Raw genomic sequence first — 57,671 nt, 5'->3', positions numbered from 1 at the left:
GAGATATTCTATACAGCAATTTATTGCAGGATTTATTCAACGATTTTACCGATGCAATTCAGGCTTCGCGAGCAGAAATTTATCAATATGTAGGAGATGAAATTATTCTGACTTGGAAATCTTCAACTGGATTAAAAGAAAAACGCTGTCTTTATTGTTTTTATCTTCTTAAACAATGTATAGAGAATAAACGAGAATATTATTTAGGAAAATACAATCTGGTTCCAAAGTTTAAAGCCGGAATGCATATAGGAACCGCCGTAACAACCTGGGTAGGAAAAGTAAAAAAAGAAATTGTTTATCACGGAGATCTCTTAAATACAACTTCAAGAATTCAGTGCGAATGCAATAATTTCAGCCATGATTTTGTTATTTCTGAAACCATGAAAAATGCACTTCCCGAAGATAATTCGATAACGTATACTCAAAAGGGCGAAATACTTTTGCGGGGAAAAGCAAAACCAATGAAATTATATACTGTTGATTTTAATTCAGCCGTTCTGTAGTTTCTAATCTCAAACAATGTTCAGTACCTAAAAACAGCGGATTTCCATGTTTTTCTGACCAAAATCCATCCAATACATCTTTAGTAATGCATCGGTAAACCGCAACGCCTTTATACGTTTTATTGTCGTCGCCTTTATAACTAAAATTAATGACCAGGATATTATCTTTAAAGAAACCATGACCTTTTTGGACTTGTGCATTATTGATGAACCATTTTGCAACAATTCTATTGTTATCGTCTAAGGATAAGCTCAAAGTACCTTTGTAAGTAACCTGATCGCTTTCTTCCTGATTACTTCCGGAAATGGAAAAATCACCAATTAAATCTTGTATTGTCATTTATTTTTTGATGGAGAAATTGAATAGATGTTGAGGTATAAAGTAACCCCGATAATTATGGCAAATTTATGAAATTTTGAAATATCTAAAAACCGCCAATTTATACCTTATTTGGTTTGCTGACATATTTATTTCCTTTAATAAAAAATCGCCACGGCAAAAGCGCATCTTCCTGTGCATACGCAACGCCCACACGAGGCGATGCTGCAATTTGATCTTCAGTATAGCGAATACCGTGATCTTCCAGCCAGATTTCTTCTCCGCCTAAATCTTTTTTATTAAAAGAACGATTAATACCCAAAGCCTTTGCTGCAGAACCGGGACCAGCAGAAACAGCTCCTTTTGAAGCGGACATATTTCGTCTGGTTTCCATAATATCTTTTCCTGCCAAAGGTTCAATCCCCCGAATCAAAACCGCATGTGGTTCACCTTCAACCGAACTTACAATATTAAAAAGATGATGGATTCCGTAGCATAAATAAACATACGATACACCGCCCTGACTGTATAAAGTCTCCGTTCGATCCGTTCTTCGGCCGCCGTAAGCGTGTGAAGCCTTATCCTGTATCCCAAAATAAGCTTCTGTTTCTACAATTATTCCCGAAGTTATTTCGCCGTCAATTTGAGTGTAAAGCACTTTTCCCAAAAGATCTTTAGCAAGGAAAATAACATCAGGATTAAGATAATAAGAAAACGGAATTTTATTATGAGATTCGGCCATTGCTTTTCAATTATAATTTTGATACGAAGGTCGAAATTTCAAAGCAATTTATAATTCTAAATGAGTTATTAATTATCATTCGGAATAAGCAGCGAATCCATAAACTTCGCCGTTATAATATTTCCCTGTTCGTCTTCCCACTGCGTAATCACATTTTCTATAAGTTCGGGTTCAAACCCAATAACCTTCATGACAGGCCCGCCAAATTCCTGACGCACTTCCTGTCCTTTTTTTATCATAATATCCATATATCTTGTTTCATTTTGTTAATCAAATAGATTCCAGATAAAATTTCAAATTTGAAATATCATCTTTAACTAATTTTTCAAAATAAGGATTTAATAGTTTTGCTGCGCTTTCGCCTGCAATTCCCAGAGGAGCGTGATAAGAAATCGTAACATCAATTTCTGTAGCATTTCCTTTGGATTTAAAAACCACTTTTCCTGCATTTTTAATTGATGAATTTTCCAGAGAATTCCAACTTAGTAATTTGTCTTTTTCATCTTTAACGATTTCTGCTTCCCAGCTTAGTCTTCCAATTCCAGCAGGACCTTTTGCCGTCCATTGAGATATATTTGCCGATCTGTTTTTTACAGCATCCAGATGGTTCATAAACTTGGGCAGGTTTTCCAGATTTCTCCAAAACGAATATACTTCGCTTACAGGTTTATTAATTACGCTGTTTACTTTGATATTTACATTTGATGCTTTATCATTGATTAAATGTCCCGCCGCATCATAAACCGGACAATATCCTGAAATTCCTCTTAAAAGCATAGCGCCGCCGGCACTTGCTTTAGAAATACTTTTATTGTTATTTGATAAACCATTGTACACCAAATAAGCCCCGCTGGTAATCATTAAGATTCTTTCTAATGTCGAAACATTAGTTTTTAGAAATGGCTTTGATTTCTGTGACGAGTTTGATAGTGCTGCTGTATTCATAATAATAGTTTTAAATTATAATATTTTTTAATTACTTAAAATTAAGATCTTTAACCCTCTTGTTACTTATAAGTTTTTATAGATTGGTTATAGAATTTTTATCAGGCTGATAATCATTATTCATAAAAAAACCGCCTGCAGTACAGACGGTTTATTTTTGGTTTTATAAATTTCGATCAGGATTTGTACCTTCTTCATCGTCATCATTTTCATCTTCTTCGTCATCGTCGATATCACCAAGACCTTCATCTCCGTAATCATCATCGTCGTCTAATTCTTTATTATCATCATCACTTGCGAATTCGTTTTGTTCAAACTCATTATTGCCAAGTCTTTCGTTATCGAATGATTCATTACCAAGATTTTCTCCTGCTAATTCCTGATTGTCAATTTCTTCGTTTACCAAATCATCTCCATAATCCGGTTCCGCCGAATTGCTGATGGAATGATCTACCGGCGGCGCATCGATTGCATTATCTTGATATCCTGTTTCATTTTCTTGAAAATTCTGGTCGTCCTGACGGTAATTTTCTCTTTCATCTAAACTCATAATATTTTTTTTAAAAGTTATTTTTTAGTAGTTTTTTTACCCGCAGCAGTTTTATTACCGCTTTTTGATGTTTCCTCTTTCTTATCAGTTTTTTTATCTGAAGTATTTTGAGTATCTATTTTTGAAGTTTCTTTCTTATCAGTTTTTTTCTCTGATCCTTTAGCACTTTCTGTGCTTGTTTTGCTTTTCGAAGTATTCATGGTTTCTAATTCTTTAGATTGTTATAAGTCAAATGTACGACTACTGAAAATCAGAATATTACAATTAAGAGGCTTGTCAATTATATAATTTACGGTTACTAATTCTTTTTTCATAAACATAATATCTGTTTAATAAACAATATGTTATCTAAAATCAATTATAGAAAAACTGTAATATTCTCCTAAAAAAGTATAATAAGAATGATTGTTATTTTGCTGAATTTTAAGAATTGATAAAAGCAGTTCATTAATCAATTTTAAAAAGTAAATATGGAAACTAGAAACACCAATAGTGATTCTTTTCGAGATGAAAATAATCGCCACGAAGATCAAATTTGGACCCCGACTGTAGATTCGCGTTTACACTCTCAGGACAGAAACCCGGATGAAGATAAAGAGTACGGAAACACTCACGCCAACGATCCCGCTCAAAAACCGAATACCGGCGACTGGGGAGACGAAAGAGATTTTGAGGAAAATGAAGAAACCGATGAAAATCTCGGAAACGATAACAGCGGCGGGGCAGGAAGCACAGGAAGCGAATCGACAAACAGCGGAAGTAATTAACCTGCACAAAGTAAAATTGAAAACGTCCCAAATTTTAAAATTTGGGACGTTTTAGTAAACTTAAACCTTTACAAAAATTTAGCTTTTATAATTTATAGACTTTTGTTAGCGTCGAGAATTTTATTAATCAAAGCCAACACGGTTACAACACTGCCTCCCACTAAAGTTACCTGGTCATAACTGTCTTTATTAAGATACATTAATAAAATTAAAGCACTGACTGCAATAATTATTATTGGAAATCTCAATTTGCTGTATGTTCCATTTTTACTCTGATTATTAAATTTTTGGATAAATGTTTGATCACGTTTATTTTTAGATAAAATAAAAATCCTGAAACTCAGGCTCATCATTTTAAGCCTTCCGGTTAATTTATGGCAGTCAATGATTCCCATTTCCATAAGACTTATAAGTGTATCCTTGTTTTTGTAATTTACAAAATGATCTTGGGCAAAATCATAAAGAACATAACGAGTTTCAATAGGTAATGATCTCCACACGTTATTATATTCTTTATAAAATTGCTTGTGGTTGATATTAAGTATATAATCCATCCGTAAATAAGGGTATATTTCATTTTTTTCATCCTTATAAAAAACTTTGTCGATACTGATTTCACGGTTAGGACAGTCTTTATGACCCTTATATCTAGTATCTGAGCCTATTTGACAATTATTGTCAACCTGAATCAATTTTTTGATATCATAATTATTTACCATAGGTATAAAGATGTGATCATTTGCTAATTCATGTAATGTGCACGGATAATATTTTTCATAATACGCCTGCATTAAATCATAAAAGAAGAAACGATTACTATAGTAGTTTAATAATTGATAGGCTAAAACAGTAAGAAATAAAATTAATACTAATAAAGACAATGAGATATTTATAGTTGAAATAATATCATTTTCACTTTGAAAAATTGCCAGTGAGTTTAGATAATATTTATCGCTAAGTGTGTTGAATGTAAAATTTTTAATTTCGTAACTAACAGGCCGATCAAAAAAGCCTAGGTTAGCTTTTTGTATAACCTGATCTTTAGTTTCATCTTGAGTTTGTTTCTTGCAATTACAGTTATAGGCATTTGTTATTCTATCTTTTATAATAAAATCTGATTTGGTTTTTATGTTTTGTTCTTTAGCGTCAAGAGAGGAACAATAATAACGCGAAAAATCATTTAATTCGCTTACATAAAATGCACTAATTAGAATAAATGGAAACACAACAAATTGATATAATAATCTTGCTGTTAGAAATTTGGTATATGCTTTTCTATTAACCCCTTTATTTTTCTTTACAAATTTGGCAAGATCATCATCATGATCACCACTATCTTCTTGTCTTTTTCTCCAGTTTCTATAACAAAATGTTAATACGATATGAGTAACAAAAAGCACAATGGCAGCAACCAATGCATTGTAATAAAAAAATAAAATCATAGGTAGACAAATAGCAGGAATAAACAAAATCAATACTAGTTTAATAACTTCTTTTTTAGGGGTTAAAGTGCGAATATTGAGAGTTATTAGATTAATATAAGCTACGTTAATCCCTAAAACAATACAAAAAATAAGTGCTAGGGAAGGAGTGGACATAAAAGATATTATAATGGCTAATAAAATGGAAATGGAATTAATTAATAATAGCTTTTTATATTCATTAGTTCTGCTGCTATCCGGAAAGAGGTAATAAAAATGATGTTTTGATAATGCACTAATTCGACCACTATAGAAGATTATCGAATAGATATAATTGATTAATAATATAAAAAACCCGTATAAAACCGAAATTAAGAATCCGTTTGTAAACGAAAATATGGATAAACGATTGAGATAAGATAAATCACGAACTCCTAAAATATAGATGGGAGAGGCTGTTTCTTCACTTAACTTTTTCGCATAGATTTGATAAGGCCTCCCTTGATATTCCATCTCAAATGATTTTGGCGTCGTACCCGATAATACGCTTGCAAATTCAGGATTACTTTGAGATTCATAATATAAATTTTGATATAAATTCTTCCCGGGATCGTTTTGCAGAATAATATCTCCATATCGATCTACAAGCATATATCCCGTTCCCGGCGGTAATTCTAATTCATCCGAAAAATATTCTCTGAATGCAATGCCTTTGATACCGTTTTCTATTTTATTAATTGAATTTTTTTCGGCGTATATCAATTGATACTTATCACTATCTCTGGAAAAAACGGCAGTTAGTACTGGTCCTGTTTTTGCATTGCCTGCATTTTTCTGCTGTAACATTTTAAAGTACATTCTATCTGCATATTTTCTTGGTATATCAAGTTTAGTAGTAGTTAGATCTTTTATAAGTACTCCTTTATTGTTCATTCGAAAGTAGTGATCCAAATATTTAATCAGTTTTAAGTTATTTGTATCTTTTTCAAAATCATTATTTTCAAGAATAATATATTCACGTTTGTCACTCAAATCATTTTTAGGAAGAGGATCTTCATTTAAATAATTGGTATTCAAATCAGTTTTTAAATATATTCTGGAAAATTTTGTTTCTGAACTTTTCCAAGCTGTTCCTAATCTTGAATTATCATTTTTCCAATTCTTATAAGCCGTAATTTGATCGCTGAATGAACTATCAATTTTGTTTACCAATTGATCTAAATCATTTGTAGTTCTAGTTTTTATAGCATTGTTCCAATAAGATAATGTAGTAAATATAACTGAAATAGCGATCAACAATCCAATAGAAAACACAACACCTACCAAATCAAACTGACTTAATCTTTCTTTGTAACTACTTACAATAGGCTTTATGAAATTTATACCTAATACTAAAAAAATAACCGAAATGAAGCTAAAAATTAAAAGTTTAGGATCAATCTGTTGGACATTGCTGTCAAAGACAGATTTTTGAATTCCGACTGCTAAAAATATTGTTTTATCAGTTTGAGGAATATTTATTTGATTGGTGTAATATCTTACTGAAGATTTTTCGAAACTAAAAGGGCCATTGTTTCTATTGTAACGAATCAAACTATCCTGATCAACAAGACTAACATTTTTTGATAGAAATGCTTTATGAGACTGACATAATCCTGCTTCGACGGGACAAATATAAAATGAGGTAAAATAGGTAGTCGAATCAATTTTATTTAAAAAATTGACTAGATTAATAGTTATTTGATTAGTAACGGTATCCTTAAATGTATCTTTTTTATCTGGGTTATTAATAGAGTCTTTAGATTTTTCTAATAATTTAATTTTAGTAAATAATTTTATTGTACCATTTTCAAATTCCAGATATTTTTTTCTATCAATAGTAATATTATCAATATAAAAATCAGTTGAGCCTCTATAAATTGAGAGGCGTTCGGAGTCGTCAATTGTATCCTCGTCGATGTGTTTAATTTGGTCATCAATATAAGTATTCAATTGCTTTTCTATGCCTTGTAAAATGATTATATTTTTAGCATCTTCTTTTTGCTGATTATTAGGAAGAACATAAGAAAGATATCCAAACGTTAATACAGCAATAATTACCGCCGTTACTATGGAGTAAATGTGTTTGTCGAATAAATCTTTTAAGCTTGGAGGAAGTCCCATTTTGTTTAATTGAATAGGTTAAAACATTATGCTCTTCTAGGATCTCCTTTTAAATACGTTTTACTGAATTTAAAATACTCAGTTGAGGTTCTTTCTCCAGCTTTTCCGTCAACTCTTAATATACTTCCGGCTTTATTAAGCAGCGTTTGCAGTTCTTTAGCTTCGTTAGTTACAGTTCCAGTGTAATACAATGTTTTATTACCCTGCGCTAATATTTGTTCTATTATATTACCACTTGGGAGCGTTATAAGCTTTTGCTCGCTCAAACGTCTTAGCAATACTGCAGCCCCGCATTGTTTAGAAACAGCATTAGGATCATATTTTCCGTCTTTAACATATTTTCCTTTTATATAATGGTTAGAATAACTCCACAAATAAGGCGAATTAATACCTTGTCTATAATAACCTAAACCATTAAATAATTCCAGTTTATAAAGAATTCCGGCAATTTCCCAATTAGTCCACGTGTTTAGTTTGTCATAAATCAAAGCATCATTAGCGCTGTATTCCCATTCAAATGGAGGATTTCCCGTTTTTGGACGTCCAGCAGGAACCTGAACTGTACGTTTCGTGAGCGGATCACCGTTATGTAAATGAGTTGCAAAATTTAAACTGGCTTCCATACAGTGTATTATCGCAATCACATACCATGGAATATTTAGCGGATCTCCTACAGCTTGATATCTTGCTTTATTCGAAGCTATCTTCGCAACTAGTTTATCAATTTCAGGATATTTAGCTTCTCTTATAATGCAGGAAGCAAATAATTTTTCATAATTAGCTTTCTTGTCTGGTGGTACTATTGAACTCATAATCGTTGGGTTTTAATTTATTAATTCATTTGATATCGTTATTTTAATTTCAAAAGTTTTATAAATAAAAGGGGAATGAGGTAATGAATACGTTATGCTGCCTGATTCATGCAAAAGCATATCAAATAAATAAAGCAGACATTAAAAAGAAGGCATATAGAATATTCTCGCTGTAGGTGTATATGAGAATAAATAATTTACTGATTGTAAATATGTTACGTAAATATTTTTCAAATTTATTATAATAAGGGAAATGAAAAAAGGGTATAAACACCCTTTTTTTAAATTAAAAATCCCAGAGATAATTCCATCCTTTAGATACCTTGTTTTGTAACCAATAATTTCCGCTTTATGTCATTTTTTTATAATTGATTTTCTATCTCCAGTAATTTAGATTCGTGGCAATTGCCGTGCTTTTAAATACCCGGATTTACTAATCAAAAAAATAAAACTATGCTAAAACGAAAAAACGGAGCCGATGAGTTAAACCTGCCTCATATAGCTCAAAATCTAGATGTAAGTAATAAACAATTACTATTCGGAGCTGATCAGGAAAAAGTCAGTAAAGGAATATTAGGAGATTTGATGGATGGATATTCAAAAGTTCAAATTGAAGACCCAATTAGAGCTTTTCATGAAAGTAATTTACAGCAAATTGTAAACAATGTCGATTATGGTATTTTAGAGGTATTGCAAGGAACCTGGGTGAGCTATAATCATAACGGACAAAATGATAGAAAGTTAATAGGAAGCGGAATCCATACGACCATTATGCCATCGCCGGGTACAAATGCAGGAACGATTCCCGGAAAATATAGTTTTGATTGCGAAGAATATATCGAAAAATTAACCTTTGATTTAGTACCGGGCGGAGTTCGTAATCGCGGTGGAGCAAACGAACAATTTTGTGGTGCTGTTAAATACGAACAAAGTATAAAAAGTGTCAACACGGTAGAAGGTCAGGAAGCTTTAAAATACACTCCAATCCACGAAGAAAACGGTATGTATTTATGGCTGAGTGATATATTCAATTACGCAGCTACAGAGAAAACGATTAAAGAAGACCGTGGCGTGCATCCGGTATCGCCAAAAAATCCGAATAAAGATTTGTACAAAAGCGGTTATCAGGACGAAACCTTATTTTTGGTTTATAATGATCTTGGAGAAAAAGAATATGTAACGCTGGAAAATCTAAACGGAAGACCTTATTCTGAAATTATTGCCTCTAAAGAATTGAAACCCGGAGCAGGACAAACCGGACCTTATTTTATTCCGGATTATTCTATTTCACGAAGCGGCGTAATTCCACATGGAAGTACTATAACTTTATTAGGAGACTTGGTTCAGGGCGAGACAAGCTACCTGAATGAAGGTCCTCCTGAATTTCCGCATGGCGATGCAGCCTGGAAATACGATCATCTTTCGATTTCAAGAACTATGGGTGGAGCAGGAGCAAGCGAAAAAAAGCCAATAAATCTTGACAAAGCACCACCTGCCTGGGTATTTGAAAAATTGAATGATAAAAATGATCCCGGAGAAAATAAAATCTATACACAGCGAATTCTTGCTCATGATTTGTATCCCTATTCCGTAAGACCAGATTTGCGTCTTCGTGATTCCATCAAAGGAGAAAATATAAAAAACCATGTCCTTATTCAATTATCATCCAAAAATAAAACAGGAGCACAAGGTGGTATATTAAATGTTCCGTTTGTAAACCGTTTTGTTACTACTGTTGAAATGAATATGAGCATGTGGGTTGAAACAGTTATTGAAGAAGGAAAAGAAATCCTTCAGTTGCAATACGAACAAATTATATTTTTCGAATTTGATTTTGGAGATGATGGCGGAACTACAAGCTGGCCGCACATTCAGGTAAACACACTTCGTAAATTAGAAGATGTTTCTCCAGAGCAAAGACGTTTAATTGAAGAGCAATTTCCAAGCTCTAATACCATTAAACCTTCTGCAGCAGCGGGATCTTCTGCACCTTCAGGATGTCCTTATCATAAAGAATAATTTTTGAACACACTTTTTGTTCCAAATAAAACCTCCAATTTCATTTGATTTTGGAGGTTTTTGCTTTTAAATCTTATTGCAAATTTAAGATTGAAATAAATACTTAAAAATATTCGCATAATATTTCGCAAACGTGTTTTTTATACATTAATTAATTGGCCTATTAGTGTTAAAAAAAAGAGATTCTTCTTTTTTATGTTTAAAAAATTGACAAATAAACAGTAAAACCTATTTATGTTATTATTATTTGGAATAAATACAAATAATTTGGTTTATTTTAACGCAACACATAAATTTGCGCTATTAAAAATAATTCTAAATAACATGAAAGTAAAAATACTACTTCCGCTATTGAGCTGCCTTATGCTGCTTACAGCTGCTACTTCGCTTGCACAGACAGGTACCATCAAAGGAAAAATTTCGCTATCTAATGATGAAATCGCTGATAATATCTCTGTAACTCTAAGAGGAACAAAGATTGGAACTGTTACTGATACTGAAGGAAACTATGAAATCAAAAACATTAAGCCGGGTAATTATACATTAAAGGCTTCAGTAGTAGGATTTTCACCAAAAGAAGAAGCTATCACTGTTACAGCAGGAAAAGAACTTGTAGTAAACTTTACCTTAATCACAACATCTGAAGCGTTGACTGAAGTTTTTGTTAAAGGAAATGCAAACAAGTACACTAAAGCAGAAAGTCAGTATGTATCTAGAATGTCTGTTAAAAACCTTGAAAACTCACAAGTTTACAATGTTGTAACTAAAGAATTAATTAAAGATCAGTTAGTAACAAACCAGGACGAAGCTTTAAAAAACGTTCCAGGTTTATACCAGTTATGGGCAGCTACTAACCGTGCAGGTGACGGAGCTTCTTGGTATTCACTACGTGGATTTACAACACAAAGTTTAGTAAGAAACGGTCTTGCAGGAAAAGTAAACAGTAATACTGATGCTGTAAACCTTGAAAGAATTGAAGTTATAAAAGGGCCATCGGCTACACTTTTTGGAAACGTAGTTTCTTCATACGGAGGATTAATCAACCGTGTAACTAAAAAACCTTTTGAAACTTTTGCCGGAGAAATTTCATATCAAAACGGAAGTTATGGTTTTAACCGTTTAACTGCTGATATTAATACTCCAATAAACGATGATAATACAGCATTATTCAGATTAAATGCTGCTTTTGGAAATGCCAATACTTTTCAGGATTTCGGTTACTCAAAAAGCTTTTTTGTAGCGCCATCTTTCTCTTATAAAGTAAATGATAAACTTACTATTTCTATTGATGCAGAAATAGGAAATCAGGATAACTCGGGTATGCCTCTAATTTATTTTGGTGCAGCTCCATCTGGGTTAGGAGTAACCAATGCTAAAGATCTTGACATCAACTTTAAAAGATCATTTTTAGGAGACGAATTTGTGATGAATACTAAAACATTAAATGTTTTTGCACAGGCTTTATATCAAATGTCTGAACAATGGACTTCACAAACTGTATTTAGCAGCAGTTCAAATAAAGCAACTGGTTTGCAAACATGGTTTTACCTTTTACCAAACCAACAATTATCAAGAAATGCATGGGATGCAAATGGTAGAGATAATGCTATCGAATTCCAGCAAAACTTTAATGGTGATTTCAACATTGGATCAATGAGAAACCGCTTTTTAGTAGGTGGTGATATTTATTACGGTTCAAATAATTTAGTATTCAAAAATATCAAAAATTATGCTGCGTATGATGTAATCAATTATACAGGAACGGCAGCTAATTATTATGATTTTAATCCAACAAATGTAAGGAATAGGATTTCTGGAAATGATAATGATCCATATACCAGCAACAGTGCTATAACAACTTACAGTGCTTATGTTGCAGATGCTATTAACATTACAGAAAGATTAATTCTTTCGGCAGCAGTACGTTTTGATCATTTTGAAAATCAAGGATCATTTGATCCACTTTCAGGTACAGAGGCTGGCAAATTTTCTCAAAATGCATTCTCGCCAAAATTTGGTGCCGTTTTTCAAATCTTAAAAGATCAGTTATCAGTATTTGGTAACTATCAAAATAGTTTTAAAAATGTTGGATTTGCAAGTGCAAATGAAGGAGGTTCTCTTGTATTGAAACAATTTGACCCTGAAAGAGCAAACCAGTTTGAATTTGGTGTTAAAGCAAATGCTTTCCAAAATAAACTAAGTGCTACAATTAGTTACTATAACATCAAAGTAAAAGATATCGTAACTTCTGACCCAAGCTTACCAAATGCAAGCATACAAAACGGTACACAATTTAGTAAGGGTTTTGAATTAGAAATTACAGCAAACCCAATCCCTGGATTAAACTTACTTGTGGGTTATGCAAAAAATGATTCTGAGTTAAATGATCTAAGACCTATAACTGCAGGGCCAGAAAATTTAATTAACTACTGGTTTAGTTATAACCTTCAAACAACTAAACTAAAAGGATTAGGTTTAGGATTTGGTGGTAACTATGGAGATGCTACATACGTTTACAATGCTGGACCAAGTGAAACTTTTGAACTTCCATCTTACGCTGTAGTAAATGCTGCATTGTATTACGATCAGCCTAAATACAGAGTATCATTAAAAGTAAATAACCTTACAGACGAATTATACTTTAACGGTTATTCAACAATAAACGTTCAGGCTCCACGTACATTGATGGGAAGTGTAGCGTATAAATTCTAAGCGAATTTTAAAAGCAATATAGAATAGAAAAAGGCTCGGACATTGTCCGGGCCTTTTTGCTTTTTAGTTGATTCAGCTTATCACAAAAAACTTTTATGATTATAAGAAAAAAACTATTTTTTTACATCAATTAACGGCATAATAACCATTTTTATATTACTTTTGTTTAGACTAAATCTAAATAGTAAAAATGAAAAATTTCCTTATTGCCGATTCTGAAAACCTACACATAATTGGATTGAGGCACACACTAAAAAAGCTCGTCAAAACACCCAGCTTAAAAGTGACAAATTCACGAGAAGAGTTGTTTAAATGTTTGGATAAAAATAATATAGAATGTTTAATTATTGATCCCAATAATATTTTTTTGTTTTATGATGATGATCTTAAGATTATTAAAGAAAAATATCCCCAATGTAAAATCATAATCCTTTCGTATTTTAAGAACAAACAAACCATTGACAGTTTCTTAAAAGAAAATATAAGCGGCTTCATATCAAAAGATTGTGAAGAGCAAACCATTTTTGATGCCTTATATAAAATTCAGCACGGAGAACGTTATATATGTCCCAAAACCTTAAATACATTTATTGATGTTTTTGCTCTGCCAACTTCCCAAAGTGATGAAAAACTGACTTTAAGAGAGTTCGAAATCCTAAAACAAATAGCGCAGGGAAACAACGGAAAAAGTATCGCGTCGCAGCTTTTTATCAGTATTCATACTTTCAGGACACATCGAAAAAACATCATGAAAAAAACAGGCAGGCACACAACTCCTGAATTGATACTTTATGCATTAGAGAAAAAAATAAAGTAATTTTCGCATTATTTAAATAAATTTTATGTTTTATTTCCTACTATAATTGAGGTATTTTAACTACCTCAATTATAGAAATAATTTTCACTTTTTTATGGTATTGATTTAATTTTCGTACAAATCTACATTTGTGGAAAATTATTCTTTAGAATCAATCTAAATAAATATCACAATGGAGGCACAAGAAAAATTAGAAACAATACTGCAAGAAGTCATAATTGAAAATGCGCACGATAAACATGTTTTTTCTAACAACAATAAATCAATTGGGATTTATAAGAAAAGCATGAAAAAGGCCATTAAAACAATTGAAAATCATTTAAAAGAAAGAGATACACCATTTACCGGAACTAGTATTTCTACTATTAAACGAAAAATTGATAATATTTATCTCGAAGAAAATAAGAGAGGAAAAAGCCTGGATTATGTTCTGGACGAATTAAAAGATATTTATTTAGATGATTGTATTCATTTTCATAATCCCAAATACATAGCGCATCTTAATTGCCCAATTTTAACGCCAACACTTGTGGCCGAGGCTTTTGTATCTTCATTAAATTCTTCGATGGATACCTACGACCAAAGTACAGGAGCAACTTTCATCGAATTAAAATTAGTGGAATGGACGCTTGATAAACTGGGTTATCCTGAAAATGCTGACGGAATCTTCACCAGCGGCGGAACACAATCGAACATGATGGGATTGCTTTTGGCAAGAGATCATTACATCAAAAAGCATTTCGGAATCGATCCAAAAATGGACGGACTTCCTCCTGAAGCTTCAAAATTCAGGGTTTTATGTTCTGAAGTAAGTCATTTTAGTTTAAAGAAAAACTTAAGCCTTTTAGGTTTAGGACAAAATGCCGTAATTCCTGTTGCCGTAGATCCTGATTTTAAGATGAATGTCAGCGCCTTAAAAAAGGTAATTCAGCAGCAAAAAGACTTAGGAAATATTCCAATTGCGATCGTAGGAACGGCCGGAACAACCGATTTTGGTTCTATAGATCCATTGGCAGAAATTGCTTCAGTTGCCAATGAAAATGATATCTGGTTTCACGTAGATGCGGCTTATGGCGGTGGTTTATTGATTAGTAATGTTCACAAAGAAAAGCTTAGCGGAATCGAATTATCAGATTCAGTTACAATAGATTATCACAAAACGTTTTATCAGCCTGTAAGTTCAAGCGGCTTTTTTATGAGAGATAAATCCTTTGTAGATTATATCAAATACCACGCTGATTATCTGAACTCTAAAGAACAGGAAGACGAAGGAATTCCAAATATGGTAAAAAAATCTATTCAGACAACACGCCGTTTTGACGCCTTAAAATTGTGGTTTACATTGAGAATGATCGGAACAGAAGGTTTAAGTTCATACATGGAAAAAGCAATCTCAAACGCTCAATTCACCGCAGATTTACTAAGAAACAGAGAAGATTTTGAAATCATTCACAAACCGGAAATCAGTGCGATCGTGTTCCGTTATACACCATTTACCGGAAATGAAAACTCGTATTGCGGCATCAACAGTTACATTCGTAAAGCCATATTTAATGAGGGCAAAGCAATAATTACCAGTACAAAAGTCTACAACGAAGTATTCCTCAAATTCACTTTATTAAACCCGTTAACAACCCCAAAAAATATTGAAGAAATCATCGATTTGATTGTATATCACGGAAATGAATATTCATTAAAAAATTAAAATAAAATGCAAAACAAAATATACGATTTCATCGCAGTTGGAGTAGGGCCTTTCAATTTAAGTCTGGCTTGTTTAACCGCGCCAATTGAAAACCTTGACGGATTATTTTTTGATAAAAATGAATCCTTCAACTGGCATCCGGGAATGTTGCTGCAAGACACCACTTTACAAATTCCGTTTCTGGCAGATTTAGTGACTTTGGCAGACCCAACAAGTCCGTTTAGTTTTTTGAATTATATCAAAGAACAAGGAAAAATGTATTCCTTTTACATTCGCGAAAACTTTTTATTATTAAGAAATGAATACAATCAATATTGTCAATGGGCAATTAAAAAGTTACCCAATATCTATTTTAATACAGAAGTTACAAGAATTGAATACGATGAAAATCAGCATCTTTATATCGTAACCACGCTTTCTACAAAAACAAATGTTGAGACAATTTACAAAACCAAAAAGATTGTTTTAGGAACGGGAACAGCACCGCATATTCCTAAATCTTGTCAGTCTTTAAAAGGAAAAGCGATTCATTCTTCAGCTTATATTCAGAATAAAGCCGAGTTACAAAAGCAAAAATCAATTACAGTTTTAGGAAGCGGACAAAGCGCTGCCGAAGTTTTTAACGATTTGTTGCAGGAAATTGATGTTTACGGCTATCAATTAAACTGGATTACAAGATCGTCAAGATTTTTCCCGATGGATTACAGCAAGTTAACGCTTGAAATGACTTCTCCGGAATATGTAGATTATTTCTACAATCTTCCATCAGAAAAAAGAGATCATTTGTTGAAGAATCAGAAATTATTGTACAAAGGAATCAATAAAGACCTGATCGCTACCATTTTCGACACGATTTATAATAAAAAAGTAATTACAGAAATTGATGTGAACCTAAGGACCAATGCCGCTTGTACCAAAGGAACTTACGATGAAACAAACCAATCTTTTGAATTAGAATTACATCAGGTGGAGCAAGATAAAAGATACCGCCATAAAACCGATGCATTGGTTTTGGCAACTGGTTACGGATATAAATTACCTCAGTTTTTAGAAGGAATCGCCAGCCGAATTCAATGGGACGATAAAGGTCGTTTTGCAACCAACAGAAATTACTCAATTGACCAAAACGGAATCGAAGTTTTTGTACAAAACGCAGAACTGCATACACATGGTTTTGTTACGCCAGATTTAGGAATGGCTTGTTACCGAAACTCATACATCATTAAAGAAATTACAGGAGTTGAACATTACGCTGTAGAAACTAAAATTGCTTTTCAGGAATTTGGTGTTCCCGCAACAGAAGTGATTGAATCTCCGGCATTTGAAACCATCGCATAATTATGGAAGCAGTACAACAAAAAAAGAGAGTTTTGGCAATAGATTTTGCCAGAGGAACAAGTGTTATTTTAATGATGATGGTACACACCATGCTTATTTACGGAACAATTGCTACACAAACCAACACTGTTTTAGGAGAAATTATTTTATGGTTAGGCCGCGGAACAACCATGTTTTTGGTTAGTATGGGAATTTCTTTTGTTTTATCAAGAAGACAAAGTTTTCTGGCAGTTTGCAAAAGGGCTTTATACATTCTGGCTGTTGGTTACGGAATGAATATTTTAAAATTTCTGGTTCCGGAATTTATTTTTGGCGGACTTCCCGAAGCTTTTATTTCGGCGTATGGCTTACAATCAGGAACGTTACAAACAGGAATTTTCTTTTTGCTTTTAGGTGATATTTTGCAATTGGCCGGAATCACTTTGTTTATTATGGGGCTTATTAATCATTTTAGCAAAAGTAAATATGTTCCGTTAATCGTGGCTTTGGTAATCATTTCTATATCTAAAGAATTAAGCGGTTTCAGAGTCGGAATTGTGGGCTTAGATTATATCTGCGATTTACTTTTCAGCAATCAGTTTAATGTTTATTTCCCTGTTTTCCCGTGGAGCGCTTTCATTTTAATCGGAATGTTTTTGGGAAGATGGTACAAAGAACTCAACGAAAATCAGAATCTGTTTTTCAAAAAAATGTTGTTCGTTGGTTTAGCTTTTATTGCTGTTGGAGCAATTTTAAACTTCTCAAATCCTGAATATCATTTTGGAGATTATTACCATTTAGGACCGGGCGGAAGTATCTTATTACTCGGAACAAACCTCGTTCTATATTGGTTTGTGAACATCATTGTAAATCTGTTTAACGAAAATAATCCAGTATTTAATTTATTGGCTTTCTGCAGTAAACACGTAACAAGTTTATACGTAATTCAATGGGTTTTGATCAATTGGGGAATGTATGTTTTAGGTTTTTGGCAGCACGATCAATGGTTTGTTTTAGGTTTATTTCCGGTTGTAATTGCTACAAGTATAGGTATTCAGCTGGTTTATAATCAAATCAAAATACAATTGAAATCTAAGTGGAGCAAAAACAGCAATGAATTAATTGTTAATAGCTAAACACAGATTTTAATATCTACAAAGGTTTTATCGTAGAGACGCACAGCAGTGCGTCTTCGCAAAGTATTTCCGCCAAGAATTGTTTAATTTTTTTTCACGCAGATTTTCACAGATTTGAGCAGATTTTTATTCTAATCTTTTTAATCCTTTATCCCGATAGCTATCGGGAGTGGCTAGATTTTGAACACGATGCATTATTTCATCTATAAATGAAGTACAAATTAATTAAAACAGTATAAAATGGATAAATATAAACCTATATACAGCACAACCATTCCGGATTTCGGGACTATAGATTTTCGTACGCTGCAATTGTCGACAGACGCTGTAATAATTCATGATTGGGTCAATCGTGATTATGCACAATATTGGGGAATGCAGGGAAAAAATCTCGAAGAAGTTCGTTTGGAATATGAAAAAATAACCAAAGAATCTGATGTTTTTATCGGATTGGTAAATGGAGAAATTTCGTTTTTATTAGAACGCTACAATCCAAAACATGATATAATTGGAAACTATTATACCGTTCAGGATTACGATTGCGGTATACATATTATTGTTGCGCCGCCAGCAAAACCAGTACATCAATTTACATGGCATATTTTTTCGAGTATTATGAAATTTATTTTCAGAGACCTTACTATCGAAAGAATATTGGTCGAGCCGGACATTCGCAATAAAAAAATGTTCGATATCTGCCATCGTGTAGGTTTTGAAGATGCCGAAGCGGTCATTTTACCGCATAAAACTGCATTATTAGCCTTTTGCACACGCGAACAATTCATCAAAAAAATAGATTCATTTAACCTCAATTATACCGAAATGAATAACGAAAATCAATTAGAATTTCCGGAAAAAGCTATCAAACATATTCAGCCCGAAGTTTGGGAAAAAGCCAATCGTTTATTGGTAAAAAAAGCGATTTGTGAGTTCTCGCACGAACTTTTAATAAAACCAACATTAGAATCAGGAAATACATATTCGTTACTTTCTGACGATAAATCAATAAGGTATACTTTTAAAGCAGAATTACTTGCGATGAACCATTTGAATATTGAAGTAAATTCGATTTCAAAATATAAAAATGAAGTATTAACGACTTTAGATGCCGTTGATTTTATTCAGGAATTCAAAACAAGTTTAGGGATTTCAGAACAATTGATTCCTTCTTATTTAGAAGAAATTATCAGCACACTTTACGGAAGCTGTTATAAATTATTAAAGGAAAATTCGACTTCAAAATCGCTTGCCAATTCTGATTTTCAAACCATCGAACAAGCCATGATGGAAGGTCATCCGGGTTTTGTTGCCAATAACGGAAGAATTGGTTACAACAGCATGGATTACAAAGCCTATGCGCCAGAAGCAGGAAATCCGTTCAGGATTTTATGGCTTGCCGGACATCGCGACAGAACCGTTTACGCCGGAACTCAAAAACTGGATTATGACACTTTGATTCAACAAGAATTAGGATCAGAAACCATCGCAAAATTCAATGCCACAATTTCAGAAAAAGGGCAAAATCCAAACGATTATTTCTTTATTCCCGTGCATCCGTGGCAATGGTTTAATAAACTAGCTAATTTATTTTCGCCTGAAATTGCCAAACAAAAACTGATTTGTGTAGGTTACGGCCCAGATTTATATCAGGCACAGCAATCCATTAGAACGTTATTCAACTTAAGCAATCCTAAAAAATTATATACTAAAACATCTCTTTCCATCCTGAACATGGGCTTTATGAGAGGTTTACCGGTTTTTTATTTAGGAACGGCTCCAGAAATGGCAGAATGGCTGGATCAATTATTAAGCGGCGATCAATATCTGCAAAAAGTAGGTTTCGGAATGTTGGGCGAAGTTGCTTCTGTAAGTTACATTAATCCTTATTTTGAAAGCTTCGGAAAACACAATCCGTACAATAAAATGATTGCTTCATTATGGAGAGAAAGCCCCGTGGCAAAACTTAAAAATGATGAACAATTAATGACAATGGCGGCATTTTTACATTTGGATAAAGACGGAAATTCGTTATTATCTGAAATTATAAAAGCGTCTTCATTATCCATAGATAATTGGCTTGCCGAATATTTCAAAGTTTATTTGAGCCCGTTATTGCATTGCTTTTATCAATACGATTTGGTTTTTATGCCACACGGCGAAAACCTTATTTTAGGATTAGAAAACCACGTTCCGGTTCGTTCGTTTATGAAAGATATTACCGAAGAGGCCGTGATCCTGAATCCTGATGTTGTTGTTCCGAAAAACATTGACAGAATTTATGCTGAAGTTCCCGAAGATGTAAAATTACTTTCCATTTTTATTGATGTTTTTGATGGATTTTTCCGTTTCATGTCTGCAATTTTGGTTTCGAGTGATAATTATTCTGAAGATCGTTATTGGGAATTAGTGGCAGAATGTATCTCTGATTATCAGGAACAAAACCCACATCTGGAAGCTAAATTCGAGCAATATGATTTATTTGCCAATGAATTTCAGTTGTCTTGCCTGAACCGTTTGCAACTTAATAATAACAAAACCATGATTGATCTTGATGATCCTGTGGCATTGTTGCAATTTCAGGGAAAACTGCAAAACCCAATTGCTCCGTATAAAAAAATAATAGCTTAATCCTTTAAAGATGAATAGTATAATAACTCATCCTGAAAATGATGTCGCGAGCGATGTTGTTTTTGTAAAAACAATTCCTGGTTTAGGGGTTTTTGAGCTGCGCCCGATTGATATGGAACTCGATATTCCGTTGATTCACAATTGGGTAAACCGTGAATACGCTGTTTATTGGGAAATGAACGGATTTTCTGTAGAAGAAGTAAAAAACACTTACTATAATATTCAGGAAAAAGCGCAGGTTTATATTGGAAAATTTAATAACAATGTCGCTTTTTTATTGGAATGTTATAATCCGGAAGATGATATTGTCGGTAAATATTACGAATCGCAAAAAGGCGATAAAGGCATGCATATACTGGTTGCGCCATCAGAAAAACCAATTCCGAATTTTACCTGGAATATTTTTACCGTAATTCTGGATTTCATTTTTAGTGATGGCAAAAACCAAAGAATTGTAGTTGAACCAGATGCCAGAAACCATAAAATTCATTTACTGAATAAAAGAGCCGGATTTGTTTTTCAACGTGTTCTCGATTTGCCACACAAACAAGCACATTTGGAATTTTGTACGCGTGAGGATTATTACAAGGCATTACAACAGGTTTAATTTGAAACAAATGAAAACACCAACCCAAAATATACAGCATTTAACGAAAGAGAATTGGGATAAGGCAAATGCTATTTTACTAAAGAAAACCTTAAGTGAATTTGCACACGAATTATTGATTGTTCCGATAAAAAATGCTTCAAATTTATATAGTATTTCTTCGCCCGATAAAAAAGTAGAATATACTTTTGAAGCTAAAATTTTAGCCTTAAATCATTGGTCGATTGCTGTAGATTCTATAAAAAAGACAATTGAAGGAAAAAATTCGCCTTTACGTTTATTAGAATTTATTATTGAATTTAAAGACACTTTAGGAATCAGCGAAAGTTTACTGCCAACATATTTAGAAGAAATCACGAGTACATTATACAGCACGGCCTATAAAATTGCGAACGAAAAATATACATCGAAAGATTTACTGGAATTAGATTATCAAAAAATCGAGCACGCCATGACCGAAGGGCATCCGTGTTTTGTGGCCAACAGCGGTAAAAACGGTTTTAATATTGATGATTTTGCCACTTTTTCTCCAGAAGCCAATGCACCCGTAAAATTATTATGGATTGCGGGACATAGGAGCAAAGCCACATTTACAGCAATTGAAACATTAGATTATCAAAAAGTATTGCATCAGGAATTGTCTTCAGAAAACATTGTGTTGTTCGAAAATGTATTGAAATCTCAAGACTTGAATATTGACGATTATTATTTCTTTCCCGTTCATCCATGGCAATGGTTTAATAAACTCGCTCTGATTTTTGCGCCCGATATTGCTGAAAATCATTTGATTTGCTTAGGTTATGGCGATGACGAATATTCCGCACAACAATCGATTCGTACTTTTTTTAATACATCTTCACCAGAGAAATTTTATGCCAAAACAGCGCTTTCTGTAATCAATATGGGATTCATGCGCGGACTTTCTCCGTATTATATGGAAAGTACGCCTGCGATTACAAAATGGGTTGCAGACTTAGTTGAAAACGATTCGTATTTGCAGCAAAAAGGTTTTACACTTTTGGGAGAAGTAGCCACAATTGGTTATCGTAATTTTTTGTATGAACCTTTAGGAAGAAGCATTCCGCATAATAAAATGCTGGCCACATTATGGCGTGAAAGCCCAATTCCGAAATTAGAAAAAGGACAGTATATTATGACAATGGCTGCTTTATTGCATGTCGATCAATCTGGAAATGCCTTTGTTTCAGAATTAATTAAAAAATCTGGAATCAGCGCAAAAGCTTGGATAAGCCATTATTTAGACGCTTATCTTTCACCTTTATTGCATTGTTTTTATGAGCATGAAATGGTTTTTATGCCGCATGGCGAAAACCTGATTTTAGTTTTAGAAAATCATATTCCCGTAAAAGCGATTATGAAAGACATTACCGAAGAAGTTATGCTATTCAATGGAGAAATTCCTCTGCCGGAAAAAGTAAAACGCATTCATATTGATATGAAAGAACCGTTGAAAATTCTATGTATTTTTAATGATGTTTTTCAGTTTTATTTCCGTTTCCTGTCCGCCATTTTATCCGAAACCAAAACACTTTCCGAAGAAGATTTCTGGTCTTCCGTTGCCGATTGTATTCAGGATTATCAGTCAGCACAGCCACATTTGCAGGAACAATTTAAAAAATACAATTTGTTTGTTTCTGAATTCGATTCGTGCTGCCTAAACCGTTTGCAATTGCGAAACAATAAACAAATGCTTGATTTAGCAGATCCTATTGATAGTCTTCAGTTTGTGGGTAAACTGAAGAATCCTGTTGCGGTTTTTAGCCAGCAAGAAACTACAATTTAAAGCACAATCTTGTCATCCTGAGGAACGAAGGATCACACAAGTAACTCCACAAAGATTATCGATTCAGTTTGAGGAATTTCTGGTGTGATCCTTCGTTCCTCAGTATGACAAAAAAAAATGTGTCTTTGCGCGATTAAAAACACATATATGTTCAAACGTTTAAAAAAAATATTACATACTGCAGAATCATTTGATTTTACCAAAGGAAGTATCAGAAAAGGAATTCTGATTCTCTCCATTCCAATGGTTTTGGAAATGGCTATGGAATCTGTTTTTGCTTTGGTCGATTTGTATTTTGTCGGACATTTAAAAGAAAGCAATTATGCGATTCAGGTTGTCGGTTTAACCGAATCTGTTTTTGCGATTATTTATTCGATTGCCATCGGAATTAGTATTGCAACAACAGCAATTGTCGCGAGGCGTATTGGCGAAAAAGAAAACCGACAAGCCGCAGAATCTGGTGTACAAGCTATTATAATGGCAATTGCCATAAACGTATTCATTAGTTTAGGAGGTTTTATTTTTGCTAAAGAAATTCTTATGCTAATGGGCGCTTCTGCATCTGCAGTCGTTTATGGTGTAAATTATACCAGAATCATGATGGCAGGAAGTGTTTTCGTGATGTTGATTTTCCTGATTAACGGAATTTTCAGAGGTGCCGGAAATGCCATAATCGCCATGAAAAGTTTATGGATTGCCAATATTTCGAATATTATTTTATGTCCGATTTTGATAAACGGATTTTGGTTTATTCCCGCAATGGGCGTTACCGGAGCTGCTATTGCAACCACTATCGGAAGGGGAATCGGGGTTTTGTACCAATGTTATTTCCTTTTTTACGGACAGGGAATTTTAAAAATTAAATGGAATTATTTTCTGCCCAATTACAAATTAATTCAGGGTATCATAAAACTCGCAACGCCTGGCGTTCTACAATATGTAATCGCTTCCTGCAGCTGGATTTTCCTTGCCAATTTAGTCGCTGTAACGGGCGGAGATTATGCTTCATCAGGTTATCAAACAGCGATTCGGATTATGATGTTTTTCATTCTTCCGGCTTGGGGATTAAGTAATGCCGTTGCGACCTTGGTCGGACAAAATTTGGGTGCAGATGAAACAGGAAGGGCAGAAGAAGCCGTTTATAAAACCGCCAAATACAATATGATTTTTATGGGATCAATTATGCTGGTTTGCTTTTTCAGCGCGCATTATCTGATTTCGTTTTTTACCAATGACCCAATTATTATCAGAATTGCTGTAAATGCTTTGCAGATTATGAGCGTTGGTTTTATTTTCTACGGACTCGGAATGGTTTTAAACAATACCTTCAATGGGGCAGGAGATACCTGGACACCAACCTGGATCAACATTTTAGGATTCTGGATTTTTCAGGTTCCGTTTGCGTATCTGTTAGTTCATTATTATGAAATGGGACCAACGGGCGTTTTTATCGCAATTCCAACTGCCGAAACTTTGATTACGATTTTGAGCGTAATTGTTTATAGAAGAGGGCGATGGAAGAGAATTTTAGTTTAAGAAATTTAAATTATTTCTTTTTATTCTCAAGCTGTACCGTGAATTTACCATAAAAAGGATTATCAGCCATTTGCGAATGTCCAATTACTAAAACATAATTCCCTTTTTGTTCGAGGTTAGTTTTCAAATCAATTCCAAAAGGCCCGTCTGAACTTTTATCAGGAGAAATAATTTGATTAAAACGAATATTTCCTTTTCCTCCAGCTGGAGTAATCTTTCCATTCAATTCGCCTAAATCTTCATTTTTAAACTTAACGTATACTCTTGAGTGAATAGAATCTAAAGAGCCTTCAGCAACATAAAAATCTTTTTCGTTTTTGAAATTCATGAAAATAGTATCGCCAATTTGTTCGTTTTCGACTTTGTTTTCTTTTACAATAATTGAATCTTTTGCAACAATTGAATCTGAGCTAGAAACTGAATCGGTTTTAGTTTGCTTTTGTTGACATGAAAATAAAAGAATTGATAGTAAGAATATTGAAATATTTTTCATAGCGATATCTTTAGTAATGTATTTCAAATATAATTCTGTTTTAAAGATCGTTTGTTATATAATAGTATTTGGATTTTGCAGAATCTAAATATTGTTTTTAAAGAATAAAAACAGGTTAAAGTTATTTAGTTAGCCAAATGTCGATCTGTATTGTGCAGGAGATATTTTGGTTTTCAACTTAAAGAGTCTGCTGAAAGACTGCGGATAATCAAACCCTAATTGATAAGCTACTTCATTGATGGTTAGACTAGTTGTTGAAAGTAAATCCTTTGATTTTTCGATCAGTTTTTGATGAATGTGCTGTTGAGCGTTTAGGCCTGTTAGCGAACGAAGCATATCACTTAAATAGTTAGGTGTATAATTCAATGTTTCGGCCAGATATTGAACAGTTGGCATTCCATTATTGACTGCTTTTTCTTCAAAATATTTATTTAATAAATCTTCAAATTGCTGAAGGAGATCATTATTAACGACTTGTCGTGTCAGGAATTGACGTTTATGAAATCGCTTAGCATAACTCAAAAGTAATTCGATTTGAGCAATGATTACTTCACGGCTGAAATCATCAATTCGGCTATTCAGCTCATCACGAATAATACTAAATATTGACTGCATTGTTGTTCTTTCCTGCTCAGATAAGTGAAGAGCTTCATTGGCAGCATAAGAAAAGAAACCGTATTGCTTGATTTTTCCGGCTAACGGGAAACCTTGCAGGAAATCGGGATGAATAAATATCGAAATACCTTCACTATTAGTATCAGCTTCTACTTTGCCCACAACCTGATTGGGAGACGCAAAAATCAGGCTTCCTTCATTAAAATCATAATGTCCCTGACCGTACTTAAATTTTCCATTCATCTTTGTAACTAAAATGATTTTGTAGAAACTTAAAACGTATTTTAGGTTTGATTTACACATGTCTAGTAAATCTATCGCGTCTATAATAGTGATCATTGGATGAACTGGACCTGAAAGACCTGCAATGCGATGTATGTCCGTAACAGATTCCAACTTAATGATAGGAGTTTCTTTCTTCATATGTTAAAGATAATAAATATAACCGATGGCGTTTAAACCATCGGTTATAATGTAAATTAGAATTTTTTAAAAGATTACCACGGAAGTGGACCATCGGGACCAGTAAAACTACCAGTTGGGCTTTCTATATCAAGAGCTGCCAAAACAAGTGCCCTTGCGCCAACTTCAACCGTGTCAGTACCCATGAAGTCATTAATTGCAGTTGCTGTAAAACCAGGACTGGCTGCGCGAACTTTTATTCCTTCTTTTTCGAGTTCAATTGCCATTGCCAGCGTTAGGGCGTTGAGAGCAGTTTTTGTAGCCGGATAGGTTGCCCCAAAATAAGATCGGTAGGGAAAGTTAGGATCCGAATTTAATGTCAATGACCCCAAAGCGCTAGAAATGTTCACGATTCGACCAGATGCAGAAAGTCGAATGAGCGGGAGCATAGCCTGTGTAACAGCCAATACACCGAAAACATTGGTTTCAAAAAGAATTCGTATTTCGTCTAATGATGCTGTACTTGCTTTGCTTGCTTCTAAAATCTCCGGTACCGAAGAATAACGGCCTGATTGAGCAATCGCCGCATTATTGACAAGAAGATCTAAACGACCAAATTCGTTAGCGATACGCTCGGCTGCGGCATTAATGCTTTTAGCATCAGTCACATCCAATTGAATAGGAAATGCGCCTTCGCCAATATTTTCGGCAACTTTTTTTCCATTGTCAAAATTTCTTGATCCTATAAGAACCAGATAACCGTTGCTGACCAGCTCTTTAGCTACTTGTTCGCCAAGTCCTTTATTGGCACCAGTAACCAACGCAATAGGCTGGCTAATTGATAATGATTTGATTGTATTTTCCATAAGAATAATTAAATAAATTAATGAAGCAAAATTCATCATTCATTAATCTGTCATTGTAACCAAACCAAGGACATTTATAACCAAAATAAAACGAGTTCAACTATTGAAACAATATTTGAACTCGTTTTTAAATTTTTATCTTATTTGTTCTAACTCATTGTAATTTTTCTTTTTGCAAAGAGCAAGAACAAAAAGTTTTTAATTTTTTCGTTAAGTGACAAACGTAAAATTGAGAAAGCTTTGGTAATTTGAGCTTCGACGGTTTTTATGGAAACATCCAGATGTTCCGCAATTTCGATATTGGTTAAACCCTCTTTTTTACTTAAAATAAAAACCTCTTTGCATTTTGGAGGAAGGTTTTGAATTTCTTTATTTACTACATTCAATACACGCTGAAATGATTCAGCATCTTCATCCTGAATAACAGAATTTAAAGCGTCGTGATACGATTTTTCGAGAGAAAATAAAGATTGATTTTTTCGGTATAAATCGATGAATTCGTTGTACACTAATTTATAAAGAAAACTTTTTAAAGCGTGATCCGGTTTTAACCTTGTGCGTTGTTCCCAAACTTTAATAAAAACATTTTGCACGATATCTTCGGCGTTGTAAACATTTTTAACTAAGCTGTTTGCATAAACACAAAGTTTATGATGATAGGTGTCGATTAGATAATTAAATGCCTGTTCATCTCCATTTTTTAGAGACTCAATTAGTACATTGTTATCTTTATAATCATCATTTTTCATAGAAACAAATATATAAATTTATAGTTTTTATGGCTCAAACAAGCCCTTAATTTCAGGATAAATTACTTTTTTTTAGATTTCTTATTGAATTTTATTACAAATAAAAAAGATGCTTTAAAATGCAAATATATAGAATTACTTAATTAATTCTATATAATTAATAGAGTTATGAAAACTTTATGTTGAAAGAAAAAGACTTCATATAATGAAAAAAACACCTAAATGAAAAAAAATATTATCAAATTGTTAGGGTTTTGTTTTTTAGCTTCGTAATAATATTAAAAAAAGGTAAAATGACAATGAAAAAGTCAGAGCGTTTAATAGTGAAATTTGTCACAAATCAAGCCAGTCAGGAAGAAATTGAAGAGTTGACGGAGTGGCTGAAAAAAGAAAAACATCAAATTGTATTTAAGGATTTTGTAAAAACCAACTATGCAATTGATGCTGCGATGTACACTTTTGATTCGGCTCAATTAAAAAAACAATTATCAGAAAGAATTGAGAGTGAAAGCAATGTTTTTCAAAAAAGAAGATTTTCGTCATATTACAAATATGCGGCTATTTTGATTTTGGCTTTGGGAGTTTTTTATTTCTATCGAAATTCAAATTTGTTTCATTCTAAAGAAAATGTAATTATTCCGAGACAAGACGATATTGTTTTACAACTTGATAATAGATCAATGGAAATCGACACTTCTGAAGCTCGAAATGTGACAGATAAAAATGGAAATATAATTGGGAAACAGGAAAAAAACAGATTGGTATATTCAAATACCAATTCAAGTGGAAAATTGGTTTACAATACTTTGAAAATTCCGTACGGAAAAAGATTTGAAGTTCAATTATCAGACGGCACTGTTGTGCATTTAAATGCAGGAACATCATTAAAATATCCGGTTCAGTTTCTGAAAAATCAAAGCCGTCAAGTTTATTTAACCGGAGAAGCTTATTTTGAAGTAGCAAAAGACAAAGCGCATCCGTTTACGGTAAATACGCAGGAAGTAAACGTAGAAGTTTTGGGAACGAAGTTTAATGTAAATACCTATCCTGAAGATGTAAGCACTGATATTGTTTTGGTTGAAGGAAAAGTTTCGCTTTATAAAGAAAAGAAAACAACAGAAAATCAGGTTTATTTAACTCCGGGATTAAAAGGTTCAAATACAAGGGGAGAACAAAAAATTACAATAGAACCTGTAAATACAGATTATTATACGGCGTGGGTAAAAGGAAGTCTGGTGTTTAAAAATGCTTCTTTTGCTTCGATCATAAAAAATCTGGAACGTCATTATAACGTCACTTTTATCAATAAAAACAAAACACTGGGAAAAGAAATTTTTAATGCCCGTTTTGATAATGAACCTATTGAAACAGTTTTGAAATATTTCAGCGACAGCTACAAAATTGATTATATGATTGATGAAGATGTTATAATTATTAAGTAGAAAATTATGAATTATGAATTATGAATTATGAATTATGAATTATGAATTATGAATTATGAATTAATAAATCTATAGACAAAAATCTGTAATCTAAAATCAGAAATCTAATATCTAAAATAAAAAAGCCTATGTAAAAAAAAGTTCCACGAAAATGGATCGTTATTTTATAAAAAAACCGGAAAATGCGCCAACATTTTCCGGTAGGATAAAATGCGGTCAGTACACTAACCAACCACAATTAAAAACATTTAAAAGTATGAAAAAACTCTTGAACTCAATCAGGATTGATACTCCTTTTTTGAAATTTGACTTAAAGATGAAATTAACCACGCTATTTCTATTAACCACTATGACCTTTATGCAAGCAGGAGTAAGCTATTCGCAGAAGGCAAAAATGTCTTTTAGCGCGAGTAATATGACCGTTGCAAAAGTGATAGAAAAGATTGAATACACTACTGATTACAGGTTTGTATACAATGTAAGATCTGTTGATTTAGATCGAAAAATAGATATTAGAATGAATGATGTTTCGATGGACCAAATTCTAAATTCGATCTTTAAAAACACAGGAACTGATTTTAAAGTTTCTGGAAATCATATTATTTTATTACCAAAGGAAGAGCAAAACATGACTAAAAATCTTCCTTTAAAAGAAGCTCCGCCTATTACTATAACAGGAAAAGTGACTGATGCAAACGGTGTACCGCTGCCGGGAGTTAATATAATTTCAGAAATGAATGCAGCCAGAACCACTACGCTGGTTGTAACAGATTTTGACGGGCAATACACTATTAGTGTACCAAACCAGCAAACGGTATTGATGTTTTATTATATGGGTTTTGAAACCCAAAAAATTACTGTAGGTGATAAAACGGTTATAAACGTTACGATGAAAGCGAGCGTTAATAAACTGGATGAATTGGTACTTATAGGCTATGGCCAGCAAAAAAGCGCGAATGTTACCGGTGCTGTTTCTTCGGTAAAAATGAATGATTTTGTGCAGCAGGCAAACGGAGTAGCGGGTTTTGACCGTGCTTTGGGCGGATTGATAAAAGGAGTTCAGGTTGCTCAAAACTCAGGACGTCCGGGATCACCAGTTATGTTGAATATTAGAGGAATCACTTCTCCGTTATCAGGAAGTTTAAATCAGCCTTTGTATGTTATTGATGGAGTTCCGTTTAATATTGACGGATTACCAGGAACTTATGATGGAGGAAGTAATCCGTTATTAGCATTAAATCCTAATGATATCGAAAGCATAAATGTCCTTAAAGATGCGGCGGCAACGTCAATCTATGGTTCAAGAGGAGCAAATGGAGTAATCATTGTAACATCTAAAAAAGGTAAAAAAGGAAGACCTGTTACCAATGTGAGTTACAGCAGTTTTTTTGCTACACCAATTAATACCGTTCGCAGTTTAAATACAGCTGAATACAAAGATTTTTACAACAGAATCCTCTCAAGCTCTACAATGTCACCTTTTGATGCCGGAATGCTAAATTTTGCCAATATGGATCTTTCAAAAAATCCACCGACTTATTTAGGCTTAAATGAAGATGCTTTTGGTAAAGAAGATATTAACTGGAACGACAAAGTTTTTAGAGACATGGCATTGACACAACAAGCCAATGTAAATTTCTCTGGAGGTTCAGATGCTACAAATTACATCTTTGGTGTATCTACTATAAATCAGGAAGGTTTGGTTGTTAAAGATAAATACAATCAATATAACATGAGATTTCATCTGGACACTAAACTTTCGGATTATGTAAAAGTAGGCGGAACCATGAATGGCGGCTACAATAAATCGCAATCTGGAGAAACTTCAACAAGAACAAATGCCGGAGTAAATACAGCAGCGGTTCAAGCCAGACCAGATCAGCCTTACATGGATGCACAAGGAAATTTATTGCCGTGGTCGGATTACACGTATGGTTTTGAAACTTTTACTCCAAATCCGTTACAGACGCTAAACAATAAAAACATACGAAATTCGTATAATTTTATTGGAAACTCTTATGTAGAAGTAACTCCAATTAAAAATTTAAGCGTAAAAGCAGATGTGAATTCGGCGTTGTTCATCAATCAAAATTCTATTTTTTCACCAAAAAGTACAATGGTTGATTTTGGTTTTGCAAACAAGTCAACACTGACTGATTTAGAAAACGTGAGTTCTAATATTACGACCAATTTAACGGCGAACTACGATTTTAAAATTAAAGAAAATAATTTTGGTTTCCTTGTTGGTTATTCTTGGGACAGAACAAAATACAGAGATAAAAGAAACACATATTCTGGTTTTCCGGACGATGAAGTTTTAACCAATGCAAGCTCGGCAGAAAGAGTAACATCGTATTCTGATCAAACGGTAGAATCGGGTATCAACTCATTGTTTTCCCGCTTAACATATAATTATAAAGATAAATACAATGTTACCGTTAACTTTAGAACAGATGCTTCCTCTAAATTTGGACCAGAAAATAAACGAGGATATTTCCCTTCTATTTCAGGAAGCTGGAATTTAGCAAAAGAAGCTTTTTTAGCGGATAATTCAATTATAAATAAATTACAATTAAGAGCCAGTATTGGTAAAGTAGGATCTACAAATGTGGCAAACTTTTCTTATCTGCAGTTTTTCAGTACCAGCTCTTCAAACTTATATGCGGGTAATACGGCTGTAGTAGCATCAACGACATTGCCTAATCAAAATATTGGATGGGAAACTACAAAAGAGTACAACTTAGGTTTGGATTTTTCACTTGTAAAAGACCGCATCAAAGGAAGTTTTGATTATTACAACAGACAAACAACCGGAGCTTTGGCAAAAACACCAGTTCCGTTAGAGTTAGGTCCGTCGCAATATTATTCTAATTTGATGGATGTTTCCAATAAAGGAATCGAAGTTTCATTGGGTGCTGATATTATTAAAACCAAAGATTTTTTATGGAATTTTAATATCAACTGGTCATTCAATAGAAATATCTTAGAAAAACTAAACAGTGCTACCATAAGCAGTGATGTTGCAGATAATTTTACGGTTGGAAAACCAGTAGGAACTTTGACAGGATATAAGGTTGTAAAAATAATTCAGACTCAGGATGAATTAAATAAACTGAATGCCGGAGCACCAGACGGATTATATGGCAGAGCTTCGCTAAGTGTGGGTGATTACCAATTTGCAGATATTAACGGAGATGGTGAAGTTACTTCATTAGACAGAACCGTTATAGGATCAATGCAGCCGGATTTCTTTGGTGGATTTTCAAATGTTGTAACCTATAAAAGTATATCATTAAGTGCTTTATTTCAATATTCAGTTGGGGCAGAGGCATATTGGGATATGTTATTATTTCAGGGAGGCAATTATTTAGGACAAAATGTTGTGGCAGAATATGGTTTAAATACATGGAGTCCTACTAATACAGATGCAAGATTTGCGAAACCAACTTATCAGGATCCGTCAGGAAACTCAAGAAGTTCAGACAGACAAATGTATGACACCTCTTATTTAAGGCTTAAAAGTATTCAGTTAACGTATCAATTGCCAAAACAAATTATTGATAATCTGCACTTAAGTAATGGTTCGGTTTATATCAGCGGTACTAATTTATGGACATGGACTAAATGGCCGGGCAGCGATCCTGAATCTTATGGAGAAAGCGGATTGCCGTCAATTACAGGACAAACAAGAAACAGTGATCCGTATCCGCTTGCTAAAGCAATTTCATTAGGGTTTAACTTGCAATTTTAATTTAGCTATTATGAAAAAAATAAAACATATTAAGTTTATATATTTATTTATTTGCTCTCTTTCTATCCTAAGTTGTAGTATTGATGAAGTAAAACCAATTAACCAATTGACAGATGAAAATGTTATTAGAGACAAAGAATCTGCTCAAAATGCCTTAAACGGAGTTTACCGTCAATGGAGAGAATTTAATACAGGATTTTTTCCGCTGCATTTAGCGGCAGAAGGTAATGAAGGTTTTACTACAGGCGCCATATCCGGTTCTACAGGTATGAACCTCAATCAGGTAGATCCTGCTAATGATTATCTGACATCGGTTTATAATAATCATTATGCCATAATAAATCAGGCCAATATCGTAATCGAAAAATTAGAAAACGGCAGCGCAGTAGGTATCGACGAGACTAGTAAATTACAAATGATTGCTCAGGCAAAGTTTAACAGAGCGCTTGCTTATTTTATTTTGCTTAGAAACTTTGGCCAGTTTTATGATTTGAATTCTACTTACGGAGTAGTCGTAAGAACTACATTTTCACGTGATTTAGAAGCTCAAAAACGAAACACCGTTCAGGAAACTTACAATCTGATTATACAGGATTTAGAATATGCTATAACAAACGGGCCTAAAAACGTAAAACATTATTACGGAGGAAGTCTGGCTGCAAAAGCATTATTGGCAAAAGTAAAACTGACTACAAAAGATTATGCAGGAGCTGCAGCTCTGGCGCTTGAAGTAATCAATAATTCAGAAAATTACGGACTTGAAACCAGTTATGCCAGCATATTTGCAAATACTTACAATTCAAAAGAAGTGATTTTTGCGCCTTACACAACGCTTACCACTACTGAAAAGGATGTTTCGATGAACCAGATCAACAGAACGACTTTCAGTACTATTTTAGGTAATCTTGCAGATGCGCAGGTTGCCGGAGCCGGTAATTTAACAGGAACCGGATCAGGATATGATTCTCGATTTTTATTTGCCTATTCTGCCACAACAAAAGGTACAAACAAACAAGGCAAATATCCTTTTAATTCAAGCGGAACAACAGGAACCGGAAACACAAATTATTATTTAAGATTAGCCGAAATCTATTTGGTTTATGCAGAAGCCGTAGTACGCAGCAATGGCGATCCCGATTTAGCAATTGCCAAACTAAATGCTATAAGAAACCGTGCAGGAGCAACACTTAAAACATTCTCTACCAATCAACAATTATTAAAAGACATCAGGGAAGAAAAACTGCTGGAATTATTCTATGAAAACGGAGAATGCTGGTACGATTTAATTCGTTATCACAGTTTAGGAGATGTATCTGCCTTTACCGAAAAAGCGTCGTTAAAATCTGTAAACCAGTTTATATTACCAATACCGTTACAGGGAATTATAGGTAATAAACTGTTAGAGCAAAATCCCGGCTATTAAAAATCAATTATCATAAACGAGGATTAGAGGTCATCTTTTCTAATGCTCAAAAGTTATCTGATAGGTTGCTAAAACCTATCAGATATACTAAAGTATTGCCCAATTTTAAATTTCAACATCAATAAAAAAATAACTTATAAAAAATAAAATAGCGATGAAAACAACTTATAAACAACTACTTATTCTATTGGCTTTGCCATTCTTTTCGGCGAATGCCCAAAACAAAACCACTGATTATGCTGTAGTTTCAGGAAAAATTACAAATCCTGTTGAAGGAAAAGAATTAAAAATATCCAACAGAAAAGAAAATAAAAACATTACCGTAAAAATTAATAGCGACGGAACTTTTCAGGAAACTATAAAACTGGATAAACCGGGATATTATTCCCTGCAATATGTTAAATCAAATTTGATTTATCTGCAAAACGGAATGGATTTGAAAATTGCATTTAAAGGCGCAGAGAAAACGCCAAAATATGAAGGAAAAGGAAGTATCGAAAACGCTATTTTATATTTAAAAGATTCCCTTAATAATAGTTTGGTGGGAGAATATCCGTATGACAGTTTTTTAAGCTTAGAAGAAAAAGAATATAACAAGCAAATTGATGCATACAAAAAGGCAATAACAGATTTAGTAGAAAAAAATAAGGGCAAAATAGATCCTGCATTTTCAGCAAAACAAGTGGAAGATGTATCGAAATTAAAAGCGAGCATGCAGCCTTTGTATGAAGAACAGAAAAAAGTTTTAAAAGAACTGGCTCCCGGACTTCCATCTCCTGAATTTAATAATTATGTAAACTATAGCGGAGGAACAACTTCATTAAAAGACCTGCGCGGAAAATATGTTTACATCGACATTTGGGCAACATGGTGTCATCCATGCATAAATGAGATTCCGTTTTTGAATGAAATTGAAGAAAAATATAAAGGAAAAAATATTGCGTTTGTGAGTATTTCTATTGACAGAGATAAAGAAGTAGAAAAATGGAAAAGCATGATTGCAGAAAAAAAGATGGGCGGGATACAACTTTGGGCCGGAGGAAATTCTCCTGTAGAATTTGTGGATCGTTATTATGTTAAAGGAATTCCGCGTTTTATTTTATTAGATCCAAATGGAAATATCGTAAGACAAAATGCGCCAAGGCCTTCAGACGAAAAACTGGTAAAATTGTTTGACGAACTAAAGTTGTAACCAAAAATCTTAAAGTCAGAATTTGGCTTTAAGCCGAAAAAAAAATATCATGAAAAATACAATTTTAAAATCAGGTTTATTGGCGTTAGCGCTGATAAGCACAATAATTTCCTGCTCTAAAAAAGAGGAAGGATATACCATAAATGGAAAATTTACAGACTTAAAAGACGGAACTGTTTATTTGGAATTTAATGACGGCGATAAAAAAATAACTGATTCTACTGCAATAACAAACGGAAGTTTTAGCTTTAAAGGAAAAGTCGATCAACCTTTATTATATACCATAAAACTGAAAGGTTCAGAGTTTGGAGCCCGATTTTTACTGGATAATGAAACCATAACTTTTCAGGCAAAAAAAGATTCTGTTCACGATGCAAAATTTTCAGGAGCCGTACAGGATTCTGTTTATAAATCGTACTATCAAAATGAATTCAAAAAGATTTCAAAAGTAGCAGGATCGGTCTACAAAATTTCTGACTCTTTAACCCAAAACGGAAAAATAAAATTAACAGCCGATCAAAAAGCAATGCTTGATAAACGCTGGGAAGATTTACAGACTTTTGGTGATGACCTTACAGGAAAATTTATCAAAACACACAAAGATAAATTAGCAGCAGCTTTAATTATTAACGAACGAATCGTTAATTATACTCCGGAAAAAGTAACAGAATATTACGCACTTTTAACGCCTGAAATTCAAAAATCATTTTACGGAAAAAAGCTAAAAATAGAAATAGATATTGCCGAAAAAACAGCGATTGGTGCTACAGCTCCAGAGTTTTCTCAAACAGATGTAAACGGAAAAATCATAAAATTATCTGATTACAAGGGCAAATATGTATTAGTTGATTTTTGGGCAAGCTGGTGCGGACCATGCCGTAAAGAAAATCCGTATGTGGTTCAGGCTTATAAGGCATATCATGATAAAGGACTTGATATTCTGGGCGTTTCGCTTGATGAAAAAAAGGATCTTTGGGAAAAAGCAATCGAAAAAGACGGCTTAATCTGGACGCATATTTCAGACTTAAAAGGATGGAAAAATGAAGTTGCCGGTTTATACGGTGTAAAAATGGTTCCAACAAATTACCTAATAGCACCTGACGGAAAAATTATTGCCAAAAATCTTAGAGAAGAAGCACTTCTGGCAAAATTGAAAGAAATCTTTAAACAGTAAAATTAGTATTCAGTCTCAGTGAAAACTGTAAACTGTGACTGCGACTGAATACTAAAAAAAAATCTCAACAAAAAATGAAAAAACACATCTTCGTGGGCTATTGCTCACTAGCATTCTGCACCCTAATTTCTGCGCAAAACAAATCAGTTAACTTCAATAAAATAAAAGAGTTAGGTGGGATTGAAGAGTATTTGTACCAGCCAAATGGCATGAATGTTTTGCTTTTACAGGACAATGCTTCGCCAGTTGTAACCGTACAAGTTGTATATCGTGTGGGCTCAAAAAATGAAGTTTTGGGAAACACAGGATCAACGCATCTTTTAGAACACATGATGTTCAAAGGAACTCCAACTTTTAATAAAAAGAAAGGCACAACGATTTCTGACGTACTTCAAAATACAGGCGCACAATTAAACGCCACAACATGGTACGACAGAACCAATTATTATGAAACACTGCCAAGTGATAAAATAGGTTTGGCACTTCAAATCGAGGCAGACAGAATGCGAAATTCTTTATTATTAAAAGAAGATAAAGAAGCAGAAATGACTGTAGTTCGTAACGAATTCGAGCGTGGAGAAAACAACCCGAATAGTTTGCTCGATAAAGAAATCTGGTCAGCAGCTTATATTGCACATCCATATCATCATTCAACAATTGGTTGGAAATCAGATATAGAAAAAGCACCAATTGAAGTATTACGCAATTTTTATAACACCTATTATTGGCCGGACAATGCGACTTTGACCATTATTGGCGATTTCAAAAAAGAAAATGTTTTTGAATTGATCGAACAGTATTTTGGTAAAATTACTAAAGCGCCAAATGCAATGCCGCAGCCTTATACAGAAGAACCACAACAATATGGACCTCGTAAAATTATCATTAAAAAACCAGGAGAATTAGGTGTAGTAAGCAAAGGATATAAAATTCCGGGAGCATTACACGAAGATTTGCCTACTCTGAATATTTTGGCAGAAATTATGGGGTCTGGACCTTCAGCGGTTTTAAACAAGACTTTTGTTGATACACGTTTAGGAAATTATACAGACGCGAATGCAACTAATTTTAAGGAAGTGGGACTTTTCAGCATCGGAGTTGGTTTTCCTGCAACCTCAAAACATGAAGACATTGATGCAAAAATAAACGAAGTAATTACAAAAATTCAAACAGAAGGTGTAACGCAAGAACAAGTAGATCGTGTAGTAGCAAAAATCAGTGCACAAAGTATTTTATCACGTGATGGTTCCGGAGTAATTGCTTCTGAATTAACAGAGGCTATTGCAGCCGGAGACTGGACAGATTATATAACTGGAGTTGATAGATTGAAAAAAGTAACTCCGGCGGATGTTTTGCGTGTAGCACAGAAATATTTAGTAGACGATCAAAGTACAACCGGATATTTTATCCCAAAACAACGTGGTTCAAATAAAGGTCAGGATCAGGCAAAAACAAGCAATTTTACAGCTGAAAACGGACCATTTTATTACAGAGATCCAAATCACGATCACGAAGAAAAATCTTCTCCAAGTTTGGCATTGGAACAAAATATTATAGAAAAAGTTATTTCGTCAGAAGAAGAAACTACGATTGAAAAAAGTGCCTCTAATTATAAAAGAGAAAAAGTAGCCGGAATCGATGTGATTTCGGTTAAAACATCGGCTAAAGATTTTGTGACCGTTGCAGCAAGTATTTCACTAGGTAATTTCGCAAGTGAAAATAAGAATGATATGATTCCATCATTAACCGCTTCTATGTTGTCAAAAGGAACGACGTTGAACGACAAGTTTAAGTTCTCAGAAAAACTTCAAAAATTAGGAGTAAACATCAATATCGGAGCTTCAAATACTAAAATTAGCCTTGGTTTTAAATGTCTGAAAAAAGATCTGGATCAGGTAATTGTTTTATTGGCAGAAGAATTACGTTCGCCTTTATTTGATGCAAAAGAATTTGAAAATTTAAAACAGCAATTTACAGGAAACGTAAAGCAAAGTTTAAACAGCCCAAACGAAAGAGGAAGTATAGCTTTGGCGCAAGCCATTTTTCCAAAAGGAAATCCAAATTATGATTTAAGTGTCGAAGAAAATTTGGATAATATTAAAAACGCCACTTTAGACGAAATAAAAGCATTTCACAAGAAATATTTTGGACCTGCATCTATGCATTTGGTTATTATAGGTGATACGGAAGGTTCTGATTTGAATGCGGCATTAAAAAAATCATTTAGAAACTGGAACGGCGGCGTTTCTGAAAGTTTAAAATTTGAAGAAGCTGTAAAATCACCTTCAAAAACTGAAGTGATCACTATTGCTGAAAAACCTAGTGCCGAATTATTCATCGGACAATATACAGGACTTAAAAGAGCTGATGCTGATTATATTCCGTTCTACATCGCGAACTATACTTTAGGTGCTGGCTTTGCTGGACGTTTAATGCAGACGGTTCGTGATAATGATGGTCTTACTTATAATATTTCATCAAGTTTAGGCGGAAATGTATATACAGGCGGTTACTGGATGGTAAATGCTTCTTTCAATCCAACTTTATTTCAAAAAGGATTAGACGCCACAATGGTTCAGGTAACCAAATGGGTAAATGACGGAATCACTTTAGCAGAATTAGAAAACAAGAAAACCAATTTAATTGGAAGTTTTAAAGTTGGAATGTCAACCACAAGCGGAATGGCGAGAACAATTTTAGGTTTTGTAGAAAGAGGTTTAGAACCTAATTATATCGAACAATATCCAAAAGACATCCAAAAAGTAACGCTGGATCAAGTAAATGCTACAATCAAAAAATACATTCAGTTAGATAAAATGATTGTTGTTAAATCTGGTTCTTTGGATAAAGATGGTAAGCCTTTGCAATAGTTTTCAGTGTTCAGTTTTTAGTGTTCACTCGTAATCTTGAAAGATTGAAGGTAAAAGCAAGTTTTGCCAAAGTTACCGCAATCCAAAACTTGAAACTTGAAACTTGAAACTTGAAACTTGAAACTTGAAACTTGAAACTTGAAACTTGAAACTTGAAACTTGAAACTTTAAACCTGAAACAAAAAATAATTTTAATAGTCATCTTTCTTTTTTAAATCTGAATTAGTAAGCAATTTTTCTTTGAAAGATTCGAAAGAGCTGTTTGCCAACAGCTCTTTTTTTTCCAAAATATTAAATCAAAAACAATGAAAAATATCATCATAACATTCCTTCTACTGCTTTCAGCAAGTATGTTTGGACAAATGTATAATCCGGTAAAATGGACAACAGCTGTAGAAAAAATATCAGATAAAGAATATATACTAAAAGCACAGGCAATAATAGAGTCAGGCTGGCATTTATACGGACAAAATATCGAACAAGGCGGACCATCTCCAACAGTTTTTACATTTAAAAATCCTAAAAACAGTTTTCAATTAATAGGGAGAACGACTGAAGAAAAAGGGCATGAAATGATGGATAAAATGTTTAATATGAATATTAAATATTTTGAAGAGAAAGCTGTTTTTACACAAAAAATAAAATGTACTTCAGATGAAAGTATTATAACTGCCGAAGTCGAATTTATGGTTTGTGATGACAGCAATTGTCTGCCGCCGTCGACAGAAGAATTGACGTTTAAACTTCCTAAAACACAAAAACCTGCAGAAGTCCAAGCAGAAACTCCTTTGATAAAAGGAGATGCCATAATTTCAGAAAACAAGACAATAACGGTAAAAACAGCTGTGAAAAAAGAAGTCACTGCAATTGTGAAACCCGAACCTAAAACAGAATCAAGAGGCCTGATAAGCATTTTTATCATTGCTTTTTTATCTGGTTTTGCAGCGTTGTTAACACCTTGTGTTTTCCCAATGATCCCAATGACGGTGAGTTATTTTACCAAACAAAGCAAAACAAAAGCAGCAGGAATCAGAAATGCTTTGATCTACGGGTTTTCGATCGTGATTATTTATGTTTTGTTAGGTTCAATTGTGACAGCCGTTTTTGGTGCTGATTCATTGAATGCGCTTTCTACGAATGTTTGGTTTAACCTGATTTTCTTTGTTTTATTGATCGTTTTTGCGTGTTCTTTTTTAGGCGCTTTTGAAATCATGTTGCCAAATGCCCTGGCGAACAAAGTCGATTCACAGGCAGATAGGGGAGGATTGATTGGAATTTTCTTTATGGCATTAGCATTGGCAATTGTATCTTTTTCATGTACTGGTCCAATTGTAGGAACTTTATTGGTCGAAGCCGCTTCTAAAGGCGGAATTGCGCCTATTGTAGGGATGCTGGGATTTTCAACAGCAATTGCGCTTCCGTTCTCCTTATTTGCAGCATTTCCGGGATGGTTAAATGCATTACCAAAATCAGGCGGCTGGCTGAATACCGTAAAGGTTGTTCTAGGTTTTTTAGAACTGGCTCTGGCTTTCAAATTTTTGTCCAATGCTGATTTAGTATTGCAGCTGCATTGGTTTGAAAGAGAAGTTTTCTTAACGATCTGGATTGCCATTTTTGGAGTTCTGGCATTCTATTTATTTGGAAAAATTACGCTGCCGCACGATTCACCTTTAAATCATATTTCTGTAGGGAGACTGACTTTTGGTCTTCTTGTTTTAAGTTTTACTATTTATTTGATTCCGGGACTTTGGGGCGCGCCGTTAAGGTTAATCAGCGGATTTCCGCCGCCAATGCAATATAGTGAATCTCCTGACGGTTTTGGAACTTCTAAAAGTGCAGTTGAAGTGAAATCAGCTTTGCCTGAAGGAGCTGAATTTGGTCCGCAAAATATTATCACTTTTCATGATTATAATAAAGGAATGGAATTTGCCAAAAAAGCAGGAAAACCAGTTTTATTAGATTTTACAGGATATGCGTGTGTGAATTGCAGAAAAATGGAAGAACTGGTTTGGTCTGATCCTAAAGTTTTAAATGTTTTAAAAAACGACGTAGTATTGATTTCACTTTATGTAGATGATAAAAAAGAATTGCCGGAGAATGAACAATATGTTTCTGAAACAACGGGCAAAAAAATCAAAACAATAGGCAACAAATGGAGCGATTTACAAATTAAAACCTATAAAGCAAATGCGCAGCCCTTTTATGTAATTGTAGATCACAACAGCGTTAATTTAACGGAACCGTCTGCCTATAATCCAGATATTGAAGATTATTTCAATTGGCTGAATACAGGAATCAAAAATTTCAAAAAATAAGGGAATTAAGTAATGAATACTATTTTGAATAAAACCGAGCAAACTCAATTAGAACTTTATTTTTCGGAATTTAGAGAAAATACAATTGGCACAAATCATACTTTTGAATCGGTTTACGGGATACAAAAACTCTTGTATGCTGACTGGGTAGCCAGCGGAAGATTATATGCACCAATAGAAGATATTATGCGTGATAAAATTGGCCCTATGATCGCCAATACGCATTCGTTTTCTAGCGAAACCGGAAAAGCATCTACTTATGCCTACCAGCATGCCAGAGATTTAATTAAAAAACATGTAAACGCTAATGAATCAGATTGTTTAATAGCAACCGGAACAGGAATGACAGCCGCATTATCAAAGTTACAGCGTATTATAGGATTACGTTCTCCGGATAATATTTATAGCGTTAAACAGTATCAGGATTCCGAAAGGCCGGTCGTTTTTATCACGCACATGGAACATCATTCTAATCAGGTTCCGTGGTACGAAACGATTGCTGATGTTGTTATTTTGCCTCCCGATGAAAACAATCTGGTCAATCCGGAAATATTATCTCATGAATTAAAAAAATACGCCAATAGAATTTTAAAAATAGGATCGTTTACGGCTTGTTCTAATGTTACCGGAATTATCACGCCTTATAACGAACTGGCTAAAATTATGCACCAAAACGGCGGTTTTTGTTTTGTCGATTTTGCAGCTTCGGCGCCTTATGTTAAAATCGATATGCATCCTGAAAATCCTCAAGAAGCATTGGATGCGATTTTCTTTTCTCCGCATAAATTTTTAGGCGGTCCCGGAACCTGCGGCATTTTGGTTTTTAATGAGAAGTTATATCGATCTAATTTTCCTGATAATCCCGGTGGAGGAAATGTAAAATACACCAATCCGTGGGAAGGTTATCATTACAGCGATGATATTGAAGTTAAAGAAGATGGCGGAACTCCGGGTTTTCTGCAAGTCATGCGAACGGCTTTGTGTTTGCAGCTGAAAGACAAAATGGATGTTGAAAATATGAAAATCAGAGAAAAAGAACTTCTGGAACTCTGTTTTTTAGAATTTCAACAAATAAAAGGATTAACCATTTTAGGAGATTTAAAAACAGAAAGAATTGGCTGTGTTTCGTTTACGATCGAAAATATTCATTACAATTTAATCGTCAGGCTTTTAAATGACCGTTTCGGAATTCAGGTACGCGGAGGCTGGTCTTGTGCCAGTACTTATGCACATTATTTATTTGTTATTAATGAAGAAGAATCCAATTCAATTACAAACAATCTTTTTCAAAAAAATCTAAGCAATAAACCGGGCTGGGTTCGTGTTTCTCTGCATCCCACAATGTCAAATGAGGACTTGTTGTTCATTTGTACCGCAATAAAAGAAGTGGCTTTTAATTACAAAAAATGGCAAACAGATTATCTGTACAATTCATGCACTAACGAATTTGAAAGTATTTTGAATGAACAAAGAGAATCATTAGATATCAAAGACTGGTTTTGTCTGGATTGATTAAAAGTGCTTAATTTTTTGGATGTACTTAAAGCAGATTATTCTTTTTTTATGTAGTATTGTAAGGCTTTTTATTTAATTATATATTTAATATGTATTTGTAAGTCAGTTAGATGTAGGAATGTGTGATGCGGTGGATATATAGACTGGCCTTGATGCTTTGCTAAAACTCAAACCAATAAAAGAATGAAACAATTCACACTTATTCTATTAATATTACTTTTTACTGCCGCACATGGACAAAAGACAGTTGAAAATAAATTAGATGATATTTCTACTGCTGTAAACAAAGGCCTTTATCCCAATGTTGAAGGATTAGTTATCACTAAAAACGGTAAACCGATTTATGAAAAGTATTTTCATGGATTTAAAAAAGATTCCCTGCATGACAGCCGCTCTGCTTTTAAGTCTGTGGCTGGTCTATTAGCAGGGATTGCTATTGATAAGGGATTTATTAAAAATGTAAATGAAAAGGTATATTCCTTTTTTCCTGAATACAAACCTTATGGAAATTGGAATGTTTTGAAAGACAGCATGACTGTTGAAAACCTGCTTGAGATGAAATCCGGTTTTGATTGTGAAGAATGGAACGGCGACAAAGATTGTGAAGATGAGATGCAGAATACTCAGGACTGGATTAAATTCTGCCTTGACTTACCTTTAAAAAACAAGCCGGGATCTCAGTGGGACTATACTTCAATAAATGCGATGCTTTTAGGAGGTATAATTGCCCACAGCTCAAAGATGACTGTTTCGGATTTTGCAGACAAATACCTTTTTAAACCATTGGGAATTACCAGCTACAAGTGGACCAAAGACCCATTGGGACATGAAACAGCGGCAGGTTCTTTTTATATTTCCACAAATGACATGAATAAAATTGGGCAGTTAGTTTTAAACGACGGCGTTTTTAATGGGAAAAGAATTGTTTCAAAAAAATGGATAAAAGCTATGACAGAAAAGCGTCATAAAATTGAAAACTTTTCAAATGTGGGGATTTCTAAAAACAAAATAGCTATTCCACAACCCGCTTATTACGGTTATACATGGTATAATGAAGAAGTAAAAACGGAAAATTTTAAGTATAATATCGTTTTTGCTTCCGGAAACGGTGGACAGTATATTATGGTGGTTAAGGACTTAAATCTGGTTGTTTCATTTACGGGTAAGAGCTATAATTCTTCAAAATCAAAACTGCCTTTTGACATATTGACAAGTTATGTTTTACCCTATTTTGATAAGCAATAGTGCGGATCACCAGTCATTTTCAGGAATTTGCAAAAACGCTGAAAAACTTAATCAATCTCGTTTTCAATATTGAACTTGCAGAGTGCGATCTGTTTTTTGACGGCCTTTAATTCCTTGATTTTTTCATCTATCTGTAGAAGTTTTTTATCCAGAACTTCAATTTTTGAGTTTTTAGTGATCTCTTTTTTATACCAGGCATCAACAACTTCTTTTATTTCGGACAGTGTAAAACCTACCGCTTTTGCCATCTGTATGAATCTGAGTTTTTCAATAACTTCATCTCCATAATAAATATAATTATTGGTAGTTACCTCTTTTTTAGTTTCCCCCTTAAAGAGTCCGCTTTTTTCATAAAATCGAATTGTACCAATGGGTATGCCAGTTTCTTTTGAAAGTTGATTAATTAATTTCATTCTAAAAAAAATATAAAAAATATTAAACTGTGAAGTATACTGCATAGTTGTGAGTTGCAAAAATAGTACTTAGTTTTGCATTTCACAAATTGAAAAGCCCAAAATAATTAAACTATAAAATAGTATGGAAATGAAGTATTCAGATCAGGAATTAATAAAATTATTACCCATTTTTTCTAATCATTATGTTCAAGTAAACAATACTACGCTGCATTATGTTTCGGGAGGGCAGGGTGAACCATTAGTTTTAATTCCCGGTTATCCGGAAACCTGGTGGGCTTATCACAAAGTAATGCCAATACTTGCAGCAAAATATCATGTCATTGTGGTTGAAATGCGTGGGATGGGAAGTTCGGATAAACCCATGGAAGGATACGAAAAAAAGAATATGGCAAAAGACATTCATGAACTTGTAAAAATTTTAGATTTTGGAAAAGTTAACATCGGAGGACATGATATAGGTGCCCATGTTGCCTTTAGCTTTGCGGCAAATTATCCGGAAAGCACTTCTAAATTAATTGTTTTAGATACACCGCATCCTGACGCCGGTATGTACCACCTGCCTATTTTACCCATTCCTGGTGCAGATTATCTTTATCCTTGGTGGCTTGCGTTTAATCAGGTGAAAGAACTTCCAGAACAGCTTCTTGAGGGTAGAATGGAAATTGTAATAGAATGGTTATTTGAAAATTTAATGAAAGATAAAAAAAGCATAACAGACTTTGATAAAGCAGTTTATGCCTCTGCATATAACAGTAAAGATGCAATTCGGGCATCTAATGGCTGGTATCAGGCATTTCCGCAAGACATTGAAGATAATAAAACTTACAGCAGGCTCACAATGCCTGTAATTGGAATTGGCGGCAGCGGATATGAAATGCTGAAGATGTCATTACCAAACAGCACAACAGACCTGCAGCTCAAAAAAGTGGAAGAAAGTGGTCATTTTATACTTTCTGAAAAACCAAATGAGACTGCAGGATTTATAATGGAGTTCCTAGGGCAGTAAAAAATCAATTCAAAAGGTGTAAATAGTCCATGAAATAGTACGAATTGTCCATTTTAAATCTCCTTTTTTTATTGGAAGTTTGTTTCGAAATTTTAACCAGCACAAATGAAGACTTTATTTATTAATAGCCTGCGGACTGTCTCATCATATCAGATTAAATCTTATATAACCGCTTACGGTCTTGTTTTGTTAATGACAGCCGCTGCATTCAGTTTTAAGGAAAAAGAAATCATCCTGCCTGAACTGGCAGCACTGTCCATTGGCTGTTTTTTGTATAAAAAAAATGAATTGACTGATAATCCGCTGCATTTGTCGCTGCTGCCGGTTCTAACTGCTTTTATGGGATTTTTTATCAATCAGTTTGATATTAATATTGCATTAAAAATAGTACTGGTTTTAATGGTAATGTTTGCACTGCTTCATTTTTTTAAAAGCAGTCTGGCACCTGTGCTTGCCACGGGATTGCTTCCTATTATAACCCATTGTGATTCCTATATCTTTCTCATTTCAATAATATTTTTTATGGGGCTTCTGGGATTTCTGACAGTTATGTTTTTTAAACCAGGAAAGTTGGTACTCATTAAAAGCAATAAAACAGAGCCAATGAGACCTAAGATTGTATTTCTTGCTGTTTTGATTTTATGGATATTTATCTGTTATACTGCTGGTATTATGCAGATGGCGGCAATCCCTCCTGTAATAGTAGTGGGGTATGAATGCATACATAAAAAACAGTACAGCCTTAAACTGATGTGCGGACAGGTTATTGCACTGGCATCAGCAGCCTTCATTGGAGCTCAGGTTATTTATTATTTAGATAATTTTCTTTTAGCAGTAGTAATAAATTTTATAGTGGCAGCCACTATTCTGCATTTTCTTAGAATAAAAATGGCGCCGATTTATGCAGTGGTTATGCTTCCTATAATTCTTCCGGGCTCTTCCCACGTTTATTTTGGAGTAAGTACGGCGGCGGCATCTGCAGTGATTTTGGGAAGTGTTTATATTCTGGTAAATAAAACATCTCTAAAACTTTAAGTTGTTTGCTTGTTTTTATTTTGCCTTTATTTTCCCATGCAGAAAGGCATAGCTCATTATTTTACTAGCATTTAACTATCCGATGTACAAATGGGGTACAGAAAAAACAATGGAGTAAATAAGCTTTTTTTATCTTTTTTGATTTTAAAAACTTAAACTTTTTAACATTGTACTGTGTATTTTTAGTGATTCAGTTCAAAAATAAAAAGGAGAAGGCTGAAATAAGACAACCTTCTCTTTTTTGATTAAAATTTAAGCTGCTGAACAGATTTTAAATCTGGTGCCACTTGTAAAAAGTTCTGAATTTAATTAACGTTCTACTTTACTAGTGGCTTTGCTCATATCAAATAATTTATTTTTTAATAAATTAGGAATTCAGAATTGCCAGTGCCAGTGCATCAGGATTTTCAACATTAGGTACATGCCCGGTACTAAGTGTAAGAGATTTAGTAATGCCTATTTGCTGAATTAAATTTCTTTGTGCTGTAGATGAAAGGATTTTATCGTTCTCACAAATAATATATGTTTTGTCAATTAAACCGAAAGCATTTGCACTGGTTTCAACTGTCTCAAAGAATGGCTGGGTCGCTTGATGTACTAAATTCGGAGCAGATTCCGTGATTTGTTCTATAGAGGCTTTATTGTACACTACATTTTTAAGTGTTTCCTCGCTTACTGTAGCCCAACTTTTATCTTCAGCAAAAATTAAGTTTTGTAAAAGCAGACTTTCTGCATCTGCATTAATTATGTCAAAAACAGTTTTTCCTTCATACGGAATCATAGCGGCTATGAATACCAATTTTTCAATTCTATCGGGTATTTCTTCCGCTACCTGCGAAACTACAAACCCTGCTAAACTGTGCCCCACCAAAATAACAGGTTCGTTGAGTTTCAGGATTTCATCTTTAACTTTTTGTACATAGGCTGCAAGCGAAATATCTTTGATTTCGGTCTTATCTTTACCATGTCCCGGTAAATCAAAAGTGATTACTTTTACATCTGATTCTTCTAATTTCTTTTTAGTCTTATCAAAAGACCATGCGCCGTGCCATGCAGCATGCACAAGTACGAATGTTTTTTTATTATTTTTCATTTAATTATTATTTTAAATTGTTGGATGCAAAAATTTTGCTCCCATACATTTTTGAGTATTGGATTATTTTCAAAATGCCCAGGCTTTGTATCATATTGGAGCCAGCGAACAGATTAATTTGTATTTGGGATAGAGTTTTTGTGAAGAAAAAACGCTATAACAATTAGGCAGTCAATTATGGTGCAAAACTACTATTAGCGGATTTCCTCTTCAGTTAGTCTGATTTAGGTCTTTAAAATCAGTTTGATAAAATCATTATTAAAAATTTCTCTAACTATCTTTTGTGAAGTAATTGGCTCTTGTAAAGGGTGTTGCTGAAAAACAGCCTTGTTCAGGTCTTCAATTGTATTTGTAATTGACAGTGCGTTATGTTCTGATACTTCGTAAATTTTTTTCTTATAACGAGTGTTGAATACCAAATTAGCAGGATCTACAAAACCTGCTTCAATGTTTGCCCTTGTCTTTTTTGCACACCTGCACGGGTTAGACTTGTTTACTAATCCACATCTTTCGTTCATCCAATTATATAAGTCCTGTCTGGCCCTCATTAAACGTATCCGAAAATTACCTGCCGAAATTCCTAAAATTTCAGAACCTAAATTGTGGTCAATGCAAAACATTTCTCCAAGAATATAAATCATCCTTTGTTCTCTGTCAAGACAGAGCAGCATTCCTGCAGTACAATTAATTCTGATTTCTTCTATTGAGTCAGTAAACTCATTTTGTTCATCAGTAGTTAAAGTATGATTAGGAATAGTGTCAATTGAATCGAAGTAGGTTTCAAAGTCTGTTGTTTGTAATTCAGCCTTACTTTTTTTAGTATTTAGAAAATGATTTACAGTAATTCTATACAACCAGGTTCTAAAGCTGCTTTTACCTTCAAATTTCGTCAATGCAGTAATGGCCTTAATAAATACTTCTTGTGTTAAATCTTCCGCATCTTCAACGCCTTTTGTCATTTTTAAGGCAAGGTTATATATAAATACTTGATGCCTGATGATAAGATTTTGTAATGCTTTTTTATCGCCGCTAACAGCCAGTTTTACCAAGTCTGTATCTACTTGGTCAGTATAATTAAGTTGAAAAGGATTTTCCATATTATAAGATAAAGCCAACTGCAAACCGTAAAGTTATAGTTGGCTAATTTATAGGTTAAACTTGATTTATACCACCGTCTACGGATATTTCATGTCCGGTAATATACGATGCATCATTTGATGCAAGGAATAATACTGCTTTTGCCACTTCTTCCGGCTGTCCAAATCTTTTTAATGCTGTCTGATTGGTTATTGCTTCGGCAGCACCTTGTAAAATATCATCCGGTAATCCAATTTTGCTCCAAAAAGGTGTACCTATCGGCCCCGGGCTTATTGCATTAACTCTAATTCCCTGTGCAGCAAGTTCAGCACTTGCAACACGTACAACTGAACGAAGTGCAGCCTTACTGGCACTCAATAAACTACTCCCGCCAAAGCCAATTTCATTTAACCAAGAAGTAGTAATAATGATAGAAGCGTTTGGGTTTAAATGTGCAATAGCCTTTTGTAAAGAAAAATATGCGCCTTTAAGGTTTACATTAATCATTTCATCAAAAAAGGTTTCTGATGTTTCAGCAATTGGTGCCAATTTTCCTTGCCCTACGTTTACGAAGACAATATCTATTCCGCCAAATTTTGATTTTGTTTCGATGTATAATTTTTCTAAATCGGAAAGATTAGTTACATCGCCCTGAATTCCATAACTCATAGAACCCAACTCTTTTGTTGCTTCGTCAAGTGACTGCTTATTTCGCCCAAAGATGACAACCTTTGCCCCATTTGCGATAAATTCTTTGGCTGTCGCTAAACCAATCCCACTGCTGCCTCCTGTTACTACGGCAACTTTGTTTTTTAATTTGTCCATCATTTTAAAATTTAATAGCAACAGTATTGTTACTATTATTTGGACAAGTAAAAAATAGTCGTGTTACAAAAGTCTGTGAATTATTTTGAAGACCGTCTTTAAGGCGGTTTCAAATTTCTACCACAACTTTAGCTAAAATACATATAATGTTTAGAAGTTTATTTTTTGTAAAATAATTTTCTTAAGCACAAATGGACTGGTAAAATATGAGATTAAAAAGAACAACATGGCACTCTGGCGTGCAGGTACTTTGAAAGGTAGCGAATCATTGACTACTGATAATATAAAAATAACCAATTGATATAGCATAAAATCCAAAAGAAGTGAAAATAAAAACGAGTTCAAATATTGACAAACAATATTTGAACTCGTTTTTATTTTTTATCTTATGATTGTATTCTCTATTTACCGATGCAGAAATTAACAGCCAGTATTTACTGGATCTCACAGATGCCGAGGTACAATAGAGGTACAAATCTGAATATGATTAAACAAAACAAAAACAACTAAACCTTATTTTTTTTCAAGTTGAATGCGGAATTTTGTTAACCTGTAATAATATCTTTTTAAGAACACATTAATCCATTGGTTAAGGTAAATTTATGAAATATTTGATTGTGTACAAGGATTATTCACAATTTAAAGTTGAAAAGCCCGCGAAGTTGATTGAGGTGAACCACAATTTATTTTTTGCATTTTTTTAATCCGTGATAACAAGATGTTAGTTTAAATCTTAAATATCTAGTATCTCATTTATTGCTTATTTCTTTTTTATCTGACTTTTTAGACCTAGTTCCTTCATATATTCATATACTGTACTGCATGATATTTGATAACCAGCATTCCGTAGCTCGACCGCAATTCGCTGGCAACCATAACGCTGCTTAAAAGCATAGAATAGATGTGTTATTTCTTTTTTGATTGCAATTTTTCTTTTTATTTTTTCTGTAATTTTGGGATTTTTCCACGCATGGAAGCTGGCTCTACGAACGTCTAAAGCTTCGCAAATCATTCTAACAGAATATTTTTTTTCAATGCTTGCAATAAATTTAAAAAGTTGTTGTCTATCCTGATTAAGATATTTACTCCCATCTTTTAGAATTTCAAATTTTAATTCTGATTTTTTAGCTTTTTTTTCAAGTTCCAGAATTCCCTGCCTTTCAAGATTTATTTTTAAATAATCATTTGCTGTGCCATCTGCTGTACTGTATTTTTCATATTCCCGGCGCCATGAGCTTAAGGCTGCTGTGAACAGACCAAGCTCTTTTTCTAATTTGGCCAGACTTGTTCCGCTTCTCTCATAGCTCAGAAGAACTGCCTTCTCTTTGAAAGCATAATCGTATTTTTTTCTGTTTTTTTTCATTGCTCGAATTGGATTGTTGTCTCTTAAATCCGTGGCTTCCAGTTTCATTGTTTTGTTTAGTTATCCTATTCTTTAGATCCTAGAATTGGTTGATTTTTTGATGTTTTAAACGTCTGAAAATATTATTATGATTATAAACCATTTGCTGCATTAAACTGTTCTATAGTCTTAAAATTAAGTGCAGAATGGATTCGTTTTCTATTGTACCAATTTTCAATGAATTCAGCTATTTCCTCTTTCATGATTTTCTGGCTGATTAGTGTGTTTTTGCGGTGTATTAATTCTCTTTTTAATGTATTGAAGAAACTTTCGGCAACAGCATTATCAATACTGCTTCCCTTACGACTCATGCTTCTGATACACTTATAGGAATCAAGTTTAGCGACGAAAATTTTGTTGGCGTATTGAACTCCTCTGTCAGAATGGAACAGCAATCCTTTTGAAGCCTCTCGATTGGCCGAGGCCATCTCAAAAGCGGGTAAAGTTGTAGTTCGGGTGAAGAGACTAAAGCTCAGACTCCAGCCTATAATCTTTCTGTCATATAGATCCATAATAATAGTCAGATATAAAAAACCTCTGCTAGTTTGGATATAGGTGATGTCAGATACCCAGACCTTTGATGGAGCATTAACCTTAAATTCTCGGTTTAGAAGATTAGGTGCTATGCAGTTATTGTGGCAGGAATTGGTTGTTATCTTAAACTTTCTTCTGGCTACTCTTTTTAATCCCAGCTTTCTCATATATATAGTGACCTGTTCTTTGCATATTTTGTATCCTAGCTTATGTAATTCATCTGTAATTTTATTTCGTCCATAATGTCTTTTAAAGCGGAAAAATATGGTGACAATATCTTTTTTTAATAGAAATATGTACTGCTTTTTTTTTGAAATTCCATTCTTTTTCCATCTATGGTACCTGCCGTATCCTACCTCTAAAATTTCACACATCTTCAATATAGAATATTTGTCTTCGTTTTCTTTTATGAAATTATAAATAACTAAATTTCCTTGATGAAGACAAAAAGATGCCTTTTTTAAAATTTCATATCTGAGTTCTGATTCTTTTGATTTTTTCTGAAGATCAAATATTTTTTTATTATCGGGATGAATTCTGTCGTATCCTGATCCAAGGAAGCTTCCGGCTCCGAATTTCTCGTATTCTTTTCTCCATCTGCAAATAAGACTTGATCGTATTCCAAGTTCTTCTGCAGATTCTTTGATGCTGTTTTTTTCATAACTAAGCTTCACAGCATTCTCTTTATAGATACGATCATATTTTTGGTATTTCTTCTTCATAAGTTGCAGGAAATTTTTTAGCTAAATAAAAGAATACCAAGGTAATAAAACAGTCCGTCTTTAATTTGGTTAAAAGCAGAAATTAGTATTTGAATATCAATGGGTAATTTTTTGGAAGTATATAATGATCGGTTCTGCCGCATCTGGCAATAACTTTTGTCTTTATACCATCCAAAAAATGAATACCAAAGGGGCATTGCTGTTTTAAGGATATCATTCTGCAGACAATATATTTCAAGCTTAGGTTTACTTTAAGTTATCGAAATGTTCAGGAAACAATGAAAATCACAAGGGGGCTTGTGGATTTAGTTACAATTCAGTGCTGGGTTTTTAAGGTTGCACGTTTGCTTGAGTCAGAGATAAAGAAGAGAAAATACAGAGTGGGGGCGAGCTTCTGCAAATTGGTGGACTAACTTTAAAATTACTTAAAGCCTTATATTTGATTCTGAGGGATGCCGCAGAGTTAAAAACTAATTTCTCGGATTGGAATTTGAATATTTATTTTTTGATGATGGCTAATTTTAAAAATAATTTAGAAAATTGGAATAGTTGAATTATTTATTCCAAGTCCCTCGCATATTTTTACTTTTTTATCGATACATAAAACCCTAATTCTTTCATATATTTTCCAATAGTCCTATGTGATAAAATGTATCCATAATTTAGAAGTTCCGCTTTAATCCGGTGTCTTCCATATCGCTCTTTGGACGCATAATATATTGTGGTTATACATTCCTTTATTATAATTTTCTTTTTAACCGTTTCTGAAACATGCTGTGTTTTCCAGAGGCGATAAGTCCCCCTGTTCACAGTTAAAGCCCGGCACATTAACTTTATAGAATATTTTTTTTCATTTTCTAATATGAAGTTAAATACAGCAACTCTACCCTGATTTATGCATTTTCCAGCACTTTTTATAATTTCAACCCTCAGATCCAATTCGTGAATTTTTTTTTCAAGTTCATGAATGCATTTTTGGTCGGGAGTTAATCTTAAGTTCCCATAACCGGGAAAGCTTCCAGATCCGAATTTCTTAAAATCTTCCCTCCATGTAAATAGCAGTCCGCTGTTTATCTGAAGCTCTTTTGCAACTTGAGATATTGCCTTTCTTTCAAAGCTTAATAGGACAGCTTTTTTTTTGAACTCGGGATCGTAAATCTTTCTATTTTCTGTCATCACACAATATTTATAGTGTACTCTTTGATATAGTTTAAATAGGATATCAAAAAAAAGGTACATGTTTTTCTATCAATATTAATATGCATTTCGAAGACACTCCCTTTAATTGAGTGCATTGAATTCTTCTATGGTTTTATAATTAAGGGAAGAGTGTATTCTTTTTTTGTTGTACCAGTTTTCTATGAATTCGTAGGTTTCAGTCTTCATTTCTTCTTTGGAAAGCAGAGGCAATTTACGTATTAGTTCTCTTTTTAAAGTATTAAAAAAGCTCTCTGCAACAGCATTGTCAATACTGCTTCCCTTATGGCTCATACTTCTGGTGACATTTGGATAAGAATCTACAATAGCAGTAAAGCTTTTATTAGCGTATTGTACCCCTCGATCGGAGTGGAATATTAATTTATTTGTAATATTTCGGTTAATTATAGCCATCTGAAACGCCGGAATGGTCGTTCTCTCGGAACTCATCCCATTGCTCAGACTCCAACCGATTATTTTTCTGTCAAAGAGATCCAAGATTATGGTGAGGTATATAAAGCCTTCTCTTATTTTTATATAGGTGATATCTGAAACCCAGACCTTAGAGGGGGCATCTACCTTAAATTTCCTGTTTAAGATATTAGGGGAGACAAACTTATTATGAAAGGAATTAGTGGTTATTCTACATCTTTTTTTCCTTTTGCACTTCAGATCAAGCTGATTGAGATATCTGGATACTTTAGGTCGTGATATCTGATATCCGCGGCTTTGCAGCTCCATGGCAATTTTGTAGGCTCCATATTTCTGCTTAAATTCAAAAAAAATTGATTTTACTGTTTCCTTTAATAAATTTATATGGATTTGTCTTTCCGGAATAATACCTTTCTTCCATCTTCGGTAGCTCATTTCACACACTCCTAACATCTTGCACATTCTTTTGATAGAATATTTTTTTTCATTGCCTGCAATAAAAAGGAAAATATCCACTCTCACTTTCAGAGGATTTTTATGTGCATTTTTTAAAATATCGAATTTTTGCTGGGTTTGTTTTAATTTACTTTTCAATCTTTTAATTTTCAACTGCTCCATATTTAATCTCCGGCCACCGTTACCTTGTCCGCAGAAACTGGAAGCCCCAAATTGTAAATATTCCTGCCGCCATCTAAACAAAAGTGACATGGGGAGATTAAGTTCCTCACCAACTTCTGCGACACTGCCTCTCTGGATACATAAAAGGACTGCTTTTTCCTTTAAAATAGGGTCATATTTCTTGTATTTTAATTCCATAGCCATATATATTTGATTTGTACATAAATGAACTACTTTAATATAATGTTTTTTATGAAACTCTAAGTATTGTTATGTTTTTGATAATGTGGAGCTTGCTATATTTTTGTTAGGTAATAAAGATAAACTAATTTAAAAATTGGCAGCAATTGTTTTTTTTGATTTTTGACCTTACAATAGTGTATGCACTGCAGAGGTAATTCATAATATATTTTAAAATATCAATGTTAACGCTAAAATAAGTTTGGTAGACATTTTTATAATTGTGTCAACCTACTTTTAGCATTTTTGTTTTTGTAAGATACATTTTACGAGAGTTATTATTAATAATTATATGATGGCGAATAAAGAAAATAATATAACATTCATTGAAACTGATTTACTCAACGAATTATCCCTACTTGTTGAGCAAACTCAACAGCAAGTTATCGTTCAGAACAATAGTTCTTTAACATTGCTTTTTTTGAAAATTGGTTTTAGAATTAATGAAACTGTACTTCAAAACAAGCACGCTGAATAAGGAAAACAAATTGTGCCGACACAGTCGGCACAATTGGAAACTAAATATGGTAGAAGTTTTACTGAAAAAAACTTAAGAAGAATGAGAAATACACCAATTTTTAACTTCGTTAGAATAACAAGCAATAGATTTATTTAGGCAAATGATTGCAATGTAATAATAATTCAATATTTACTACTTTAGTATTATTGTATCTCTTGTGTACCTTGTATGGCTCATATTTTATGTAGGTTTAAATGTTATTATCTGGGAGTGAAATTCGCAACAGGCTTTTCTACACTCAAAGTCCATTTTTAAAAAATGGACTTTTTTTTTGCCCTATTTTCAGTCTTTTTCTTGTAAGTATTTACTGTTTTTATGTCCCGTCAAGTGACGTCTACTTTACAATTTACAAACCATTTTATGAACGATTTAAAGAAATTGGCTTATTTTCAAGTGAATTTGTAGGATAATTATTTTATGTTTTTATTTCAAAGCGGTTTGTATGTATCGTCAGGGTTAAATGTTAAAAGACGTTAAATAATTCATGCATTTTTAGTTTTGCTTCAATAATTTTTTGATGGGAACATAGTTACATCGCCATATAAATTATAGTGATTAAAACTAAAATAATATTTTTAGAAAATGAACATCAAAATTTGTTGATGATATAATTCAACCTATCAGATATAACAAACCTTAGATTTCATTATTGTATAAGATTTGATACAGGATATTAATTTAATTTTTATAATGTTTTGAATTGATGGCGTTAAAAGAATATGAAATCATTAAGTAACTCCAAATAGCAAGTTTATTTTCATCTTGTATTTTTGGCAGATATTGCATTGTGTTTGTTGATTTATAAAAAGAAAAGGCATAATTAATTTCCAGTTCTTTTACAGGTAAGTACTTCAAAGAAAAATCATTTTCATATCCAAGAAACTTTGTCATTTTTTGACCCAAATTATTTAAAAGAGGATATTGAGTATAAAAAAGATGAAAATCAGAGCGAAGTGATAGCTTATTATTTAAAGGAATTACGGTAAATAGATAGGGGTTTACTAAACCTTTTCCGTTCACGTCGGTTGGAAAACGGGTAAAGACGTTCATATTTCCATTGAACTTCCACGTCAATCCATATAAGACATCAAAATCTCCGGAACTGCTATTTGATATATTAGGATTACTGCCACTGATAATTTCTGCACCCAAACGCCAAGTAGATTTTAGTAAAGACAATTTAACCTCAGGTTGTAAATAGTAAGCGAACAATTTTTGACCTTTTGAATTACGCCCAAACTGCAAATATGAATTTAAAGTATAATACCATTGTTTCGTTTTAAATTCTATTCTTCCGCCTGCTGTTGCACGAGTATATAATTTCCCTGAATTTGTGTTTTCTAAAAAATCAATAGCATTCAATGAGTTAAATAAAAATCCATGATTGTTATTGTAACTGAGATTATTTACCAACAGATATTTATATTTATTAGATGCTACAGGAGAGTAGGCTGACTCAAATTCAGTGCTGTACTTTCTGGTAAATAAAAAGAAAAAATCATTAGAGAAATATTTGGAAGATTTCATTATACGTATTCCTTCATGAGCTCTTCCTTGCTGTGCCCAGGGAGCATCTGAGAATAATCTTCCATTATCTAATAAAACACTTTGCCTTCCCAATCTTATATTTAGTGATTTAAACTTAGTTTCAAAATACAATTGATAAAAATTAATACTTGCTACTTTGGAAGCTTTGTTGTTTTCATCCCAAAGATGAATTTCCTGCAAATCGGATTTAATAAGCCATTTTTCTCGAGCATATAGCATAGAAAATCTGTTTCTCTGGGTGATATAAAAGTAAGGATCAATTGAATCGTTAGGAGGAAGGATATAATTTGAAGTATATTCGGCTCTTGGTCTTATTTCAATATTCATTAAGAACTGCCTGGATAAGCTATCTTTCTGTTGTGCACATAATTGAAGAACAAATAAAAGGAAGGAAAGTAATAATAGATTTTTTTTTGCAGGCCTTTTGATTATCATACTTCTTTTATCC

Annotated in this window: 44 protein-coding genes (1 of these 44 only partly in view); 23 read left to right on the top strand and 21 right to left on the bottom strand. The window is 33.5% G+C overall.

The annotated features are described in order from the left end of the window. A protein-coding gene (locus tag J2Y38_RS19385; protein ID WP_309845789.1) for an adenylate/guanylate cyclase domain-containing protein crosses the window boundary here: on the top strand, positions 1-506 show its end. It extends 547 nt beyond the left edge of the window; only the last 506 of its 1,053 coding nucleotides appear in the window; the start codon falls outside the window, past its left edge; its stop codon occupies positions 504-506. On the opposite strand, the gene J2Y38_RS19380 is transcribed toward J2Y38_RS19385, so the two are convergent. The 6 genes from J2Y38_RS19380 to J2Y38_RS19355 all read right to left on the bottom strand — a co-directional run bounded on the left by J2Y38_RS19380 (position 487) and on the right by J2Y38_RS19355 (position 3,262). Then, a complete protein-coding gene (locus J2Y38_RS19380; protein ID WP_309845787.1) occupies positions 487-846 on the bottom strand; it encodes a hypothetical protein in 360 nt (119 codons plus the stop codon). The two genes, J2Y38_RS19385 and J2Y38_RS19380, sit on opposite strands and share 20 nt — an antisense overlap. A 100-nt stretch (positions 847-946) precedes the next feature. Beyond that, complete coding sequence (locus J2Y38_RS19375) at positions 947-1,567, bottom strand: DNA-3-methyladenine glycosylase (RefSeq protein ID WP_309845784.1); 621 nt, start codon at positions 1,565-1,567, stop codon at positions 947-949. Between the two features lie 68 nt (positions 1,568-1,635). Further along, entirely contained in the window at positions 1,636-1,815 is a 180-nt protein-coding gene (locus J2Y38_RS19370; RefSeq protein ID WP_309845781.1) for a hypothetical protein, read from the bottom strand. 22 nt (positions 1,816-1,837) lie between these two features. Beyond that, positions 1,838-2,512: a YgaP-like transmembrane domain gene (locus tag J2Y38_RS19365; protein WP_309845778.1), complete on the bottom strand. Its 675-nt coding sequence runs from the start codon at positions 2,510-2,512 to the stop codon at positions 1,838-1,840. 163 nt (positions 2,513-2,675) lie between these two features. After that, positions 2,676-3,062, bottom strand: a complete 387-nt coding sequence (locus J2Y38_RS19360) for a hypothetical protein (RefSeq protein ID WP_309845774.1) — start codon at positions 3,060-3,062, stop codon at positions 2,676-2,678. Positions 3,063-3,079: 17 nt separating this feature from the next. After that, the gene (locus J2Y38_RS19355; protein WP_309845772.1) at positions 3,080-3,262 is read right to left on the bottom strand and encodes a hypothetical protein; all 183 of its coding nucleotides are present in this window, start codon (positions 3,260-3,262) and stop codon (positions 3,080-3,082) included. Positions 3,263-3,532: 270 nt separating this feature from the next. Here J2Y38_RS19355 and J2Y38_RS19350 point away from each other — a divergent pair, with 270 nt between their 5' ends. Continuing rightward, positions 3,533-3,829, top strand: a complete 297-nt coding sequence (locus J2Y38_RS19350; protein WP_309845769.1) for a hypothetical protein — start codon at positions 3,533-3,535, stop codon at positions 3,827-3,829. A 92-nt stretch (positions 3,830-3,921) separates the two neighbouring features. On the opposite strand, the gene J2Y38_RS19345 is transcribed toward J2Y38_RS19350, so the two are convergent. After that, positions 3,922-7,413 (bottom strand): hypothetical protein, encoded by a 3,492-nt coding sequence (locus J2Y38_RS19345; protein ID WP_309845768.1) that lies wholly within the window; start codon positions 7,411-7,413, stop codon positions 3,922-3,924. Between the two features lie 26 nt (positions 7,414-7,439). Next, entirely contained in the window at positions 7,440-8,225 is a 786-nt protein-coding gene (locus tag J2Y38_RS19340; protein ID WP_309845766.1) for a hypothetical protein, read from the bottom strand. Positions 8,226-8,678: 453 nt separating this feature from the next. Between J2Y38_RS19340 and J2Y38_RS19335 the strand changes: the two genes are divergently transcribed. The 10 genes from J2Y38_RS19335 (at position 8,679) to J2Y38_RS19290 (ending at position 24,506) form a co-directional block, all read left to right on the top strand. Then, the gene (locus tag J2Y38_RS19335; RefSeq protein ID WP_309845765.1) at positions 8,679-10,244 is read left to right on the top strand and encodes a peroxidase, FMP-type; all 1,566 of its coding nucleotides are present in this window, start codon (positions 8,679-8,681) and stop codon (positions 10,242-10,244) included. Positions 10,245-10,568: 324 nt separating this feature from the next. Further along, positions 10,569-12,956, top strand: a complete 2,388-nt coding sequence (locus J2Y38_RS19330; RefSeq protein WP_309845764.1) for a TonB-dependent receptor — start codon at positions 10,569-10,571, stop codon at positions 12,954-12,956. Between the two features lie 190 nt (positions 12,957-13,146). Continuing rightward, positions 13,147-13,773: a LuxR C-terminal-related transcriptional regulator gene (locus J2Y38_RS19325; protein ID WP_409025148.1), complete on the top strand. Its 627-nt coding sequence runs from the start codon at positions 13,147-13,149 to the stop codon at positions 13,771-13,773. A 172-nt stretch (positions 13,774-13,945) separates the two neighbouring features. Then, positions 13,946-15,478, top strand: a complete 1,533-nt coding sequence (locus tag J2Y38_RS19320; protein WP_309845762.1) for an aspartate aminotransferase family protein — start codon at positions 13,946-13,948, stop codon at positions 15,476-15,478. Between the two features lie 6 nt (positions 15,479-15,484). Beyond that, entirely contained in the window at positions 15,485-16,816 is a 1,332-nt protein-coding gene (locus tag J2Y38_RS19315) for a lysine N(6)-hydroxylase/L-ornithine N(5)-oxygenase family protein (protein WP_309845759.1), read from the top strand. 2 nt (positions 16,817-16,818) lie between these two features. Then, complete coding sequence (locus J2Y38_RS19310; RefSeq protein ID WP_309845756.1) at positions 16,819-17,931, top strand: heparan-alpha-glucosaminide N-acetyltransferase domain-containing protein; 1,113 nt, start codon at positions 16,819-16,821, stop codon at positions 17,929-17,931. A gap of 240 nt (positions 17,932-18,171) precedes the next feature. Beyond that, positions 18,172-20,559, top strand: a complete 2,388-nt coding sequence (locus J2Y38_RS19305; protein WP_309845753.1) for a GNAT family N-acetyltransferase — start codon at positions 18,172-18,174, stop codon at positions 20,557-20,559. Between the two features lie 10 nt (positions 20,560-20,569). Further along, positions 20,570-21,166, top strand: a complete 597-nt coding sequence (locus J2Y38_RS19300; protein WP_309845750.1) for a GNAT family N-acetyltransferase — start codon at positions 20,570-20,572, stop codon at positions 21,164-21,166. Between the two features lie 10 nt (positions 21,167-21,176). Next, positions 21,177-22,970 carry an IucA/IucC family siderophore biosynthesis protein gene (locus J2Y38_RS19295; protein WP_309845746.1) on the top strand — a complete coding sequence of 598 codons (1,794 nt, stop codon included), beginning with the start codon at positions 21,177-21,179 and terminating at the stop codon, positions 22,968-22,970. Positions 22,971-23,117: 147 nt separating this feature from the next. Continuing rightward, a complete protein-coding gene (locus tag J2Y38_RS19290; RefSeq protein ID WP_309845744.1) occupies positions 23,118-24,506 on the top strand; it encodes an MATE family efflux transporter in 1,389 nt (462 codons plus the stop codon). Between the two features lie 10 nt (positions 24,507-24,516). Here the strand turns inward: J2Y38_RS19290 and J2Y38_RS19285 are convergent, their stop codons facing one another. The 4 genes from J2Y38_RS19285 to J2Y38_RS19270 all read right to left on the bottom strand — a co-directional run bounded on the left by J2Y38_RS19285 (position 24,517) and on the right by J2Y38_RS19270 (position 27,631). Continuing rightward, on the bottom strand, positions 24,517-24,999 hold the full coding sequence (locus J2Y38_RS19285; RefSeq protein WP_309845742.1) for a hypothetical protein: 483 nt from the start codon (positions 24,997-24,999) through the stop codon (positions 24,517-24,519). 129 nt (positions 25,000-25,128) lie between these two features. Continuing rightward, a complete protein-coding gene (locus J2Y38_RS19280; protein WP_309845740.1) occupies positions 25,129-26,037 on the bottom strand; it encodes an AraC family transcriptional regulator in 909 nt (302 codons plus the stop codon). Positions 26,038-26,111: 74 nt separating this feature from the next. After that, complete coding sequence (locus tag J2Y38_RS19275) at positions 26,112-26,921, bottom strand: SDR family NAD(P)-dependent oxidoreductase (protein ID WP_309845737.1); 810 nt, start codon at positions 26,919-26,921, stop codon at positions 26,112-26,114. A 110-nt stretch (positions 26,922-27,031) separates the two neighbouring features. Continuing rightward, positions 27,032-27,631 (bottom strand): RNA polymerase sigma-70 factor, encoded by a 600-nt coding sequence (locus J2Y38_RS19270; protein WP_309845735.1) that lies wholly within the window; start codon positions 27,629-27,631, stop codon positions 27,032-27,034. 293 nt (positions 27,632-27,924) lie between these two features. Between J2Y38_RS19270 and J2Y38_RS19265 the strand changes: the two genes are divergently transcribed. The 9 genes from J2Y38_RS19265 to J2Y38_RS19225 all read left to right on the top strand — a co-directional run bounded on the left by J2Y38_RS19265 (position 27,925) and on the right by J2Y38_RS19225 (position 44,558). Beyond that, positions 27,925-29,073 (top strand): FecR domain-containing protein, encoded by a 1,149-nt coding sequence (locus J2Y38_RS19265; protein ID WP_309845733.1) that lies wholly within the window; start codon positions 27,925-27,927, stop codon positions 29,071-29,073. Positions 29,074-29,329: 256 nt separating this feature from the next. Continuing rightward, the gene (locus J2Y38_RS19260) at positions 29,330-32,824 is read left to right on the top strand and encodes a TonB-dependent receptor (RefSeq protein ID WP_309845730.1); all 3,495 of its coding nucleotides are present in this window, start codon (positions 29,330-29,332) and stop codon (positions 32,822-32,824) included. A gap of 10 nt (positions 32,825-32,834) precedes the next feature. Further along, positions 32,835-34,247, top strand: coding sequence for a RagB/SusD family nutrient uptake outer membrane protein (locus J2Y38_RS19255; RefSeq protein ID WP_309845729.1), 1,413 nt, complete (start codon positions 32,835-32,837; stop codon positions 34,245-34,247). Positions 34,248-34,401: 154 nt separating this feature from the next. Beyond that, entirely contained in the window at positions 34,402-35,439 is a 1,038-nt protein-coding gene (locus tag J2Y38_RS19250) for a TlpA disulfide reductase family protein (protein ID WP_309845727.1), read from the top strand. A gap of 49 nt (positions 35,440-35,488) precedes the next feature. After that, entirely contained in the window at positions 35,489-36,613 is a 1,125-nt protein-coding gene (locus J2Y38_RS19245) for a TlpA disulfide reductase family protein (RefSeq protein WP_309845726.1), read from the top strand. A 74-nt stretch (positions 36,614-36,687) separates the two neighbouring features. Then, complete coding sequence (locus tag J2Y38_RS19240) at positions 36,688-39,483, top strand: pitrilysin family protein (RefSeq protein WP_309845724.1); 2,796 nt, start codon at positions 36,688-36,690, stop codon at positions 39,481-39,483. A gap of 305 nt (positions 39,484-39,788) precedes the next feature. Further along, positions 39,789-41,798, top strand: coding sequence for a cytochrome c biogenesis protein CcdA (locus J2Y38_RS19235; RefSeq protein WP_309845721.1), 2,010 nt, complete (start codon positions 39,789-39,791; stop codon positions 41,796-41,798). 12 nt (positions 41,799-41,810) lie between these two features. Beyond that, positions 41,811-43,310, top strand: a complete 1,500-nt coding sequence (locus J2Y38_RS19230; RefSeq protein ID WP_309845719.1) for an aminotransferase class V-fold PLP-dependent enzyme — start codon at positions 41,811-41,813, stop codon at positions 43,308-43,310. Between the two features lie 186 nt (positions 43,311-43,496). Then, positions 43,497-44,558, top strand: coding sequence for a serine hydrolase (locus J2Y38_RS19225; protein ID WP_309845716.1), 1,062 nt, complete (start codon positions 43,497-43,499; stop codon positions 44,556-44,558). Positions 44,559-44,605: 47 nt separating this feature from the next. Here the strand turns inward: J2Y38_RS19225 and J2Y38_RS19220 are convergent, their stop codons facing one another. Continuing rightward, a complete protein-coding gene (locus J2Y38_RS19220) occupies positions 44,606-44,971 on the bottom strand; it encodes a MerR family transcriptional regulator (RefSeq protein ID WP_309845713.1) in 366 nt (121 codons plus the stop codon). Positions 44,972-45,101: 130 nt separating this feature from the next. On the opposite strand from J2Y38_RS19220, the gene J2Y38_RS19215 reads away from it, so the two are divergent. Next, the gene (locus J2Y38_RS19215) at positions 45,102-45,980 is read left to right on the top strand and encodes an alpha/beta hydrolase (protein WP_309845710.1); all 879 of its coding nucleotides are present in this window, start codon (positions 45,102-45,104) and stop codon (positions 45,978-45,980) included. A gap of 105 nt (positions 45,981-46,085) precedes the next feature. Then, the gene (locus J2Y38_RS19210) at positions 46,086-47,015 is read left to right on the top strand and encodes a hypothetical protein (protein WP_309845708.1); all 930 of its coding nucleotides are present in this window, start codon (positions 46,086-46,088) and stop codon (positions 47,013-47,015) included. Positions 47,016-47,382: 367 nt separating this feature from the next. On the opposite strand, the gene J2Y38_RS19205 is transcribed toward J2Y38_RS19210, so the two are convergent. The 8 genes from J2Y38_RS19205 to J2Y38_RS19170 all read right to left on the bottom strand — a co-directional run bounded on the left by J2Y38_RS19205 (position 47,383) and on the right by J2Y38_RS19170 (position 57,658). After that, on the bottom strand, positions 47,383-48,108 hold the full coding sequence (locus tag J2Y38_RS19205) for an alpha/beta hydrolase (RefSeq protein ID WP_309845706.1): 726 nt from the start codon (positions 48,106-48,108) through the stop codon (positions 47,383-47,385). A gap of 224 nt (positions 48,109-48,332) precedes the next feature. Beyond that, positions 48,333-49,205, bottom strand: a complete 873-nt coding sequence (locus tag J2Y38_RS19200; protein ID WP_309845704.1) for an RNA polymerase sigma factor — start codon at positions 49,203-49,205, stop codon at positions 48,333-48,335. Between the two features lie 55 nt (positions 49,206-49,260). Then, the gene (locus J2Y38_RS19195; protein WP_309845702.1) at positions 49,261-50,013 is read right to left on the bottom strand and encodes an SDR family oxidoreductase; all 753 of its coding nucleotides are present in this window, start codon (positions 50,011-50,013) and stop codon (positions 49,261-49,263) included. A gap of 757 nt (positions 50,014-50,770) precedes the next feature. Further along, positions 50,771-51,373 (bottom strand): IS3 family transposase, encoded by a 603-nt coding sequence (locus tag J2Y38_RS19190; protein ID WP_309845699.1) that lies wholly within the window; start codon positions 51,371-51,373, stop codon positions 50,771-50,773. A 131-nt stretch (positions 51,374-51,504) separates the two neighbouring features. Continuing rightward, positions 51,505-52,668: an IS3 family transposase gene (locus J2Y38_RS19185; protein ID WP_309845697.1), complete on the bottom strand. Its 1,164-nt coding sequence runs from the start codon at positions 52,666-52,668 to the stop codon at positions 51,505-51,507. A 582-nt stretch (positions 52,669-53,250) separates the two neighbouring features. Next, positions 53,251-53,844 (bottom strand): transposase, encoded by a 594-nt coding sequence (locus J2Y38_RS19180; RefSeq protein ID WP_309845695.1) that lies wholly within the window; start codon positions 53,842-53,844, stop codon positions 53,251-53,253. A 105-nt stretch (positions 53,845-53,949) separates the two neighbouring features. Continuing rightward, on the bottom strand, positions 53,950-55,113 hold the full coding sequence (locus J2Y38_RS19175; RefSeq protein ID WP_309845692.1) for an IS3 family transposase: 1,164 nt from the start codon (positions 55,111-55,113) through the stop codon (positions 53,950-53,952). A 1,240-nt stretch (positions 55,114-56,353) separates the two neighbouring features. Continuing rightward, positions 56,354-57,658 (bottom strand): alginate export family protein, encoded by a 1,305-nt coding sequence (locus J2Y38_RS19170; protein WP_309845690.1) that lies wholly within the window; start codon positions 57,656-57,658, stop codon positions 56,354-56,356. Between the last annotated feature and the right edge of the window lie 13 nt (positions 57,659-57,671).

It is taken from the genome of Flavobacterium sp. 2755, assembly GCF_031455715.1.
Taxonomy (GTDB): domain Bacteria; phylum Bacteroidota; class Bacteroidia; order Flavobacteriales; family Flavobacteriaceae; genus Flavobacterium.
Note: the sequence above shows the minus strand (reverse complement) of the source record. Positions and strands in the feature narration are given on the sequence as shown.

Coding starts and splice junctions, on each gene's coding strand:
- J2Y38_RS19320 (WP_309845762.1), top strand. CDS start 13,946: ATGGAGGCACAAGAAAAATTAGAAACAATACTGCAAGAAGTCATAATT.
- J2Y38_RS19315 (WP_309845759.1), top strand. CDS start 15,485: ATGCAAAACAAAATATACGATTTCATCGCAGTTGGAGTAGGGCCTTTC.
- J2Y38_RS19310 (WP_309845756.1), top strand. CDS start 16,819: ATGGAAGCAGTACAACAAAAAAAGAGAGTTTTGGCAATAGATTTTGCC.
- J2Y38_RS19195 (WP_309845702.1), bottom strand. CDS start 50,013: ATGATGGACAAATTAAAAAACAAAGTTGCCGTAGTAACAGGAGGCAGC.
- J2Y38_RS19345 (WP_309845768.1), bottom strand. CDS start 7,413: ATGGGACTTCCTCCAAGCTTAAAAGATTTATTCGACAAACACATTTAC.
- J2Y38_RS19200 (WP_309845704.1), bottom strand. CDS start 49,205: ATGGAAAATCCTTTTCAACTTAATTATACTGACCAAGTAGATACAGAC.
- J2Y38_RS19330 (WP_309845764.1), top strand. CDS start 10,569: ATGAAAGTAAAAATACTACTTCCGCTATTGAGCTGCCTTATGCTGCTT.
- J2Y38_RS19215 (WP_309845710.1), top strand. CDS start 45,102: ATGAAGTATTCAGATCAGGAATTAATAAAATTATTACCCATTTTTTCT.
- J2Y38_RS19290 (WP_309845744.1), top strand. CDS start 23,118: ATGTTCAAACGTTTAAAAAAAATATTACATACTGCAGAATCATTTGAT.
- J2Y38_RS19230 (WP_309845719.1), top strand. CDS start 41,811: ATGAATACTATTTTGAATAAAACCGAGCAAACTCAATTAGAACTTTAT.
- J2Y38_RS19300 (WP_309845750.1), top strand. CDS start 20,570: ATGAATAGTATAATAACTCATCCTGAAAATGATGTCGCGAGCGATGTT.
- J2Y38_RS19220 (WP_309845713.1), bottom strand. CDS start 44,971: ATGAAATTAATTAATCAACTTTCAAAAGAAACTGGCATACCCATTGGT.
- J2Y38_RS19305 (WP_309845753.1), top strand. CDS start 18,172: ATGGATAAATATAAACCTATATACAGCACAACCATTCCGGATTTCGGG.
- J2Y38_RS19225 (WP_309845716.1), top strand. CDS start 43,497: ATGAAACAATTCACACTTATTCTATTAATATTACTTTTTACTGCCGCA.
- J2Y38_RS19210 (WP_309845708.1), top strand. CDS start 46,086: ATGAAGACTTTATTTATTAATAGCCTGCGGACTGTCTCATCATATCAG.
- J2Y38_RS19245 (WP_309845726.1), top strand. CDS start 35,489: ATGAAAAATACAATTTTAAAATCAGGTTTATTGGCGTTAGCGCTGATA.
- J2Y38_RS19335 (WP_309845765.1), top strand. CDS start 8,679: ATGCTAAAACGAAAAAACGGAGCCGATGAGTTAAACCTGCCTCATATA.
- J2Y38_RS19365 (WP_309845778.1), bottom strand. CDS start 2,512: ATGAATACAGCAGCACTATCAAACTCGTCACAGAAATCAAAGCCATTT.
- J2Y38_RS19190 (WP_309845699.1), bottom strand. CDS start 51,373: ATGAAAAAAAACAGAAAAAAATACGATTATGCTTTCAAAGAGAAGGCA.
- J2Y38_RS19260 (WP_309845730.1), top strand. CDS start 29,330: ATGAAAAAACTCTTGAACTCAATCAGGATTGATACTCCTTTTTTGAAA.
- J2Y38_RS19180 (WP_309845695.1), bottom strand. CDS start 53,844: ATGACAGAAAATAGAAAGATTTACGATCCCGAGTTCAAAAAAAAAGCT.
- J2Y38_RS19265 (WP_309845733.1), top strand. CDS start 27,925: ATGACAATGAAAAAGTCAGAGCGTTTAATAGTGAAATTTGTCACAAAT.
- J2Y38_RS19285 (WP_309845742.1), bottom strand. CDS start 24,999: ATGAAAAATATTTCAATATTCTTACTATCAATTCTTTTATTTTCATGT.
- J2Y38_RS19275 (WP_309845737.1), bottom strand. CDS start 26,921: ATGATGAATTTTGCTTCATTAATTTATTTAATTATTCTTATGGAAAAT.
- J2Y38_RS19295 (WP_309845746.1), top strand. CDS start 21,177: ATGAAAACACCAACCCAAAATATACAGCATTTAACGAAAGAGAATTGG.
- J2Y38_RS19360 (WP_309845774.1), bottom strand. CDS start 3,062: ATGAGTTTAGATGAAAGAGAAAATTACCGTCAGGACGACCAGAATTTT.
- J2Y38_RS19340 (WP_309845766.1), bottom strand. CDS start 8,225: ATGAGTTCAATAGTACCACCAGACAAGAAAGCTAATTATGAAAAATTA.
- J2Y38_RS19205 (WP_309845706.1), bottom strand. CDS start 48,108: ATGAAAAATAATAAAAAAACATTCGTACTTGTGCATGCTGCATGGCAC.
- J2Y38_RS19235 (WP_309845721.1), top strand. CDS start 39,789: ATGAAAAATATCATCATAACATTCCTTCTACTGCTTTCAGCAAGTATG.
- J2Y38_RS19170 (WP_309845690.1), bottom strand. CDS start 57,658: ATGATAATCAAAAGGCCTGCAAAAAAAAATCTATTATTACTTTCCTTC.
- J2Y38_RS19370 (WP_309845781.1), bottom strand. CDS start 1,815: ATGGATATTATGATAAAAAAAGGACAGGAAGTGCGTCAGGAATTTGGC.
- J2Y38_RS19255 (WP_309845729.1), top strand. CDS start 32,835: ATGAAAAAAATAAAACATATTAAGTTTATATATTTATTTATTTGCTCT.
- J2Y38_RS19355 (WP_309845772.1), bottom strand. CDS start 3,262: ATGAATACTTCGAAAAGCAAAACAAGCACAGAAAGTGCTAAAGGATCA.
- J2Y38_RS19350 (WP_309845769.1), top strand. CDS start 3,533: ATGGAAACTAGAAACACCAATAGTGATTCTTTTCGAGATGAAAATAAT.
- J2Y38_RS19270 (WP_309845735.1), bottom strand. CDS start 27,631: ATGAAAAATGATGATTATAAAGATAACAATGTACTAATTGAGTCTCTA.
- J2Y38_RS19185 (WP_309845697.1), bottom strand. CDS start 52,668: ATGAAGAAGAAATACCAAAAATATGATCGTATCTATAAAGAGAATGCT.
- J2Y38_RS19175 (WP_309845692.1), bottom strand. CDS start 55,113: ATGGAATTAAAATACAAGAAATATGACCCTATTTTAAAGGAAAAAGCA.
- J2Y38_RS19240 (WP_309845724.1), top strand. CDS start 36,688: ATGAAAAAACACATCTTCGTGGGCTATTGCTCACTAGCATTCTGCACC.
- J2Y38_RS19280 (WP_309845740.1), bottom strand. CDS start 26,037: ATGAAGAAAGAAACTCCTATCATTAAGTTGGAATCTGTTACGGACATA.
- J2Y38_RS19250 (WP_309845727.1), top strand. CDS start 34,402: ATGAAAACAACTTATAAACAACTACTTATTCTATTGGCTTTGCCATTC.
- J2Y38_RS19375 (WP_309845784.1), bottom strand. CDS start 1,567: ATGGCCGAATCTCATAATAAAATTCCGTTTTCTTATTATCTTAATCCT.
- J2Y38_RS19325 (WP_409025148.1), top strand. CDS start 13,147: ATGAAAAATTTCCTTATTGCCGATTCTGAAAACCTACACATAATTGGA.
- J2Y38_RS19380 (WP_309845787.1), bottom strand. CDS start 846: ATGACAATACAAGATTTAATTGGTGATTTTTCCATTTCCGGAAGTAAT.